General features: G+C 73.0%; 44 protein-coding genes and 7 pseudogenes (1 of these 51 cut by a window edge). 36 read left to right on the top strand and 15 right to left on the bottom strand.

The genetic code is table 11. The annotated features are described in order from the left end of the window. Both ACZ4Z2_RS27480 and urtE read left to right on the top strand, forming a co-directional pair. Window positions 1–85 (top strand): annotated as a pseudogene (locus ACZ4Z2_RS27480) (substrate-binding domain-containing protein) (its annotated part extends 1,001 nt beyond the left edge of the window); the annotation flags it as partial. A gap of 57 nt (window positions 86–142) precedes the next feature. Further along, window positions 143–835: an urea ABC transporter ATP-binding subunit UrtE gene (urtE, locus tag ACZ4Z2_RS27475; RefSeq protein WP_468079559.1), complete on the top strand. Its 693-nt coding sequence runs from the start codon at window positions 143–145 to the stop codon at window positions 833–835. A gap of 132 nt (window positions 836–967) precedes the next feature. Here urtE and ACZ4Z2_RS27470 read toward each other — a convergent pair whose 3' ends face one another. Beyond that, complete coding sequence (locus ACZ4Z2_RS27470) at window positions 968–2,287, bottom strand: MFS transporter (RefSeq protein ID WP_468079497.1); 1,320 nt, start codon at window positions 2,285–2,287, stop codon at window positions 968–970. A 221-nt stretch (window positions 2,288–2,508) separates the two neighbouring features. Between ACZ4Z2_RS27470 and ACZ4Z2_RS27465 the strand changes: the two genes are divergently transcribed. Beyond that, on the top strand, window positions 2,509–2,868 hold the full coding sequence (locus ACZ4Z2_RS27465; protein WP_468079495.1) for an ArsR/SmtB family transcription factor: 360 nt from the start codon (window positions 2,509–2,511) through the stop codon (window positions 2,866–2,868). A gap of 23 nt (window positions 2,869–2,891) precedes the next feature. Here the strand turns inward: ACZ4Z2_RS27465 and ACZ4Z2_RS27460 are convergent, their stop codons facing one another. From ACZ4Z2_RS27460 to ACZ4Z2_RS27445, 4 genes and pseudogenes are all read right to left on the bottom strand, one after another. Continuing rightward, window positions 2,892–4,982 (bottom strand): glycoside hydrolase family 43 protein, encoded by a 2,091-nt coding sequence (locus tag ACZ4Z2_RS27460; RefSeq protein WP_468079493.1) that lies wholly within the window; start codon window positions 4,980–4,982, stop codon window positions 2,892–2,894. 149 nt (window positions 4,983–5,131) lie between these two features. Further along, window positions 5,132–5,782 carry a polysaccharide deacetylase family protein gene (locus tag ACZ4Z2_RS27455; RefSeq protein ID WP_468079491.1) on the bottom strand — a complete coding sequence of 217 codons (651 nt, stop codon included), beginning with the start codon at window positions 5,780–5,782 and terminating at the stop codon, window positions 5,132–5,134. 257 nt (window positions 5,783–6,039) lie between these two features. Further along, a pseudogene (locus tag ACZ4Z2_RS27450) lies at window positions 6,040–6,629 on the bottom strand (SMI1/KNR4 family protein). A gap of 134 nt (window positions 6,630–6,763) precedes the next feature. Continuing rightward, on the bottom strand, window positions 6,764–7,639 hold the full coding sequence (locus tag ACZ4Z2_RS27445) for a (2Fe-2S)-binding protein (RefSeq protein WP_468079490.1): 876 nt from the start codon (window positions 7,637–7,639) through the stop codon (window positions 6,764–6,766). 195 nt (window positions 7,640–7,834) lie between these two features. On the opposite strand from ACZ4Z2_RS27445, the pseudogene ACZ4Z2_RS27440 reads away from it, so the two are divergent. The 5 genes and pseudogenes from ACZ4Z2_RS27440 (at window position 7,835) to ACZ4Z2_RS27420 (ending at window position 15,309) form a co-directional block, all read left to right on the top strand. After that, window positions 7,835–9,033 (top strand): annotated as a pseudogene (locus tag ACZ4Z2_RS27440) (ATP-grasp domain-containing protein). Between the two features lie 53 nt (window positions 9,034–9,086). Beyond that, the gene (locus ACZ4Z2_RS27435) at window positions 9,087–10,907 is read left to right on the top strand and encodes an IucA/IucC family protein (protein ID WP_468079558.1); all 1,821 of its coding nucleotides are present in this window, start codon (window positions 9,087–9,089) and stop codon (window positions 10,905–10,907) included. Window positions 10,908–11,055: 148 nt separating this feature from the next. Further along, on the top strand, window positions 11,056–12,759 hold the full coding sequence (locus ACZ4Z2_RS27430) for an IucA/IucC family protein (RefSeq protein ID WP_468079488.1): 1,704 nt from the start codon (window positions 11,056–11,058) through the stop codon (window positions 12,757–12,759). After that, window positions 12,756–13,946 (top strand): type III PLP-dependent enzyme, encoded by a 1,191-nt coding sequence (locus ACZ4Z2_RS27425; protein ID WP_468079487.1) that lies wholly within the window; start codon window positions 12,756–12,758, stop codon window positions 13,944–13,946. The genes ACZ4Z2_RS27430 and ACZ4Z2_RS27425 overlap by 4 nt, the downstream gene beginning before the upstream one ends. Window positions 13,947–14,124: 178 nt before the next feature. Continuing rightward, window positions 14,125–15,309, top strand: coding sequence for a 4-hydroxybenzoate 3-monooxygenase (locus ACZ4Z2_RS27420; RefSeq protein ID WP_468079486.1), 1,185 nt, complete (start codon window positions 14,125–14,127; stop codon window positions 15,307–15,309). A 125-nt stretch (window positions 15,310–15,434) separates the two neighbouring features. Here the strand turns inward: ACZ4Z2_RS27420 and ACZ4Z2_RS27415 are convergent, their stop codons facing one another. Together ACZ4Z2_RS27415 and ACZ4Z2_RS27410 are read right to left on the bottom strand one after the other, a co-directional pair. Beyond that, window positions 15,435–15,779: a DUF8129 domain-containing protein gene (locus ACZ4Z2_RS27415; protein WP_468079484.1), complete on the bottom strand. Its 345-nt coding sequence runs from the start codon at window positions 15,777–15,779 to the stop codon at window positions 15,435–15,437. Between the two features lie 127 nt (window positions 15,780–15,906). After that, a complete protein-coding gene (locus tag ACZ4Z2_RS27410) occupies window positions 15,907–16,269 on the bottom strand; it encodes a DUF6479 family protein (protein WP_468079483.1) in 363 nt (120 codons plus the stop codon). Between the two features lie 193 nt (window positions 16,270–16,462). On the opposite strand from ACZ4Z2_RS27410, the gene ACZ4Z2_RS27405 reads away from it, so the two are divergent. The 11 genes and pseudogenes from ACZ4Z2_RS27405 (at window position 16,463) to ACZ4Z2_RS27355 (ending at window position 28,398) form a co-directional block, all read left to right on the top strand. Next, window positions 16,463–16,840, top strand: a complete 378-nt coding sequence (locus tag ACZ4Z2_RS27405; protein WP_468079481.1) for a four-helix bundle copper-binding protein — start codon at window positions 16,463–16,465, stop codon at window positions 16,838–16,840. A 151-nt stretch (window positions 16,841–16,991) separates the two neighbouring features. Beyond that, a complete protein-coding gene (locus tag ACZ4Z2_RS27400) occupies window positions 16,992–18,170 on the top strand; it encodes an acyl-CoA dehydrogenase family protein (protein ID WP_468079479.1) in 1,179 nt (392 codons plus the stop codon). 112 nt (window positions 18,171–18,282) lie between these two features. Beyond that, window positions 18,283–19,164, top strand: coding sequence for an oxygenase MpaB family protein (locus tag ACZ4Z2_RS27395; RefSeq protein ID WP_468079478.1), 882 nt, complete (start codon window positions 18,283–18,285; stop codon window positions 19,162–19,164). A gap of 69 nt (window positions 19,165–19,233) precedes the next feature. Continuing rightward, window positions 19,234–21,501, top strand: coding sequence for a serine/threonine-protein kinase (locus ACZ4Z2_RS27390; protein WP_468079476.1), 2,268 nt, complete (start codon window positions 19,234–19,236; stop codon window positions 21,499–21,501). Between the two features lie 74 nt (window positions 21,502–21,575). Beyond that, on the top strand, window positions 21,576–23,186 hold the full coding sequence (locus ACZ4Z2_RS27385; RefSeq protein ID WP_468079475.1) for a phytoene desaturase family protein: 1,611 nt from the start codon (window positions 21,576–21,578) through the stop codon (window positions 23,184–23,186). A 122-nt stretch (window positions 23,187–23,308) separates the two neighbouring features. Further along, complete coding sequence (locus ACZ4Z2_RS27380) at window positions 23,309–25,804, top strand: SpoIIE family protein phosphatase (RefSeq protein WP_468079473.1); 2,496 nt, start codon at window positions 23,309–23,311, stop codon at window positions 25,802–25,804. An 80-nt stretch (window positions 25,805–25,884) separates the two neighbouring features. Beyond that, on the top strand, window positions 25,885–26,022 hold the full coding sequence (locus tag ACZ4Z2_RS27375; protein ID WP_468079471.1) for a hypothetical protein: 138 nt from the start codon (window positions 25,885–25,887) through the stop codon (window positions 26,020–26,022). A gap of 57 nt (window positions 26,023–26,079) precedes the next feature. Further along, the gene (locus ACZ4Z2_RS27370) at window positions 26,080–26,817 is read left to right on the top strand and encodes a flavodoxin family protein (RefSeq protein WP_468079470.1); all 738 of its coding nucleotides are present in this window, start codon (window positions 26,080–26,082) and stop codon (window positions 26,815–26,817) included. 155 nt (window positions 26,818–26,972) lie between these two features. Further along, a pseudogene (locus ACZ4Z2_RS27365) lies at window positions 26,973–27,167 on the top strand (hypothetical protein); the annotation flags it as partial. Beyond that, window positions 27,152–27,706 (top strand): annotated as a pseudogene (locus ACZ4Z2_RS27360) (DUF1295 domain-containing protein); the annotation flags it as partial. The pseudogenes ACZ4Z2_RS27365 and ACZ4Z2_RS27360, both read left to right, overlap by 16 nt. Beyond that, window positions 27,703–28,398 carry an alpha/beta family hydrolase gene (locus ACZ4Z2_RS27355; protein WP_468079469.1) on the top strand — a complete coding sequence of 232 codons (696 nt, stop codon included), beginning with the start codon at window positions 27,703–27,705 and terminating at the stop codon, window positions 28,396–28,398. The pseudogene ACZ4Z2_RS27360 and the gene ACZ4Z2_RS27355, both read left to right, overlap by 4 nt. Before the next feature lie 20 nt (window positions 28,399–28,418). Here ACZ4Z2_RS27355 and ACZ4Z2_RS27350 read toward each other — a convergent pair. Continuing rightward, window positions 28,419–28,722: pseudogene (locus tag ACZ4Z2_RS27350) on the bottom strand (sigma factor); the annotation flags it as partial. A 202-nt stretch (window positions 28,723–28,924) separates the two neighbouring features. Between ACZ4Z2_RS27350 and ACZ4Z2_RS27345 the strand changes: the two are divergent. Genes ACZ4Z2_RS27345 through ACZ4Z2_RS27330 form a run of 4 tightly spaced genes read left to right on the top strand, consistent with a single transcriptional unit; the run spans window position 28,925 to window position 34,191 of the window. Further along, on the top strand, window positions 28,925–30,568 hold the full coding sequence (locus tag ACZ4Z2_RS27345; RefSeq protein ID WP_468079467.1) for a serine/threonine-protein kinase: 1,644 nt from the start codon (window positions 28,925–28,927) through the stop codon (window positions 30,566–30,568). Beyond that, window positions 30,565–31,446 (top strand): hypothetical protein, encoded by an 882-nt coding sequence (locus ACZ4Z2_RS27340; protein ID WP_468079466.1) that lies wholly within the window; start codon window positions 30,565–30,567, stop codon window positions 31,444–31,446. The genes ACZ4Z2_RS27345 and ACZ4Z2_RS27340 overlap by 4 nt, the downstream gene beginning before the upstream one ends. A gap of 55 nt (window positions 31,447–31,501) precedes the next feature. Further along, window positions 31,502–32,614 (top strand): NAD(P)H-dependent flavin oxidoreductase, encoded by a 1,113-nt coding sequence (locus tag ACZ4Z2_RS27335; RefSeq protein ID WP_468079465.1) that lies wholly within the window; start codon window positions 31,502–31,504, stop codon window positions 32,612–32,614. After that, complete coding sequence (locus ACZ4Z2_RS27330; RefSeq protein ID WP_468079463.1) at window positions 32,611–34,191, top strand: acyl-CoA synthetase; 1,581 nt, start codon at window positions 32,611–32,613, stop codon at window positions 34,189–34,191. Before ACZ4Z2_RS27335 ends, ACZ4Z2_RS27330 begins: the two co-directional genes overlap by 4 nt. A gap of 3 nt (window positions 34,192–34,194) precedes the next feature. Here ACZ4Z2_RS27330 and ACZ4Z2_RS27325 read toward each other — a convergent pair whose 3' ends face one another. Both ACZ4Z2_RS27325 and ACZ4Z2_RS27320 read right to left on the bottom strand, forming a co-directional pair. Continuing rightward, entirely contained in the window at window positions 34,195–35,013 is an 819-nt protein-coding gene (locus tag ACZ4Z2_RS27325; protein WP_468079461.1) for an SAM-dependent methyltransferase, read from the bottom strand. 82 nt (window positions 35,014–35,095) lie between these two features. After that, window positions 35,096–37,510, bottom strand: a complete 2,415-nt coding sequence (locus ACZ4Z2_RS27320; protein ID WP_468079460.1) for a penicillin acylase family protein — start codon at window positions 37,508–37,510, stop codon at window positions 35,096–35,098. Between the two features lie 229 nt (window positions 37,511–37,739). On the opposite strand from ACZ4Z2_RS27320, the gene ACZ4Z2_RS27315 reads away from it, so the two are divergent. From ACZ4Z2_RS27315 to ACZ4Z2_RS27305, 3 genes and pseudogenes are all read left to right on the top strand, one after another. Continuing rightward, window positions 37,740–39,239, top strand: coding sequence for an acyl-CoA synthetase (locus ACZ4Z2_RS27315; protein ID WP_468079459.1), 1,500 nt, complete (start codon window positions 37,740–37,742; stop codon window positions 39,237–39,239). 72 nt (window positions 39,240–39,311) lie between these two features. Further along, window positions 39,312–40,145: pseudogene (locus ACZ4Z2_RS27310) on the top strand (alpha/beta fold hydrolase); the annotation flags it as partial. Between the two features lie 9 nt (window positions 40,146–40,154). Beyond that, window positions 40,155–40,511, top strand: coding sequence for a DUF6193 family natural product biosynthesis protein (locus tag ACZ4Z2_RS27305; RefSeq protein WP_468079556.1), 357 nt, complete (start codon window positions 40,155–40,157; stop codon window positions 40,509–40,511). Between the two features lie 34 nt (window positions 40,512–40,545). Here the strand turns inward: ACZ4Z2_RS27305 and ACZ4Z2_RS27300 are convergent, their stop codons facing one another. Further along, window positions 40,546–42,165, bottom strand: coding sequence for an acyl-CoA synthetase (locus ACZ4Z2_RS27300; RefSeq protein WP_468079457.1), 1,620 nt, complete (start codon window positions 42,163–42,165; stop codon window positions 40,546–40,548). Window positions 42,166–42,377: 212 nt separating this feature from the next. Here ACZ4Z2_RS27300 and ACZ4Z2_RS27295 point away from each other — a divergent pair, with 212 nt between their 5' ends. From ACZ4Z2_RS27295 to ACZ4Z2_RS27275, 5 genes are all read left to right on the top strand, one after another. Next, complete coding sequence (locus ACZ4Z2_RS27295; RefSeq protein ID WP_468079456.1) at window positions 42,378–43,178, top strand: crotonase/enoyl-CoA hydratase family protein; 801 nt, start codon at window positions 42,378–42,380, stop codon at window positions 43,176–43,178. 164 nt (window positions 43,179–43,342) lie between these two features. Continuing rightward, window positions 43,343–44,284: a Zn-ribbon domain-containing OB-fold protein gene (locus ACZ4Z2_RS27290; protein WP_468079455.1), complete on the top strand. Its 942-nt coding sequence runs from the start codon at window positions 43,343–43,345 to the stop codon at window positions 44,282–44,284. Continuing rightward, the gene (locus tag ACZ4Z2_RS27285) at window positions 44,281–45,330 is read left to right on the top strand and encodes a thiolase domain-containing protein (RefSeq protein WP_468079453.1); all 1,050 of its coding nucleotides are present in this window, start codon (window positions 44,281–44,283) and stop codon (window positions 45,328–45,330) included. The genes ACZ4Z2_RS27290 and ACZ4Z2_RS27285 overlap by 4 nt, the downstream gene beginning before the upstream one ends. Beyond that, window positions 45,327–46,493, top strand: a complete 1,167-nt coding sequence (locus tag ACZ4Z2_RS27280; RefSeq protein ID WP_468079451.1) for a thiolase domain-containing protein — start codon at window positions 45,327–45,329, stop codon at window positions 46,491–46,493. Before ACZ4Z2_RS27285 ends, ACZ4Z2_RS27280 begins: the two co-directional genes overlap by 4 nt. A gap of 82 nt (window positions 46,494–46,575) precedes the next feature. Further along, window positions 46,576–46,824, top strand: a complete 249-nt coding sequence (locus ACZ4Z2_RS27275; RefSeq protein WP_055711401.1) for a DUF397 domain-containing protein — start codon at window positions 46,576–46,578, stop codon at window positions 46,822–46,824. 20 nt (window positions 46,825–46,844) lie between these two features. On the opposite strand, the gene ACZ4Z2_RS27270 is transcribed toward ACZ4Z2_RS27275, so the two are convergent. Next, entirely contained in the window at window positions 46,845–47,843 is a 999-nt protein-coding gene (locus ACZ4Z2_RS27270) for a glycosyltransferase family 2 protein (protein ID WP_468079450.1), read from the bottom strand. A 93-nt stretch (window positions 47,844–47,936) separates the two neighbouring features. Between ACZ4Z2_RS27270 and ACZ4Z2_RS27265 the strand changes: the two genes are divergently transcribed. The 5 genes from ACZ4Z2_RS27265 (at window position 47,937) to ACZ4Z2_RS27245 (ending at window position 53,850) form a co-directional block, all read left to right on the top strand. Beyond that, on the top strand, window positions 47,937–48,407 hold the full coding sequence (locus tag ACZ4Z2_RS27265; RefSeq protein ID WP_468079448.1) for a GtrA family protein: 471 nt from the start codon (window positions 47,937–47,939) through the stop codon (window positions 48,405–48,407). 85 nt (window positions 48,408–48,492) lie between these two features. After that, complete coding sequence (locus ACZ4Z2_RS27260; protein ID WP_468079447.1) at window positions 48,493–49,956, top strand: hypothetical protein; 1,464 nt, start codon at window positions 48,493–48,495, stop codon at window positions 49,954–49,956. Window positions 49,957–49,985: 29 nt separating this feature from the next. Next, entirely contained in the window at window positions 49,986–50,591 is a 606-nt protein-coding gene (locus ACZ4Z2_RS27255; protein ID WP_468079446.1) for a CGNR zinc finger domain-containing protein, read from the top strand. A 77-nt stretch (window positions 50,592–50,668) separates the two neighbouring features. Then, the gene (locus ACZ4Z2_RS27250) at window positions 50,669–51,166 is read left to right on the top strand and encodes a hypothetical protein (protein ID WP_468079445.1); all 498 of its coding nucleotides are present in this window, start codon (window positions 50,669–50,671) and stop codon (window positions 51,164–51,166) included. Between the two features lie 290 nt (window positions 51,167–51,456). Further along, complete coding sequence (locus ACZ4Z2_RS27245; RefSeq protein WP_468079443.1) at window positions 51,457–53,850, top strand: glycoside hydrolase family 95 protein; 2,394 nt, start codon at window positions 51,457–51,459, stop codon at window positions 53,848–53,850. Between the two features lie 222 nt (window positions 53,851–54,072). Here ACZ4Z2_RS27245 and ACZ4Z2_RS27240 read toward each other — a convergent pair whose 3' ends face one another. From ACZ4Z2_RS27240 to ACZ4Z2_RS27230, 3 genes are all read right to left on the bottom strand, one after another. Next, a complete protein-coding gene (locus ACZ4Z2_RS27240; protein ID WP_468079441.1) occupies window positions 54,073–56,046 on the bottom strand; it encodes an N-acetylmuramoyl-L-alanine amidase in 1,974 nt (657 codons plus the stop codon). Between the two features lie 143 nt (window positions 56,047–56,189). Further along, entirely contained in the window at window positions 56,190–57,302 is a 1,113-nt protein-coding gene (locus ACZ4Z2_RS27235) for an ABC transporter substrate-binding protein (protein ID WP_468079440.1), read from the bottom strand. A gap of 138 nt (window positions 57,303–57,440) precedes the next feature. After that, on the bottom strand, window positions 57,441–57,608 hold the full coding sequence (locus ACZ4Z2_RS27230; RefSeq protein WP_468079439.1) for a hypothetical protein: 168 nt from the start codon (window positions 57,606–57,608) through the stop codon (window positions 57,441–57,443). Between the last annotated feature and the right edge of the window lie 63 nt (window positions 57,609–57,671).

The raw sequence follows: 57,671 nt of genomic DNA, 5'->3' as shown, positions 1-57,671 counted from the left end.
GCGCGGCCTGCTGGGGCTGGACGGCCGCAGACACGTGCGCCAGCGCATCTACCTCGCGCAGGCCGACGGTTACGACTTCAACGTGAGCCCGGTTCCGGACCGGAGCCCGCGTCCGTGTCCGTCGCAGAGGAGGCGTGACGCCATGCTGGAGATCAACTCCGTCCGGGCCGGTTACGACCGCACGACCGTGCTCCACGACATCACCGTCTCCGTCCCCGCGGACGGCGTGGCGACCGTCCTCGGCCACAACGGCGCCGGCAAGAGCACCCTGTTGCGTGCCGCGATGGGCCTGATCAGGCCGAAGCGGGGCACCGTCCTGCTGGACGGCGAGGACATCACCCACCTCGCTCCGCACCGGCGGGTCGCCCGGGGCATGGCGTACGTCCCCCAGGGCCAGCAGTCCTTCCCCCACCTCACCACCGCAGAGAACCTCCGGCTCGTCGCCGACGGGCGGGCCGGAGGCAGGGATGCCGTGGCGGAGGTCCTGGACCTGTTCCCGGTGCTGCGGGAGCTGTCCGGCCGCCGCGCCGGCCTCCTGTCGGGTGGCCAGCGGCAGCAACTCGCCCTGGCCCGCGCCCTGATCACCCGGCCCCGGCTCCTGCTGCTCGACGAGCCGACCGAGGGCATCCAGCCCTCCGTCGTCGCCGAGATCGAGGAGACGATCCTGGCCCTGACCCGTCGGGGCGGCCTCTGCGTCCTCCTCGTCGAACAGCACGTGGGCTTCGCCATGCGGGCCGCCGACCGGTACTACGTCCTGGAGGCGGGCCGGGTCACGTCGTCTGGGGAGGGCGGCACGGGGGCGGAGCAGACCGTACGGGAGGCGCTCAGCGTGTGAACGACCCGCCCTCGGGTGCCGGGAACGTCGGCGTCCGGGGGCGCGCCCGCCCTGCGTCCGTCCGGGGCGCCGGGGCGCAGGGACACCGGGACACCGGGCCGCCGGGCCGCCGGGTCGGCGTCGGACGCGGCGCTACAGGCCGGCGTGCAGCGCGTCCGTGACCCGGCCGTGGCTGTGGCGCCAGCCCGTCGGCACCCTCAGCGCGTCGGCCAGGTGGGGGTGGCCGAGGGGGAGGTCGGCGTGCACATGGGTCGTGGGCGGCGCGGGCCACAGGCGTACGGCCAGCAGCGCGGCGGCCAGCGCGATCGAGCCCAGGGCGAGCGTCGTCCAGTCGAGTCCGGCGCTCGCGCCGAGCCAGCCGGCCAGCGGGTAGGTCAGCAGCCAGCAGCCGTGCGAGAGCGAGAACTGCGCGGCGAACGCGGCCGTACGCTCCCCGGGCGGCACCGAGCGCCGGATCAGCCGCCCGGTCGGCGTGAGCACAGCCGAGCACGCCGCACCGAACGCAGCCCACACGCCGAGCAGCGCGGGCACCCGCCAGGCGCCGCCCGGCGCCGCGGTGACGGCTCCCAGCCCGGCGAAGACCACCGTCAGCGCGAGCGCGGCCGGCAGCATCACAGCCCGGTCCGGCACCCGGTCCAGCAGCCGCGGCAACCCCAGCGCCACCACCATCGACCCTGCCCCGTACGCCCCGAGCGCCAGCGGCACGGCCCCCTCGGACAGGCCCAGCACGTCGCGGACGTAGACCACGGAGTTGACGGTGACCATCGCGCCGGCCGAGGCGACCGCGAGGTCAAGGGCGAGCAGCGCCCGCAGCCGGGGGACGGCGAGGAAACCGCGGATGCCCGAGCGACGGCCGCCGCCCCCCGCACCCGGACGGACCGCCCGTTCGGGCAGTACGGCCGTGACCACCAGCGCGGCCGACGCGAGGAAACCGAGGACGGTGCCGGTGAACAGCCAGTTGTACGTGATCACGGACAACAGCGCCGCCGCGAGCACGGGGGAGAAGAGGCTCTCCAGGTCGTAGGCGAGACGGGACATCGACAGGGCCCTCGTGTACGCGCGCTCGTCGGGCAGCACATCCGGGATCAGCGCCTGGAACGTCGGGGTGAACACCGCCGACGCGGACTGGAGGAGGAACACCAGGACGTACACCTGCCAGACCGAGCCGACGAACGGCAGGAACACCGCGACCCCGGCGCGCACCACGTCCGCCGTCACCATCAGCGCCCGGCGCGGCAGCCGGTCCGCGATCGCGCCGACGGCCGGTGCGATCGCCACGTACGCCACCATCTTGATCGCCAGGGCGGTGCCCAGCACGGACCCTGCGTCGGCGCCCGCGAGGTCGTACGCGAGCAGCCCCAGGGCGACGGTCGCGAGACCCGTGCCCACCAGCGCGATGACCTGGGCGGCGAACAGGTGCCGGTAGGTGCGGTGACGGAGGACGGCGAGCATACGAGCGGCTCCCCTCGGCACGACGGCTCGGTAGACGGCTCGGCGCGACGGCGCGCGATGTCCTCCGAGTGTAGCCATCATGTGCGCATCTGTGCACATGATGACCCGCGTGTCACCGTCGCGAGCGACGCAGGGCCTGACGCAGGGCCTGCCCAGGGCCCGACCACTGGCCCGACGCACGGCCTGGCCCATGACCCGGTTCATGGCTCTAGGCTGGCCTCATGCCTGAACGCCGCGCCGTGTCACCTGCATCCAGTGCGCATCTGCGCGCCCCCGACAGCGCGCGGCTCACCGAGGCGACCGGGGTGTTCGCGATGCTCTCCGACGTCACCCGGCTCCATCTGCTGTGGCTCCTCGCGCAGGGCGAGTCCGACGTCGGATCCCTGGCCGAACGCTGCGAGGCGTCCCGGACCGCGGTCAGTCAGCACCTCGCCAAGCTGCGGCTCGCCGGGCTCGTGCAGACCCGCCGCGAAGGGCGCCACATCCACTACCGCCTCAGCGACGGGCATCTGCGGCGTCTGGTCGTCGAGGCCCTCAGCCACGCCGACCACCGCGTCAGCGGCGAGGCGCCGCACGACTGAAGGCCGGTGCGCCGCCGGTTCGCTCAGACGGGGTCGATGGACTCCAGCGTCGGGACGACCTCCTCGATCGAGCCGTCCGGCGCGAACACCAGCCGGTCCAGGGTGGACTCCCGGTGCGTGCCGTCGCCGCGCGGCGTGCCGGGTCCGGGAACGGCGAACCGGTGGTAGCAGATGAACCAGTCGTCGGTGCCGGGGACGTTCACGACGGTGTGATGACCGGTGGCGAGGATGCCGTACTCGGGGCGCTTGCGCAGGATCACTCCCCTCTTCGTCCACGGCCCGAGCGGGGAGGGCCCCGTGGCGTACGCGACGCGGTAGTCCTCGCTGCGGGTGTCGTCCTCCGACCACATGAAGTAGTGGACGCCGCGCCGCTTGATGACGAACGCGCCCTCGCGGAAGCCCTCGGGTGTGAACCGCCGTACCCGCGCCGGGTCGAACGACACCATGTCCTCGGCGAGGGGCACTCCGTAGGCCTCGGTGTTGCCCCAGTACAGGTATGCGGAGCCGTCGTCGTCCCGGAACACGGCCGGGTCGATCATCTGGCCGGCGTAGTCGTCCCGCGCGATGAGCGGCCGGTCGAGCGCGTCCCGGAAGGGGCCCGTGGGACTGGCGCCGACGGCCACGCCGATCTGCTGGTTCGCGCAGAAGTAGAAGTAGTACGACCCGTCGCGCTCGGCTGCGGCCGGCGCCCAGGCGTACCGGTCCGCCCAGCTCACGTCGGTCTCCAGGTCCAGGACGACTCCGTGGTCCTCCCAGGTGACCAGGTCGTCGGAGGAGTGGACGGAGAACCGGGTGCCGCCCCAGCCCTCGAAGCCGTCGGTCGTCGGGTAGATGTAGTAACGGCCCCCGAACTCCTGGATGTTGGGGTCGGCGGTGAGCCCCGGCAGCAGCGGGCTGCGCATGTGGAGGGCCTCGACCGTCCAGGTGCGCCGGGTGCCGTCGGCCGCCGTGACCGTGTACGGCCGCGGGGTGCGGAAGTCGCGCGGGGTCCCGGAGGGCGGGTCGATGCGCGCGCCCGCGGCCAGGTCGAACTCGGGGGCGAGCGCGTCGAGTCCGGTGCCGGGGTGCAACGGCAGCACCACCTGGGAGGTCTTCTCGTCGACGAGGGCGTACGCCTTGAGCCCCTCACGGACATGGGCGTCGACGACGGAGGTGCCCGGCGCGTACGCGGCCGACAGCCGCTCGTACTCGGCCCGGGTCACCGGCAGGACGGAGCCGTGCCGGGCGCCGGGCGGCAGGGCGAAGTCCTCGCACGGGGTCCAGGTGCCGGAGTCGAGGTCGTCGGTCTCGAAGGGGACGTAGCCGCGCCCGCTGAACTCGTCGATGAACAGGTACCACTTGGCCTCCGTGTTGGACCTGAACACGATCGGACCCTCGCCCTGCTCGATCGCCCCCTGCCCCACACCGCCGGCCACGAACGCGTACGACGTCGCGCGCAGGTCGGCCGACTTCTCCACGGTGATGAACTTCCCGCCGGGCGCCTCGGGCGAGTGGGCGCGCTCGTCCTTGGTGAAGCGGTAGTAGGTGCCGTCGTGGCGCACGACCGTGGAGTCGATGACGGAGTGACCGGGGTCGTTCCAGATCCGGGGTTCACCGAAGACACGGAAGTCGCGGGTGGTCGCGTACAGCATCACGTTGTGGGTGTCGGCGGTGTGGTCCGGGTCGTCCTCGGCGTACAGCTTGGAGGCCCAGAAGACGACGTACTCGTCCCGGTCAGGGTCGTGACAAGCCTCCGGCGCCCAGAGGTTGCCGGCCGTGTCGGGGGCGAGGCGGACCAGGCGCCGGTCCGTCCAGTTCACCAGGTCGGTGCTGTCCCACACCATGAGCGCGGTGCTGCCGGTGCGCTGGACGCGGTCCCAGTCGCCGTCCGGCTCGCCGTGCATCCGCAGGTCGGTGGCGATCAGATGGAACCGGTCACCCCGCGGGGAACGGATCAGGAACGGGTCGCGCAGGCCCTTCGTGCCGAGGTCCGACGTCAGTACCGGCGCGCCGCCGTTGAGTTCGCGCCAGCGGAGGGGGTCGTTGCCCCGGCTGAGCGCGCATCGGATCCGCTCGCCGTCCGGGCTGCCCTCGCCGGTGAAGTAGACGAAGACGTAACCGGCGTACTCCTGCAAGCCGACCTCCAGAGCTGCGAGCTTTTGACGCTTCCTGTGGGAAACCCTCTCGAAGAGTGTTGCTATCTGAGCCGACACACGTCAATCGCCGAACTGCCCCCGGACGCCGAAAGCTTCGCCCACGAGCGCGCTCCCACCGGCACCCTGACTCAACCCGGTGGATTTCCGCGGTCTGCCCGGTCGGCCACTGGTGTGAGCAGGGCGCGGAGGTCGATGACGTGGTAGCCGCGTGCGGTTGCCGCGTCGAGAACCCGCGGCAGTGCCTGCGCGTCGATCACTTCGGCGCGGCCCCCGGACGTACCGACGTGCATCTGCATGATCGCCCCCGGACGCAGGGCGTCCAGCGCCCGGTCCACCGCGAGGTCCACGGTCATGCCGCCTTCGGCGCCCTTCCACCCATTGGTGTCCGCGGTGTATTCGATGTCCGCGAAACCCAGGCCGTTGACCTCGTCGATGTGGGCGGCGCTGGTCTCGCCGTAGGGGAACCGGAAGAACGGTGTCAGGGACTGTCCGGCCCCGGCCGCGCGCAGGGCCTGGTCCGCTGCCTGGACCTCGCGGCGTCGTCCGGCCGCGGTCAGGTCCTTGAAGTAGGGATGGCCGTAGGAGTGGTTGCCCAACCCGTGCCCTGCGGCCGCCACCCTCCTGACCACCTCGGGGTGGCGGTCGGCGAAAGCGCCGGTCAGGAAGAACGTGGCAGGCGTGTGCCGGCGGGCGAGGTCGTCGAGAACGCTGTCGAGGCCGGCGTCGTTCCAGGCCGCGTTGAAGGTCACCGCGACCACCCGCTCAGACGTACGGATCACACGGTTCTCCGACCCGAACAGCGCCCGCAGACCGTCCGCGGTCGCTCTCGGGCGCGTCGAAACAGCTCTCGCCGTCCCGGCCGGAGGCCCGGCGACCACCCCCCAAGCCCCGGCGAGAAGCCCGGCAGTCACCAGACGGCGGGAGACCTTACGGCGTGCGGCGAGAGAGTGCGCTTCCATGCCACCGTCATCGGCCGACCGGTACCCGCCCTTGAGCCCCTACCGGGAAAGCCTCCACCTCCCTGCGGCAACAGCCGTCAGGCATCCGCGAACCAGGGGCGGCCCTGGGCCCAGTGGGTCACCCAGCCCGTGAAGCCGGGCTTGCCGGGCATCAGGGCCTCAGGTGACGGGGGGCCGAAAGGGATCGCGCCCTCGGCCGCGATCTGCCAGATGTGACCGCGCTGCGGGCCGGTGACGATCAAGTGCCAGTACATTCCGCAGCCGTCGTGCCCAGCAGCAGCGAGCCGTGATCGAACACGGGGTCCAGCCGGGCCTCGAACTCCTGCTCCGACAGCGTCTCCTCGTCACCCTCGTCTTCCCACAGCCATGCCACCGTGAGCGGGAAGGGCTCTGCGAGACGGCGCTCAGGGCGATGCGAGCCCCAGTCCGCAGGGATGTGCGCGAGGGGCAGCAGGCCGTGGTGGGGCGGCCCGGCGGGCAGTCCGTCGCTGATCTCCGCCACGAACGTGCGGTACGGCTCCGGGAGGAGGATGCCGTGCTCCGCCTCGAAGGACCGCACCGCCTCCCAGCCGGCCGGCGGCGCCGCCTCGGGATGGGAGGCGACGATCTCGCGGAGGGTGACCAACTCGGCGGGGTCACAGGTTTCCGTGTCCATACCGATCACCATGCGAGACGCGAAGCTGCCGCTCCGCACGGAGAAGCCCATGGGCTGCTGACCGGCACCGGGTGAGGTGCGCCAGGGCGACGCACAGCGCGCGCCGGCAGTCGACTTCGGGTCGCCGCCACCGCCGTCCGCCCGCCTCAGCCCTCCAGTCGGCGCAGGCGTTCCGCGTCGCAGGTGCGGGGGCAGGTGGAGCATGCCTCGGCAGGGCGGATCGTGTAGTAGAGGCAGCAGCCCCTGCGGGTGCGGGTCGGGTGCTCGCGGCCGTCGGCCGTGCGCAGGACACGGAAGTCGGCGCCGCCAGGGAAGGGCGCACGGGCGCCCGGCAGCACCTCCGACGCGGCCCGGACCCCCGCGGCCTCGTCGCCCCGCGTGCGCCCGAGGTACCAGAGCCCGGAGACCAGGTCGTCGGAGACCAGGCCCCACAGCGCCCGTGAACCCCGGCGCGCGTACGGCCCGAACGCCTCCAGCACCGGCCCCATGTGCTCCGCCACGGCCGCCCGCAACTCGGCCCGCAGCGCCTCCTGATGGGCGACCGTCCGCGCACCGGCGAGCACCGCCGCGGGGTCGTCCGGCAGGCAGGCGAGACCGGTTCCGGGACGGATCTCGTACGCGCCCGACACGAGGTCCACCCGGATGTCACCGGGGGCGATGCGCGGCACCCGCCGCTCCAGGTACCAGACACCGCTCATCAGCAGGGCGACCGACCACACATAGTCATGCAGGGCCCGGGAGGCGGCGACGTGGCGGGGTGCCGTGTGGTCGTGGCGGTGCCGGATCCGCGCGGCCTCGGCCTCGACGAGGGCATCCAGAGCCTCCTGCCCCTCCCGGCCGTCCGTCAACACCACGGCGCTCTTGGTCATTCCGGGTGACGGTGCCGCCCCCGGATCCGGCTCCACGACCCGTACGGACAGCACCTCGCACATCGTGCCCAGACGGCGGTAGGCGGCGGCGAGGAGACCCGGGACATCCGTGGGGGCGGCGGCCCGGGGGAGCGTCAGGGAGGCCATGGTCATCGGCAACTCCAGAGCGTGAGGGAGTTTGGTGAGGAGAGGAGGTAAGCCTTACCTTAGCTGCAAGATCACGTGCTGATGGCCAAGTGGGGTGCGGATCGTGAGGCGGGGGCTGAACGGACCGTCTCCGCGGCCCCCTTCGTCGCCGGCCCGCCCCGTCCGACCCCTCATCCGCCAGCGGAAGCCGTGCACCGTCCCATGCGCCTGTACCTCCTCGCCCTGAACCCCACCGACTCCGTCACCGAGGGCTTCCTGCCCGCCGCCGCCCGGCTCGGTACGGACGTCACGATCCTCACCGACCGGCCGGACGCCCATCACGGCGTGTACCCGGAGCACCCCGGTGTCGAGGTCCTCGGCTGCGACGTACGCGACTTCCGCGCCGTCGTCACCCGGATCTCCACCCACCACCGGCCCGCCGCCGTCTTCACCAACAGCGATCACCTCCAGACCCAGGCCGCCCTCGCCACCGCGTATTTCGGGCTCCCCGGCAAGGACTGGCGGGCCACCCTGCGCTGCAAGGACAAGGCGGAGATGCGGCGCCGTCTGGCCGCCGCCGGAGCGGACACCGTGTGGTCCGCCGAGATCGCCGGACCGGCCGACCTGACCGGCCCGCCGGTCGCCGACGCGCCGTACCCCTGTGTCATCAAGCCCCGCGAGGGCGTCGCCAGCGAGGACGTATGCGCGTCGAGAACCCCGCCGACCTCGTCGCCCGCGGCAAGGAGATCCTCGCCCGCCGTCCCGGGGCGGCCCTGGTCGTCGAGGAGTACCTGCCGGGCGAGCTGTACACCCTGGAGACGCTGGGCGACGGCCGCGTCCGGCACGTCCTCGGCGGCTTCCACACCGAGGTCTCCGCGCCGCCGTACTTCGTCGAGGAGCGGATGACCTTCGTCGCGGCCCACCCGGAACCCGTCGTCGCGCAGGTCCTCGCCCAACTCGACGCGCTGGGCGTCGGCTTCGGCGCCTGCCACACCGAGTTCGTCGTCCACGAGGGCCGAGCCCGCGTCATCGAGGTCAACTACCGCGCCATCGGCGACCAGTGCGACCTGCTCCTCGCCGAACTCCTCGACGTCCCGCTCTTCGAGCACATCCTGCGCACCCATCTGGGCGAGCCCCTCCCCGCCGACCTGGATGCACGACGCGACCGCGCCGCCCGCCTGGAGTACCCGTGCGCCGACCGCGCCGGAACCCTCGTCGCCGCGCCCCCGCCGACCGAACTCCACGTCGACGGCGTCTGTCTGACGTACCGTCCGCTGCGCCGGACCGGCGAGCGGCACGAGCTGTACCGGACCAACCGCGACTACCTGGGTGTGCTCCGCGCGACCGGCACCGGTCAGGAGGCCGTCGACCGGGCGGCGGCCGACTTCCTCGCCGCACGGAGATGGGAGATCCAGCCGTGACCCCCACCAGTGCCGCCCCCACCAGTGCCGCCACCCCCACTGCCGTCGACATCCTGAGGACATCCACGTCCGCCGCCCCGGGGGCCTGCGCGCCCGCCGCCCAGGGAGGCCCCGACTCCAGCGCCCCCGCGGAGACACCCGGCTCCGCCGCCCCGGTGGACGCCGCCGAAGCCGCCCTCCTCATCCGCGTGCTCGGCGCCCTGCTCCGCGAGAACGTCGTCGGGCTGCGGGAGGACAGCACCCTCGTCGAGCGCCCGGACGGCCCCTGGCTGCGGCTGCCCGTCGGCGACGACGCCCTGCTGCTCCCCGTCACCGAGGACGGCTTCCAGTCCACGTACGCCGCCCGGCTCCCGCTCCTCGTCCGGGAGTCGGACGGTACCGCCCACACGACCTGCGCCAGTGCCGTCGCCCAACTGCGGGCCCTGGCCGACCCCGTCGACCGCGGCGGCTTCGACGCCTTCGCCGAGGAGTGCCGCCAGACCCTCGCCACCATGCGGCTGCACGACGACACCGCCGAGGAGGTCACCCGAGGGCTGGGCGAGCTGTACGGCACCGACCTCGCCGAATGGACGGGCCTGCGCGGCCAGTTGGCGTACGAGACCCTCGCCGCCCGGCTCGACCACCCCGTCTATCCGACCGCACGCGGTCGCGTCGGCCTCGACGAGCGGCAGCTCCGCGCCCACGCGCCCGAGTTCCACCCGGAGTTCCGGTTGCAGTGGCTCGCCCTGCCCCGAGAGTCGGTCACCGTCGCCGGCCCGCTCCCGGACGGGTGGCCCACCCCCTCGGCCCTCGGTCTCGCGGACCTCGACCTCACCCATGTCGCCCTGCCCGTCCACCCGTCGACCGTCGGCGCGCCCCTCGACACCGCGCTGCGCGAGACGGGACTCGCGGGCCGGGCCGTCCTCGCCGACTGGCCCTACCTCGATGTCGTCCCCACCCTGTCGATGCGCACGGTCGCCCCGACCGCGGCCCCCTCCCTGCACCTCAAACTGCCGCTGGCCACCGCCACCCTCGGCCTGCGCAACAAGCGTTCCGTGAAACCCGGCACCCTCGTCGACGGCGCCGCCGGCCAGCGGCTGGTGGAGGCGGTGATCGACCGCGAACCCCGCTTCCGGGACACGGTGCTGCACGCCGACGAGACCGTGTACGCGCACGCCGGGCACGAACTGCTCGCCGTCCTGTGCCGCCGCTACCCCGGAAACCTCGACGACGCCGCCGTCGTCCCGATGGCCGCCCTCCTCGCCGAGGCGCCCGGCGGGGGCCTGGTCGTCGACCACCTCGCCGACCGCCATCACGGCGGTGACGTGACCGCGCTGCTCGACGCGGTCCTCACCCTGCTGTTCGACTGGCAGACCACCCTCTTCGGGTACGGCATAGCGCTGGAGTCGCACCAGCAGAACATCTCCCTGGTGTTCGGCCCCGCCCCCGGCGAACTGCGGCTGCGGCTCAAGGACAACGACGGCCCCCGCGTCAACAGCACCCGGCTGGCCGCCACACTCGGCGGCGGCACCTGGGGCTTCGACGACCCACGGACCTTCGCCCCCGGCGACCGGGCGGTGGCCGACGTGTTCACCACCATCACCGTCCACCTCTGCGCGGGCGCCTACGCGTTCGGCCTCGCCCGGCACGGCCGCGCCCCGCTGCCCGTGCTGCTCGACCTCGTACGGGACCGGCTCACCGAGGCCGTCGACCGGCTCGGCGGCGACGCCGCCACCGCACTGCGGGAACGGGTGCTGGAAGCCCCCGAACTGCCGGTGAAGGCGATGGTGACCGCCGGGACCCTGCTCGACAAGGAGCGATCGGGCGCCGCCGACATCAACAAGCACTACACGACCGGCCCCAACTACCTCCTCCGGCGCGGCGGTCCGGCATGACGGCCGGGTCACCCCCGCCGGCGCGTCCCCAGGGCCGCCGTCCACCCGCGCCCCGGGCCCGCCCGCCGCACCCACGGACGGCACCGCCGCCCTCCCCGGCCTCGTGACCCTCCCGCCCCCACCCCCGCGTACCAGCTGGAGCCACCCCATGCCCCCGCTCACCGACTCGCTCGGTACCGCTCACCTGCCCACCGCCGACGACGCGACGGCCCACACCCTCCTCAACTGCCTGCTCCGCGAGGTCTCCGGCCCCGAACACCAGACCGCCGTCAGCGACGGCCACCTCCTGCTGAGACTGCCCCGACGCGGCCCGCTGCTCCGCGTCGCCCTGCGCCACACCTCCCTGATCGGCGCCCACCGCTTCACCGGCCCGGCGCACGAGCAGACCGCGACCGGCTGGACGCCACTCGACTGGCGCCGCCTCGCCGAGTACATCCACGACGAACTGTCCCTGCGCACCGGCGTCCGCAACGACGAGTTCCTCCACCAGGTCGCCTCCAGCCACCGCACCCTCGCCGCCACGCTTGCCGACCGCGACACCGACCCCCACGGCCGCCCCGACTACCTCACCTCCGAGCGGTCCCTGCTGTTCGGACACCGCTTCCACCCCACCCCCAAGGCCCGCACCGGCGACGCCGACGCCTGGCGGTCGTACGCCCCCGAGGCCCGCGCCGCCTTCCCGCTGCGCCACCTCGCCGTACGCCAGGACCTGATCGCCGAGGAGAGCGCCGAGGCCGGCGCCACCGCCGTCCTCGACCCGGAACGCGGCGACGTCCCCGAGGGCTACCGGCTGCTGCCCACCCACCCCTGGCAGTACGCGATGCTCCGCGAGCACCGTCTCCTGCGGGCCGCCCTCGGCCGCGGCGACATCCTCGACCTCGGACCGGGCGGCCCGACGTACGCGGCCACCGCCTCCGTCCGCACCCTCTTCGACGGCGACGCGTTCCTGAAGTTCAGCCTGAACGTCCGCATCACCAACTGCGTCCGCAAGAACGCCCCGTACGAGCTCTCCGGCGCCGTCGCCCTCACCCGCGCCCTCGCCCCGGCCCTCGCCGACCTGGAGGCCCGCTTCCCCGGCGGCGCGCTGCTCCGTGAACCCGCCTACCGCAGCCTCGCCCTGCCCGGCCCCGACGGCACCCCCGACCGCGCCCTCCTCGAAGGCTTCGGCGTGATCGTCCGCGAGGGCCTGTCCCGGCGGCTCCTGCCCGGCACGACCCCGCTGCTCGCGGCCGCCGTCGCCGACGAGTACCCGACCGGCCCGGCCCACATCTCCCGCCTGCTGCCCGGGCACGGACCGGAGGCGGCGCTCGACTGGTGGCGGGCCTACCTCCGCCTCCTCGTCCCGCCCGTGCTGTCCGCCTTCTTCGACCACGGAGTCGTGCTGGAACCCCACCTCCAGAACGTGCTGATCTGCGTCGACGCCGACGGCATGCCGGCCCAGGTCCTCTTCCGCGACCTGGAGGGCACCAAGCTCGTCCCCGACCACCACGCCGACACCCTCGCCGCCCTCCCTCCCGACGTCGCCGGCCCGATGACGTACGACGCCGGGCGCGGCTGGGACCGGGTCGTGTACTGCCTGCTGGTCAACCACGTCGCCGAGCTGCTCGCCGCCCTCGCCGACCTGCACCCCGGGACCGAGGCCGGCCTGTGGGCGGAGGTCCGCGCCGCCCTGCGCGCCCACGCCGACGACAATGGCCGCCCGCCCCTGCTCGCCGCCCTGCTGGCCGGGGTGCCGCTGCCCGCGAAGGCCAACCTGCTCACCCGCTGGGAACGCAGGGCGGACCGCGAGGCCGGCTATGTCCGTCTGCCCTCGCCCCTCGCCGAGGACATCCTCCGCTGGAGCCCCCGATGACCCACCCGACCCCCGCCGTACGCGACCGCGTCCTGTCCCTCGCCCCGGCCGAACTCCCCGCCTACGTCCACGACATCACGGCCCTGCGCGAGCACGCCGCCCTGGTGCGGTCCGCGCTGCCCGAGCGGGTCGAGCTGTACTACGCCGCGAAGGCCAACCCCGAGCCGCAGCTCCTCACCGCGCTCGGCCCGTACGTCGACGGCTACGAGGTCTCCTCCGGCGGCGAACTCGTCCACGTCGCCGGGGCCGTGCCCGGCAGGCCCCTCGCCTTCGGCGGGCCGGGCAAGACCCCGGACGAGATCAGGACCGCGCTGGAACTCGGCGTCGAGCGCTTCCACGCGGAGAGCGAGCACGACCTGCGGATGCTCGCCGAGCTGTCCCGGCGGATCGTGCCGGGACGCCGCGTGGCGGTGCTCCTCCGCTTCAACCTCGCCGTCGCGGACGGGGCGCTCGCCGGCGGCTCCCTCGCCATGGGCGGGCGCCCCACTCCGTTCGGCATCGACCCCACCCGGGCGGCGCACGTCCTGCGCACCCTCGCCGACCGCGCCTGCGCCCATCTCGAACTCCGGGGCGTCCACGCGCACCTGGCCAGCGGGCTCGACGCCGCCGCGCAGCTGTCCGTCGCCCGCTCGATCGTCGACTGGTCCACCGGTCTCGGCGTCCCCCTGGCCGAGGTGAACATCGGCGGCGGCATGGCCGTCGACTACGCCGCCCCCGAGAGCCGCTTCGACTGGTCGTCGTACGGCGAGGGACTCGCCCGCCTCCTCGACGACCACCCGGGGCTGACGCTCCGCATCGAACCGGGGCGGGCCCTGACCGCCTACTGCGGCTGGTACGCCACGGAGGTGCTGGACGTGAAGCACAGCCACGGCGAGGAGTTCGCCGTGCTGCGCGGTGGCACGCACCATCTGCGCACCCCGGCCACCAAGGGGCACGACCAGCCCTGTTCGGTGCTGGCCGTGGGGGAGTGGCCGCACCCGTGGCCGCGTCCCGCCGCCCAGGGGGACCATGTCACCCTCACCGGCCAGCTGTGCACCCCCAAGGACCTCCTCGCCCGGAACATCCATGCCCCCGGGCTCCGGGCGGGGGACAGGGTGGTGTTCTCCCTCGCGGGTGCCTACGCCTGGAACATCTCCCACCACGACTTCCTGATGCACCCGCACCCCGGGTTCCACTTCGTGGGCTGATCTCCGGCCGCCTCCGTCCCGCGCTTCCCCGTCCCGCGCTTCCCGTTGACAGGCGCGCGGGAGCGGGCGCAGACTCGTCCCCACACTTCAGTGAACTGAACTTCACCAGACGAACAACAGGCGAACACGGTCGGCCCGGAGGCGGGACGCGGCTCGTCCTCAACGACGAGGAGTACTCATGCACACCACCGTCGGCATCATCGGCGGCGGCCCGGCCGGGCTGCTGCTGGCCCGTCTGCTGCACAACGCGGGCATCGACAGTGTGGTTCTGGAACGCAAGGACCGCGCGTACGTCGAGCAGCGGCAGCGCGCCGGAATCCTGGAGCAGGCCACCGTCGACGCGCTGCGGGCCTGCGGCGCCGGGGCGCGCCTGGACGCCGAGGGGATGCCGCACGAGGGCATCGAGCTGCGCTTCGCCGGCCGCGCCCACCGCGTCGACTTCCCCGAGCTGACCGGCGGCCGCCGGGTGTGGGTCTACGCCCAGACCGAGGTCGTCAAGGACCTGATCGCCCTCCAGCTCGCCGACGGCGGCCCACTGCTGTTCGAGGCCGAGGTGCACACCGTGGAGGGCGTGGACGGCGACCGCCCGGTGATCCGGTACACCCATGACGGCCGCGAGCAGAGCCTGACCTGCGACTACGTGGTCGGCTGCGACGGATTCCACGGGGTGGCCCGGAACGCCGTCCCGGAGGGCGTCCGCACGACGTACGAGCGCACCTACCCGTACTCCTGGCTGGGTATCCTCGCCGACGCCCCGCCCGTCTACGACGAGCTGATCTACGCCCACTCCGAGCGCGGTTTCGCGCTGGCGAGCATGCGGTCGCCGACCGTGAGCCGGCTCTACCTCCAGGTCCCCAACGGCACCGACCCCGCCGACTGGTCCGACGAGCGGATCTGGGACGAGCTGGACGCCCGGTTCGCCCTCACCGCGAACCCCGGCTGGCGGCTCAAGCGCGGACCCGTCACCGCCAAGGCCGTGCTGCCCATGCGCAGCCATGTCACCGAGCCGATGCGGTACGGCCGCCTCCTCCTCGCCGGCGACGCCGCCCACATCGTGCCGCCCACCGGCGCCAAGGGCCTCAACCTCGCCGCCACCGACGTCATCGTGCTCGCCCGGGCCTTCGAACGGTTCCAGGAGACCGGCTCGACGGAACTGCTGGACGCATACTCCGACACCTGTCTGCGCCGGGTGTGGCGGGCCGAGCACTTCTCGTACTTCATGACCACCACCCTGCACGCCGACCCGGAGCAGTCCCCGTTCGAGACGCGGCTCCAGCTCTCCCAGCTGCACCGCGTCGCCACCTCCCGCCACGCGGCGGCCGAACTGGCCGAGAACTACACAGGTCTGGCGCTGGAGGACTGACCCGCGCGACGGGGCCGGGCGGCGGGGCCGGCGCGCGACCGAAGGGGCGCCCCGTGCGACACGGGACGCCCCTTCTCCGTACGGGCCTGGTTCGGCCCCGCGTACCCCTGCGTACGCTCTCGGCCCTATGTGCGGTCGCCCTTCGGCTTGCCCCGCTGGTCCGGGGTGCCGTGCGGCGGCGGGCTCATCGGCTGCGGCGAGGTCGCCGGCGACACGGGGGAGCCGGAACGGCGGCCGTGCTGCTCGGGTCGCAGCGCGCCGGGATCGCCCGACGTCGGTTCGGCGCCCGAGCGCAGCTGGTCCAGGCGCGCCGTCAGCAGCTGGGTCACCGGTAGGCGGTCGGCGTGGTCGCGCTCGTACGTCAGCAGCTCCTCCACCTCCTCGGCGGTGAGCGACCGGACGCGGCTCTCCAGACCGCCGATCGGCAGGTGGTCGTAGTCGGGCAGTGGCAGCGTCCTGTGGTCTGCCATGGCTCTCACTCCCTCGTGGCGGTACGCGTACGTGCGGCTTCGGTGACGCTCTGCGATCACGGGATCGCGTCACCCTCCGGGCAGCGGGCGGGCCCCTGCCGCAGCGGGGGCCCGCCGGGGCGCGCCGTCAGTGGGCGCCCAGCCCGCCGCTCCCGAAGGAACCGCTGCTGTTCTTGCTCCAGCGGGGCCGCTCCTTGTCGGGGCTGGGCCGCGTGCCCTGGTTCCCGTGCACCTCGTACGGCGTCAGCCGCCGGTCGCTCTTCGGGATCTCGTCCGGCTCGCGGTTCGCCCGCTCCTCGCGCACGGGGCCGCCCTCGGGCAGCTTGGGCTGCTCCTCGGGAAGGGGGCGGCGCGGCTCGCGCGCCCGGAGACGGGCGCCCAGCCACAGGGCCCCGATCAGCACCGACACGACGACCACACCGGCGATGAACGGCGCGGCGCCGCCCAGAACGCTGCGCTCTGCTGCGTAATTAGCCCATTCCGTCTTCATATCGGATGAATACCCCCAAAGGGTCGGGTGAACCTGGTCGGCTCACATGGGAGGGCGGTCGGGGCGACCGCTCCTCGCCCCCGTGCCGGGGTGTGCACGGGTGCCCGGTCCGGCGCCCGTGAAAACGGAACTCGCCGAACCGGGCTCGCCGCCGTCCGCGTTTGACGGACACCGCTCCGGCTACCCGCCTCGCGTGACCTCGACGACGACATCCCAACAGGAACTCATCCGTTTCCTCGAGGACCGCTTCGCGTGTGCCCAGGCGTGCACCGAATGTGCGCGCGCGTGTGCCCTGCGGGCGAGCCTCGCCGACCCCGACGGCCCGGAGGACCAGGAGCAGATGCGCCGCAAGGGCATCATGTGCGCGGAGGTGTGCGACGCCACCTGCCGGGCGCTCTCCGAGCAGACCAACCTCGACGAGGCGGCCGTCCGCGTCCAGGTGGAGTGGTGCCGGACCGTCAGCCTGGAGTGCGCCCGCGTCTTCGACGGGCACCCCGGCGCCGAGGAGAGCGCCCGGGCCTGTCATGACTGCGCCCGGGCCTGCACGGACTTCCTCGTCACCCTCGGCTGAGCCGCGCCGCCCCCTCCCGCGTCCCGGGACCCGGCTCCCGGACACGGCCGCGGGAATCGGCCTGACCGCCGCGCTCCCGCGTGTTCCCAAATACTGGAACACGTTCTAGCGTGTGCGCCGTCAGGTCGGCCCTGGGGAGCCTGGAGGCGCCGTGCACCTCGAATACACACCCGAGCAGCAGCGGTTGCGCACCGAACTGCGCGCCTACTTCGCCGAGTTGGTCCCGGCGGGCGCCTACACCCGGCACGCGGAGCCGGCGGCGCAGAAGCGCTTCTACCGGAAGACCATCCGCCGCCTCGGCGCGGACGGCTGGCTCGGCGTCGGCTGGCCCGAGGAGTACGGCGGACGCGGCCTGACCGCCATCGAGCAGTTCATCTTCTTCGACGAGGCCGCCCAGGCCGGCGTCCCGCTGCCGCTGATGGCCCTCAACACGGTCGGCCCGACGATCATGCGGTACGGCACGGAGGAGCAGAAGTCGTACTTCCTGCCGCGGATCCTGTCCGGCGAGATCGACTTCGCGATCGGCTACAGCGAGCCCGACGCCGGCACGGACCTCGCCTCACTGAGGACGCGCGCGGTGCGGGACGGCGACGAGTACGTAATCAACGGCCAGAAGATCTGGACGACCAACGGAGACACCGCGGACTGGGTGTGGCTGGCCACCCGGACCGACCCCGGGGCGCCGCCGCACAAGGGCATCACCATGCTCCTCGTCCCCACCACCGACCCCGGCTACTCCTGCACCCTGATCAACACCCTCGCCTCGCACGACACCACCGCCAGCTACTACGAGAACATCCGCGTCCCCGTCTCCCGTCGCGTCGGCGAGGAGAACCAGGGCTGGCGGCTGATCACCAACCAGCTCAACCACGAACGCGTCACCCTCGCCGCCCACGGCACCATGGCCATCCGCTCCCTGCACAACGTCCAGCGCTGGGCCATCGAGACCAAACTCGCCGACGGCCGCCGCGTCATCGACCTGCCCTGGGTACGCCGCCGCCTCGCCCAGACCCACACCAGGCTCGACGCGCTCAAGCTCCTCAACTGGCGCATGGTCAGCGCCGTCCAGGACGGCACCCTCACCCCGCAGGAGGCGTCCGCCGTCAAGGTCTACGGCTCCGAGGCACGCCGCGACGCCTACGCCTGGCTCATGGAGATCGTCGCCGCCGGGGGAGCCCTCAAGGAGGGGTCCGCCGGAGCCGTCCTGCACGGCGAACTCGAACGCGGCTACCGCTCGGCCGTCATCTTCACCTTCGGCGGCGGCAACAACGAGATCCAGCGCGAGATCATCGCCTGGATCGGCCTGGGCATGCCCCGGGTCCGGCGCTGAGCGGGGGCCTGCGACCCGTCGGGTCCGGCCCTGGTTCGACCACCCTTTCGAGGGAATGATGCCGAACGGTCGACCACATGCGCGAGCCGACAGCCACCAGAGGTGACCTCATATGACGGTGCTCCGACCCGACGGGGTGGACTCCCCGCACAGCGGTGATCCCGGGCTCTTCGGACCCGACTCGGTGACCTGGCAGACGCACGGCGACCCCATGATGTGGATCGCCGGGATCCGCGCCCTCTACCTCCAGGCCCTGCACCCCCGGGCCGTGCGCGGCGTCATGCAGAACTCCGACTTCCGCAAGGACGCCTGGGGCCGGCTGCTGCGCACGGCCGACTTCGTCGGCACCGTGTCGTACGGCACCACGGAAGCCGCCGAGAGGGCCGCCGCCCGCGTGCGCAGGATCCACAGCATGCTCACGGCCACCGACCCGGACACGGGGGAGCGGTACGGCGTCGACGAACCCGGCCTGCTGCTGTGGGTGCACTGCGCCGAGATCGACTCCTACCTGCACATCCTCCTCCGCTCCGGCTACCCCCTCGGCCCGGCGGCCGCCGACCGGTACGTGGCCGAACACCGCGTCAGCGCCCGCCTCGTGGGGCTCGACCCGGCCGACGTGCCCGGCAGCCGCGCCGAGTTGGCCGCCTACTTCGACCGGGTCCGCCCCGAACTGGCCGCCGGACCCGAGGCGCGCGACGTGGACGACTTCCTGCTCCGCCCGCCGGCCCACCCGTTGCTCGTACAGGCACGCGAAGCGCTCTGGCGGCGCGTGGCCGACCTGGCGTACGCCTCCCTGCCGCCGTACGCCCACGAGTTGTACGGCAGACCGGCACCCGCACCGGCGGTCGTCACCCGCCGCCTGCGGCGCACCGGCACTCTGCTGCGCCGCGTTCCCGCACGTCTGCGCTGGCAGCTCCCGCCCAAGCACATCCTGAGGGCCATGGAGCGGCTCGGTCCCGGCACCCGCCCGGCGCCGTACAAAGTCATGAGATAGGTCGCCATACTGGACATCGGACCTGCCGGGGGAGGGCGGGGCCGTACGGACGGGGGGCGACAGTTGACGATGACGGACACCAGGCTGATCCAGGGCCGGTACCGACTGCTCGATCTGATCGGGCGCGGCGGCATGGGCGAGGTCTGGCGCGCGAGAGACGAGTCACTGGGCCGCCAGGTCGCGGTCAAGTGCCTCAAACCGGTCACCACCCAGCCGGACGAGTCCGCCAACGGAGTGCTCCGTGAGCGGTTCCGGCGGGAGGCGCGCGTCGCCGCCGGCCTCCAGCACCGGGGGGTGACCGTCGTCCACGACTTCGGCGAGTCCGACGGCGTGCTCTTCCTCGTGATGGAACTGCTGGAGGGCCGCAACCTCAGCCAGCTCCTGGAGGACAACAAACACCATCCGCTGCCCGTCGCCGACGTCGTGGAGGTGGCCGACCAGGTGGCCTCCGCCCTCGCCTACACCCACCGGCAGGGCATCGTGCACCGCGATCTGAAGCCCGCCAACATCATGCGGCTCACCGACGGCACGGTGAAGATCTGCGACTTCGGCATCGCCCGCCTCGGCCGCGACGTCACCTTCACCTCCCGCCTCACCGGCACCGGCATCGCGATGGGCACCCCGCACTACATGTCGCCGGAACAGATCAGCGGCGACCAGGTCGACCGGCGCAGCGACCTGTACTCCTTCGGCTGCGTCCTCTACGAGATCGCCACCGGGGTACCGCCGTTCGACCTCGACGACGCCTGGGCGGTCCTCATGGGCCACCGCGACACCCCGCCCAGGCCGCCGCGCAGCCACCGCGAGGAGGTGCCCGCCTACCTGGAGCGGATCATCCTGGACCTGCTGGCCAAGCAGCCCGAGGCACGCCCGCGGGACGCCCGCGAGCTGGCCCGCCGTCTCGACCAGGGCCGGACGACGGTCCCGGCCCGGGCCGGAGCCCCCGGCCGCCTCTCCACGGCCGTCCCCGCCCCGGTGCCGCCGCGGCCACGGGCCCAGGAGCCCTCCGCGGCGCGCGAGCCCCGGCTGCCGTCCTGGACCCGTGACATGACCACCGGCCACAAGGCCACCGGCACCGGACCGCGCCTCACCCCGCCGGACGCCTCCGCCGGTCCCACCGGGGAGTCGGTCGCCCGCCCGGCCGCCGGTCGCGCGGGGAAACCCGCACCGGCCGAACGGCCCACCCCGTCACCGGAACTGATCAGCGCCCTGGCCGGGCGGCACAACGCGGGCCTCAGCCTCGGCCGCCTCGGCCGCTGGACGGAGGCCGGGGAGGTGCACCGGGCGGTCGCCGCCGAGCGGGAGCACGCCCTCGGCCCGGACCACCCCGACACCCTGGCCAGCCGCCACGAGGTCGGCCTCACCCTGAGCCGCACCGGCCGCCCCACCGACGCGCTGCGCGAGTTCGCCCATGTCGCCCACGCCCGAGAGCGGGTCCTCGGCGCCGACCATCCCGACACGCTCACCGCCCGGCAGGAAATGGCGTACGTCCTCGGCCAGTTGGGCCGTCACCTGGAGGCCCACCAGGCGTACGCGTCCGTTCTCGCCGCCCGGGAACGCCTCGCCGGGCCCGACCACCCGGACACCCTGCGCTGCCGCCACAACCTCGCCTTCAACCTCAGCAGGCTCGGCCGCCCGGAGGACTCGCACCGCATGGCCGGCGAGGTCGCCGCCGCCCGCGCCCGCGTCCTCGGCGCCGGTCATCCCGACACCCTCGTCACCCGCTTCGAGGTCGCCTACGCACTCGGCCAGCTGGGCCGCTGGCCCGAGGCCCTCCAGACGTACCAGGAGGTCGCCGAGGCCCGCGCCCTGGCCCTCGGACCCGACCACCCCGACACCCTCGCCGCCCGCTACGAGGTCGGCATCAGCCTCGGCCGCCTCGGCCGCAGCACGGAGGCCCTCACCCTGTACCGCGCCCTCGTCGACGACCGCGCCCGCGTCCACGGCCCCGCCCACCCCGAGACCCTGCGCGCCCGCCACGGCCTCGGCGTCAACCTCGGCCGGCTCGGCCGCTGGGAGGAGGCCCTCGCCGAGTCCCGCGACGTGTGCGCCCTGCGCGAGCAGGTCCTCGGCACCGACCACCCCGACACCCTGGTCAGCCGCCGCGAGGTCGCCGTCGGCCTCGGCTGGCTCGGCCGCTGGTCGGACGCCCTCACCGAGTACCGCGCCGTCGCCGACGCCCGCGAGCGCGTCCTCGGCGCCGACCATCCCGACGCCCTCGCCAGCCGCAACGACGAGGCCCACTGCCTGGAGCAGCTCGGGCGCGGCCCCGAAGCGGTGAGGCTGTACCGCCGGGTGGCGGCGTTACGCCGGCAACTGGCGTCCGGCGGTCCCTGACACCGCGAGCGGCGGCGTTGGTCCACCTGCCCCGGCCCCCTGGCCGCCCCGAACGACGCGTGTTACCAAGAGCCATGCCTGCCACCCCCGCCCCCCAAGCGCACCCCGGCCGCCCCGGACCCCGACCCCACGACTCCTACGACGCGGTGATCGTCGGAGGCGGCCACAACGGCCTGGTCGCCGCCGCCTACCTGGCCCGCGCCGGGCAGTCCGTGCTGGTCCTGGAACGGCTCGGGCACACGGGCGGCGCCGCCGTCTCCACCCGCCCCTTCGCCGGCGTCGACGCCCGACTGTCGCGCTACTCCTACCTGGTCAGCCTGTTGCCCAAGAAGATCGTCCGGGACCTCGACCTCGACTTCCGGGTCCGGGGCCGCACGATCTCCTCGTACACCCCCGCCGAACGCGACGGCCGCCCCACCGGACTGCTCGTCGGCGGCGGTGAGCGGCGCACCCGGGAAGCGTTCGCGCGACTCACCGGATCGGACCGCGCGTACGAGTCCTGGCGGCGTTTCTACGGCATGACGGGCCGCGTCGCCGAACGGGTGTTCCCGACCCTCATCGAGCCGCTGCCCACCAGGGACGAGCTGCGGGCCCGTATCGACGACGAGGACGCCTGGCGCACCCTCTTCGAGGAGCCCATCGGTGTCGCCGTGGAGTCGGCCTTCGACGACGACCTGGTGCGCGGCGTCGTCCTCACCGACGCCCTGATCGGCACCTTCGCCGACGCCCACGACCCCACCCTCAGCCAGAACCGCTGCTTCCTCTACCACGTGATCGGCGGCGGCACGGGCGCCTGGGACGTGCCCGTCGGCGGCATGGGCGCCCTCACGGACGCGCTGGCCGCCGCCGCCCGCGCCGCCGGAGCGGTGCTCGCCACCGGCCACGAGGTACGGAGGATCGCGACCGACGGCCGGTCCGCCGAGATCACCTACCGGACACCGGACGGGGAAGGCACCGTCGCCGCCCGGCACGTCCTGGTCAACGCCTCGCCCCAGGAGCTCGCGAGACTGACCGGCGACGCGCCGCCGGCACCCGCCGAGGGCGCGCAGCTCAAGGTGAACATGCTGCTCAAGCGGCTCCCCAGGCTCCGGGACGAGACCGTCGACCCGCGCGAGGCATTCTCCGGGACCTTCCACGTCGCCGAGGGCTACGACCAGCTCGCGACCGCCTACGCGCAGGCCGCCGAGGGCAGGCTCCCCGAGACGCCGCCGTCCGAGATCTACTGCCACTCCCTCACGGACCCCACCATCCTCGGCCCCGACCTGGTCGAGCAGGGCTACCAGACGCTCACCCTGTTCGGGCTGCACACACCGGCGAGGCTGTTCGAGGCCGACAACGACGCCGTGCGCGAGGAACTGCTGAAGTCGACCCTCGCCCAGCTCGACGCCCATCTCGCCGAACCCCTCGCCGACTGCCTGGCGACCGACGCCGAGGGCCGCCCCTGCATCGAGGCCAGGACCCCCCTCGACCTGGAGCGCGACCTCGGCCTCCCCGGCGGGAACATCTTCCACCGCGCCCTCGCCTGGCCCCACACCCAGGAGGGCACCGGACGCTGGGGCGTGGAGACCCGCCACCCCAACGTCCTCCTGTGCGGCGCGGGCGCCGTACGCGGCGGCGGGGTCAGCGGAGTGCCGGGCCACAACGCGGCGATGGCGGTGCTGGAGGCCCCCGGCCGCCCGTCCTGATCCGCGGGCGGCCTCCGCTCTCGATGCGCGTTGCGACCCGACGGGCGACGCTGTAGGTACCTCTCCTTCCGCACCCGAGCCGCGCGTGCGGAAACGGCTTCGTCCACAGGGTTGAGAACACGGTGACGGGAGACCAGCGGGCGTCCGAGCCGCCCGGCACAGGTGGAGCGAGACGGGCCGACGGCCTGCCGTTCCACCTCCCGGTCCTGGCCGCCGCCCGCGCGGCGGCCAGGACCACCGCCCTGGTGGCCGCCCTGCTCGGAGCGCTGGGCCTCGCCGGATGGATCCTCGACGTCGACGCGCTGAAGAGCCCCCTGCCCGGGGTCGACGTCTCCATGAAGCCGAACACCGCCGTGGCGGTGCTCACCCTCGGCCTCTCCCTGTTCCTGGTCGCCGGCCGGCCCACCGGTCCCCGCACGCTCGCCGTGGCGCGCGCCGCCGCGGTACCGGCCCTCCTCATCGGCGCGCTCACCGGCCTGGAGTACCTGACCGGGGCGGGACTCGGCATCGACGAACTGCTCTTCGAGGACGACACCGCCAAGGTCGCCACCGGCGTGCCCGGGCGGATGTCACCGAACACGGCAGCGGCCCTGGCGCTCGGCGGCACCGCCTCGCTGTCCGCGAGCGCGCCCCGGGCACCCGCCTGGACCAGCCAGATCCCCGGCCTGGCCGTCCTGGCCCTCGGCACGCTGCGGCTGTACGGGGCCGCCTACGCGGTGCCCGAGCTGGAGCGGTTCGGCGCCTACACGGGCATGGCCCTGCACACCGCGCTCGCCCTGGTGCTGCTGGGCACCGCCGCGTTCCTCGCCCGGCCGGACGAGGGCCCGGCGGCCCTGCTGATGAACGCGGGCACCACCGGTGCGCTCGGGCGGCGGCTGTTCGCCACCGTGCTCGTCGTACCGCCGTTCCTGGGCTGGGCCGTCCTCGCGGGCGAGGACTCCGGCCTGTTCGGCCCCCGGCTGGGCACCGCGCTGCTCGTCGCCGGCCACGCGGCCGTCTTCACGGCGGTCGTCCTCGCCGCCTCGGCCGTGGGCCGCCGCATCGAGGAGGCCCACGCCCGCGCCGAGCGGCAGGTACGGCAGAACGAACTGCTCCAGGCGTTCATGGACCACACGCCCGCGGTGGTGTTCATCAAGGACCTCCAGGGCCGCTTCCTGGCCGTCAACACGACGTTCGAGGCGAACACCGGCCTGTCGCGCGAACAGGTCCTGGGCCTGCGGGACGAGGACGTCCTGCCGCCCGGCCTCGCCCGTCAGGCGCGCGCCGCCGACCTCGCCATGCTCGACCGGGGCACCCCCGTGCAGCGCGAGGAGCTGATCACCCTCCCGGAGGGCGACCGGGACGTCCTCACCTCCCTGTTCCCGCTCAACGACGCCGACGGCACGCCCTACGCCGTGTGCGGTGTGATCACCGACATCACCGAACGCGTCGCGGCCCAGCGCGAGGTCCAGCGGGCCCACCGGCGCTTCCTCGCCCTGCTGGAATCCGCGCCCGACGCCACCCTCATCACCGACGGCGACGGCACCATCGTCATGGCCAACGCCCAGGTGGAACGCCTGTTCGGTCTCGCGCCCGGTGACCTCATCGGCCACGAGGTCGTCCGGCTGGTCCCCCCTTCCCGGCGCCGGCGGCACAGCGCGCTGCTCGCCGCCTACCTCCGCCTGCGCGACCCCCGGCCGACAGTGGTGGACAGGGACCTGTACGGGCGGCGCCCGGACGGCTCCGAGTTCCCCGTCGAGGTGAGCGTCAGCAGACTCCAGGCCGATCAGGAGGCCCTGGTGGTCCTGACGGTGCGGGACATCACCGGACGCCGCAGGGCGGAGGCCGCCCGCGCCGAGCGCTACGAGCAGCACCGGCACATCGCCTACACCCTCCAGCACAGCCTCATGGGGGACCCGCCCCGCCTCCCGCACCTGCCCAGCGCGCACCGGTACCTGGCCTCCGTCCAGGACCCCGGCGTCGGCGGCGACTGGTTCGACGTCATCCCCCTCGGTGAACGCCGCACCGGCGTCATCGTCGGCGACGTGATGGGCCGCGGCCTGGAGGCGGCCGCCGTCATGGGGCAGCTGCGCGCCGCCTCCCACGCGCTGGCCCGTACCGGCGCCACGCCCAGTCGGCTCATGGCCGCGCTGGACGCCTTCGTCAGCGATCTCGCGGACCAGCTCGTCACCTGCGTCTACCTGGTCATGGACCAGGACGCGGACGAGGTCACCCTCTGCTCGGCCGGTCATCTGCCGGTCATCGCCCTGCCTCCGGACGGCTCCGCCCGCCGGCTGCGCTCACCGGTCGGTGTGCCGCTCGGCGTCAACGACCTGGGTGTCGGGGTGCCCTTCGAGGAGGCGACCCAGCCGCTGCCGCCGGGCAGCACCCTCGTGCTCTACACCGACGGGCTCGTCGAGCGGCCGGGCACCGACATCGAGGTCCAGATCGACGTCCTCACCCACACCCTCGATCTCGCGCTGAAGGGCGCTCCCGCCGACCCGGACCCGCTGGAACGGGCGGCGGACCGGCTGATCACGACCCTCCTCCCGGATCCGGCCGCCCACGACGACGACGTGACGCTGCTGATGATCCGCGTGCCCGGCCGGGAAGGGGACGGCGGCGGCGCCCGCGCCTGACGCGCCACCGATGGGGCCCCGTACGACTGTTCGGCGGAACGGGTCCCGGCGAACTACGAGCGGGCCTGACCGAGGAGGAGATGGGGCTGCTGGGGTTCCTGCAGTCGTTCAACTCCGAGATGTCGGCGTACGCCGAACTGCAGTCCACCAAGCCGCAGAACCTGGCCCACGCGCTCGCCGACACTTCGCCCATGACTTCAGCCCGGTCCTCGAGGTGAGGTGCGGGCGGTGCGTCGAAGTGGGACAAAACGCACGGCGCGCGAGACGCTGACCCCATGACAGCTCCTCCCGCGCCCGCCGCCGACGCGCCGTACCGCTTCGACGACCTGACCGCCCTGTTCATCAACTGCACACTCAAGCCGTCCCCGCAGCTCAGCCACACCCAGGGCCTCATCGACATGAGCGCGGCCATCATGATGTCGCGCGGCGTCACCACCTCCGAGATCCGCGCCGTCGACCACGACATCGCGCCCGGCGTCTACCCGGACATGACCGAGCACGGCTTCGCCACGGACGAGTGGCCCACCGTGTACGAGCGGGTGATGGCCGCCGACATCCTGGTCGTCGCCGGGCCGATCTGGCTCGGCGACAACAGCTCGGTGACCAAGAAGGTGATCGAGCGTCTGTACGCCTGCTCCGCCGAACTCAACGAGCGGGGGCAGTACGCGTACTACGGCCGCGTCGGCGGCTGCCTCATCACGGGCAACGAGGACGGTGTGAAGCACTGCGCGATGAACGTCCTCTACAGCCTCCAGCACCTGGGTTACACGATCCCGCCCCAGGCGGACGCCGGCTGGATCGGTGCGGCCGGCCCCGGACCGTCGTACCTCGACCCCGGATCGGGCGGACCGGAGAACGACTTCACCAACCGCAACACCTCGTTCATGACCTGGAACCTCATGCACATGGCCGCCCTGCTGAAGCGCGCCGGAGGCATGCCGGCCCACGGCAACCAGCGCACGGAGTGGGACGCCGGCTGCCGCCCCGGAGCGGAGAACCCCGAGCACCGCTGACCCGCTCGTCGCAGGTCAAGCCGCCCCCCCCGGCCGGCCACGCGGCCCGTCCTCGCCTCCCTCGCGCCTTCTGATCCACCGCCCGTCCGATCCACCGCCCGACCTGCTCCGGATCACGCGAGAACCCGGAGCACGGAGGGCGGGAGGAGGTGGCGATGGATCCGCCGGCGAGAGGGAGGGCTCCGCACGGCGCGCAGCACACGGCACCGCGCGGACGGCGCACGGCCGTGGCGGGCGCCGGGGTGGCGGGGCTGACGGCCGCGTACATCCTGGGCCGGACCATGTCGGTCCGCTGCGAGGGGTGCGGGCTGGAGTACGCCGGCGCCCGCCCGGGCGGCGGCTGCTGGTCACCGGGCTGACGGCGATCTGGGAGCTGCGCCTCGCGGCACACATCCCCCGCCGCGGCCGACGCAACGGCGGGGACCCCCGCTGCGAGGCCATGCTGTCCAAGGCCCCGGCAACCGGAACGCGTAGGCCCCGCGCATGGTCCACCTGCTCCAGGGCGCCCTCGTGTGGCTCGTGTCCCCGCCCGTGCAGGCCGCCCAGTACGTCCCCGACCCGCCAACTGGCCCGGTTCAAGGCGGACCCGGCCAGCCGCGGCAGGATCATGGACCGGGGCCTGTGGGCATGGAACCGGCACCCCGACTGCTTCGGGGACTTCTGTGTCTGGCGGGGGCCGTTCCTCGCGACCTGGGCCTCCCCGACGGCGACCGCCGCCTCCGTGGTATCACCGGTGGTGATGAGCCCGCTGCTCACCCGGGGCAGCGGCAAACGGCTGCTGGAGAAGCACATGGCCGACCGGCCCGGCTGCACCGAGTACCAGGCCCGCACCAGCGGCTTCTGCCCCAGGCCGCCCAGGCGGGCGCGCGGCCGGGCGGGGGCGCGGTGACTCTCGGACCGCGATCGCGGGAGGCGCTCCTCCTGCGCGCCTCGCCGCCTCGGCCGCGGGCGGCCGTCCTGGTGCTGCACGGCGGGCAGGCGGTGAGCCACCGCCCCACCCGCCCCTGGCAGCTCGCCGCCCTGCGCATGGATCCCTTCGTCCGGGCGGTGTCCGCCGCGCTGCCCGACCGGGACGTCCTGGTCGCCCAGGTCCGCTACCGCCTGCGCGGCTGGAACGACACGCGCGCCGACCCCGTGCGCGACACCGAACTCGCCCTGGACGACCTCGGCGCACGCGTCGGCCCCGTCCCCACGGTCCTGCTCGGCCACTCCATGGGCGCCCGCGCCGCCCTGCGCGCCGCCGGTCACCCGCAGGTGTCCGCGGTGGTCGCCCTGGCGCCGTGGTGGCCGGCGGACGAGCCGGTGGACCACCTGGTGGGCCGGCGGGTTGTCGCCCTGCACGGCGACCGCGACCGCGTCACCTCACCCGCCGACTCGGCGCACTGCGTGCGCCGGGCCCAGCACACGGCGGCACGGGCCGGCCTGGCCGTCGTCCACGGCGGCGACCACGCGATGCTCCGCCGCCGCCACTTCTGGCACCGCACCGCCACCACCCTCGTCGCCCATCTCCTCGACCCCGCCGACGCGCCCGACCCCCTCCCCGAAGAGTGCTACGGCACGGGCGGCTTCCCGGTGCTGTGAGCGCGCGTCAGACGGGGAAGGGCACCTGGGCGAGCGGGGCGGAGGTGGGATGGTCGCAGCCGCCCCGCCAGGGTGAGGACCCAGTTGAGGGCCGTCCCCCGGTCGTGGCGGTAGCGGGGCGCGGTCCGCCACACCTCCACCCGGACTTCCTGCGCCACCTCCTCCGACTGCGCCCGGCCCCGCAGCGCCGCGAACACCACGCCCAGGACGGGGCTCGCCACGCAGTCGTAGAGCCGGGCGAACGCCTCTCGTCCCCAGGCCCACCAGCTCCTGGAGGTCGGCCTCCGCCGAGGGAGGCCTGCCGATACGTACCGCTTCCTTCACCGAGGCCCTCCACCCTCGCGCCGTGTCCGGATGCCGTCCGTTCCTGTCGAGGCGCCGGTTCGGTTGCACGCGCGGCAGAAGTCCACGTGGTGGATGACGGGTGTCGTACCGCAACCGAAGTGGCCGAAACTGTGTCTCAGGACGCGTGGTCCTACTCCGGGGCGTGGGGGTTCCGGCGGCACGGCGGCCTTGGGGGGCTGGAATGAACACATGGGCGGTGCCCGGATACACCGAGTCGCTGGAGCTCGGGTCCGGGGCGAGCGGGCGGGTCGTCCTCGCCGTGCACGAGGAGACCGGGGTTCCGGTCGCGATGAAGTACCTCAGCGAGTCCCTGCGCGACCGGCCGGGCTTCGTACGCGACTTCCGGGCCGAGGCCCGGCTCCTCGCCGGCCTGGAGAGCCCGTACGTCGCCGAGCTGTACGAGTACGTCGAGAGCACCGACGGCGCCGCCATCGTGATGGAGCTGGTGGACGGCGTCTCGCTGCGGGCCCTGCTCTCCAGGGAGGGGCCCCTCGAACCGGAGGCCGCCCTGGTGATCCTCAAGGGCTCGCTGCTCGGTCTGGCCGACGCGCACCGCGTCGGTGTCGTCCACCGCGACTACAAGCCCGAGAACGTCATGGTCGTACCGGAGGGGGCGTCCAAGCTCGTCGACTTCGGGATCGCGGCCGACGCCGGCACCAGCGCCGGTGCGGCCGGCACCCCCTCCTACATGGCCCCGGAGCAGTGGACCGGCGCGCCCGCCTCACCCGCCGCCGACGTCTACGCGGCCACGGCCACCTTCTTCGAGTGCCTGACGGGCCACAAGCCCTACGCGGGCGACAACCTCGCCGCCCTCGCGCTCCAGCACGTCGACGCGCCCGTCCCCGCCGAGGAGGTCCCCGAGCCGGTGCGGGACCTCGTACGGCGGGGTCTCGCCAAGGATCCTCGGGAACGCCCCGCGCATGCCGAGGAGTTCGTCGCCGAACTGGAGTCCGCCGCCGGTGCCGCGTACGGACCCGACTGGGAGGAACGCGGCCGGGGCCGGCTCGCCGCGCTGGTCGCGCTCCTGGCCCTGCTGCTGCCCTCGGCCCGCAGCACCCCGGAGTCCACCACCGACACCGCCCGCACCGTGCTGAGTCAGGGACCGCGCCGCGACTGGGTCCGCTCGTGGCGCCCCGGCCGCTCGGGCCTGGCCGTGTCCGGTGCCGCGCTGCTCCTGGGCGCCTTCCTCACCTACGGCGTGCAGCGCGCACCGGTGACCCCGCAGGAGGCGGGGCAGGCCCTGGCCACCACCAGCGTCGGGTCCGGCACCGAGTCGTCGGGGCCCGCCGATCCGACCGGGACGCCCTCGTCCTCGTCCTCGGTCTCGACCACCCCGAGCGAGTCCACCGGCCCGTCGGACTCGGCCTCGGCATCGGAGAGCACCGGCACGGGGGATCCGTCCCCGTCCGACACCACCACCGCTCCGACGACGGAGACGACGCCGCCGACGGAGACGACGACCGAGGCGACCCCGACGAGCGCGTCCCCCAGCGCCCCGAGCGCGCCCGCCGTCAAGGACATCACGGTGACGGGCTTCCGGCAGACGGGTCTGACGACCGCCACGGCGACGATCCAGATCACCACGGACGGCACCGGGCCGCTCTCCCTCACCGTCTCGTGGCTGTCGGGCGAGATCCGGCAGTTCGCCCCGGACGGCGCCGCCCAGACGTTCCAGCGCAGCGGAGCCAGCACGTACACCCTCACCGTCGTCCACACCTTCCAGGGCAAGGGCTGCTACTGGGCGGTGCGGGCCACGACCACTCCGGCCTCCGCCGACGGCGGCGCCTCGCAGCAACTCCTGACCAGGCAGTGTGAGATCAGATGACCGCACCGTATGACCGCGACCGCGCCCCCGCGTCCGCCGAGGGCCGGGACGGCGAACCCACCCAGGTGCTCGACACCGCCGGACGGCCCGCCCCGCACGACACGTCCGGCTACGACGACCCCGGCTACAGCGCCACCGTCCTGGGCAGCCAGTGGATCCAGCGGCCCGACCCGGACACGACGCTGATCGAGCCCGACACCACCGTGCGGGAACAGCTCTCCGGCGCCCCCGCCGGGCCGGAGGGCACGCCGGCCGCGCCGGACACCACCTTCGTCAAGCCGGACACGACCCTCGTCAGGCCGGACTCCACCCTGGTCGGCCCGTCCGCCACGGAGGACCCGCTTCCGCAGCCCGACCGCACCGACGGCACCGTTCTGCGTTTCGGCCCCGGAGTGACGGCCACCGTCGCGCAGCGCACACATCGGACGCTGCCCACGCTGCCGCCGCTCCCCGCGCCACCACGCCGACGGCGCCCGCGCCGGCACGCGCTGCCCGCGCTGGTGCTGCTCTGCGTCCTCGCCTTCCTCGCCTGGCAGCGTCTCGGCCCCTCCGTCGAGGTGCGCACGGTGGCGGTCGAGGCCCGGCCGGCGGTGCTGGGCTGCGACGCCACGGCCGACATAGTCGGCCTGGTCACCACAGACGGCCGCCCCGGCACCCTCACCTACCGCTGGACCCGCAGCGACGGCACCGACTCGGGCGTCCTGCGCGAGGTGCTGGTCCGCGGCCAGACCCGGGCCCGGCTCCACCTCCTGTGGACCTTCGAGGGCAAGGGCCGCCAGACGGCCCGGGTCGACCTCCACATCCTCACCCCCACCGACCACAAGGCCACGAAGAGCTTCACCTACTCCTGCCGAGGGGCACGGGCGCACAAAAACTGACGGGGCATCAGAAAACCCCTTCCCTCGTCCGGAGGACTGCGGCATCCTGCGCACCATGCAGACGGAGCTGAGCCAACAACTCGGAGTCGAGCACGCCGTCTTCGGCTTCACGCCGTTCCCCGCGGTCGCCGCCGCCATCAGCAGGGCCGGCGGCTTCGGTGTGCTCGGCGCGGTCCGCTACACGGCCCCCGACGACCTGAAGCGGGACCTCGACTGGATCGAGGCCCACGTCGACGGCAAGCCGTACGGGCTGGACGTCGTCATGCCGGCCAAGAAGGTGGACGGCGTCACCGAGGCGGACGTCGAGGCGATGATCCCGGACGGGCACCGCCAGTTCGTCAAGGACACCCTCGCCAAGTACGGCGTACCGGAACTCGCCGAGGGCGAGGCGTCCGGCTGGCGCATCACCGGCTGGATGGAACAGGTCGCCCGCACCCAGTTGGACGTCGCCTTCGACTACCCGATCCGACTGCTCGCCAACGCCCTCGGCTCCCCGCCCGCCGACGTCATCGACCGCGCGCACGAGCAGGACGTGCTGGTCGCCGCGCTCGCCGGCAGTGCCCGCCACGCCCGCAAGCACGCCGACGCCGGGATCGACATCGTCGTGGCCCAGGGCTACGAGGCCGGCGGACACACCGGCGAGATCGCCTCCATGGTGCTCACCCCCGAAGTCGTGGACGCCGTCGCCCCGTTGCCCGTGCTCGCGGCCGGCGGCATCGGCAGCGGGCAGCAGATCGCCGCCGCGTTCGCGCTCGGCGCGCAGGGCGTGTGGCTGGGCTCGCTGTGGCTCACCACCACCGAGGCCGAACTGCCCTCGCCGCGACTGATCGAGAAACTCCTCGCCGCCGGCTCCGGTGACACCGTCCGCTCCCGCGCCCTCACGGGCAAACCCGCACGCCAGCTCCGTACCGAATGGACCGACGCCTGGGACGACCCGCGGGGTCCCGGCGCCCTCCCCATGCCCCTGCAAGGACTGCTCGTCGCCGACGCGGTCTCCCGCATCCAGAAGTACGAGGTGGAGCCGCTGCTCGGCACCCCGGTCGGCCAGATCGTCGGCCGGATGACCAGCGAGCGCAGTGTCCAGGCCGTCTTCGACGACCTCACCCGAGGGTTCGAGAAGGCCGTGGACCGCGTCAACCGGATCGCCGGAAGGAGCGCGGAACAGTGAGCCGAGCCCCCCAGGGGCAAGCCGCCGCCGGGCAGGCCCCGCAAGGTTTCTGGGCCCAGGCGACCGCCGACCCCGACCGCCCCGTGCTCGTCGCCCCCGACGGCGAGGAGTGGACCGCCGGACGCCTGCACGGCGCCGCCAACCGGCTGGTCCACGGCCTGCGCGCGGCCGGCCTCGAACGCGGCGACGCCTTCGCCGTCGTCCTGCCCAACGGCGTCGAGTTCCTCACCGCCTACCTCGCCGCCAGCCAGGCAGGCTTCTACCTCGTCCCCGTCAACCACCATCTCGTGGGCCCCGAGATCGCCTGGATCGTGTCCGACTCGGGCGCCAAGGTGCTCATCGCCCACGAACGGTTCGCCGGGGCCGCGCGCCACGCCGCCGACGAGGCCGGCCTCCCCGGCAGCCACCGGTACGCGGTCGGCGAGGTCGACGGATTCCGCCCGTACCCCGAACTCCTCGACGGGCAACCGGAGTCACCGCCCGAGGACCGCACCCTCGGCTGGGTGATGAACTACACCTCGGGCACCACGGGCCGCCCCCGCGGCATCCGCCGCCCGCTGCCCGGCAAGCTCCCCGAGGAGTCGTACCTCGGCGGTTTCCTCGGCATCTTCGGCATCAGGCCGTTCGACGGCAACGTCCACCTGGTGTGCTCGCCGCTCTACCACACGGCCGTCCTGCAGTTCGCGGGCGCGTCCCTGCACATCGGGCACCGGCTGGTGGTCATGGACAAGTGGACGCCCGAGGGCATGCTCCGCGCCATCGACACCCACCGCTGCACCCACACCCACATGGTCCCCACCCAGTTCCACCGCCTCCTCGCGCTCCCCGAGGAGGTGCGCGCCCGCTACGACGTGTCGTCCATGCGGCACGCCATCCACGGCGCCGCCCCCTGCCCCGACCATGTGAAGCGGGCCATGATCGAGTGGTGGGGGCACAGTGTCGAGGAGTACTACGCGGCCAGTGAGGGCGGGGGAGCCTTCGCCACCGCCGAGGACTGGCTGAAGAAGCCCGGCACGGTCGGCAAGGCGTGGCCCATCAGCGAACTCGCGATCTTCGACGACGACGGCAACCGCCTGCCGCCCGGTGAGCTCGGCACCGTCTACATGAAGATGAGCACCGGCGGTTTCTCGTACCACAAGGACGAGGGCAAGACGCGCAAGAACCGCATCGGCGACTTCTTCACCGTCGGCGACCTCGGCCTCCTCGACGAGGACGGCTATCTCTTCCTCCGCGACCGCAAGATCGACCTCATCATCTCCGGCGGCGTCAACATCTACCCCGCCGAGATCGAGTCCGCTCTCCTCACCCACCCGGCCGTCGCCGACGCCGCCGCCTTCGGCATCCCGCACGACGACTGGGGCGAGGAGGTGAAGGCTGTCGTCGAACCGGCCCCCGGCTTCACCCCGGGACCCGCGCTCGCCGAGGAGATCCTCGCCCACTGCGCCCGCGAACTCGCCGGGTACAAGCGGCCGAGGACCGTCGACTTCACCGACGCGATGCCCCGCGACCCCAACGGCAAGCTCTACAAGCGGAGGCTGCGCGAACCGTACTGGGAGGGACGGCAGCGGCCCGTGTGAGCGTCACGGCTTGCGGGCCACCCCGCCGAGCGCGATCACCTCACCGGACCCGCGACGGCTCTCCGCCGGATCGGGGCGCCAGTCGTTCAGCGGGACCACTCCCGGCTCCAGCAGCTCCAACCCGTCGAAGAACCCGGCGAGTTCCTCCGGGCCGCGCAGGAAGTACGGGACCGCCCCGCTCTCGTTGTACTGCCGGGTGGCCTCGGCGTTGGCCTTGTGCGTGTCGACGCTGTCGTTGAAGGCGAACCAACTGCCGGAGGGAAGGGCGTCGAGCAGGGTGCCGATGATGGCGCGGGCCCGGTCGTAGTCCGCGATGTGGCCGGAGACCTGCATCATCGTCAGCGCGACCGGCCGGGTCAGGTCGAGCGTGCGCGCCGCCTCGCGCAGCACGGCCGCGGGGTCGTGCAGATCGGCGTCCACATAGTCGGTCGCGCCCTCGGGCGTGCTGGTGAGCAGGGCCCGGGCGTGGGTCAGGACCAGCGGGTCGTTGTCCACGTAGACGATCCGTGCCTCGGGCGCCACCCGCTGGGCGATCTGGTGGGTGTTGTCCGCCGTCGGCAGACCCGTGCCGATATCGAGGAACTGGCGTATCCCCGCCTCACCGGCGAGGAAGCGCACCGCCCGGCCGAGGAAGGCGCGGGAGTCACGGGCGAGGTCCGTGATGCCGGGGAACACCGCGCGGAACGCGTCGCCCGCCTCGTGGTCGACGGGGTAGTTGTCCTTGCCGCCGAGCCAGTAGTTCCAGATCCGGGCCGAGTGCGGCACCGTCGTGTCGATCTTGGCGAGAGCGTCGGTCTCCGGGCGTAACGAGTCCTGCGCCACCGGATCGCCTCCTACGGGGAAAGTGTTATATGCCAAAGGCATGGTGCCGTCCCGCACGGGGACGGCACCACACCTCCCCGGATCATTGGCTCACGCGCACCACCCTGAGCCTCGGGGACGACCGGATGTCCTTCTCGCAGAACCGGGACGTCACCCACTTCTCGGCCGAGAACAGCTGCGTCTGGTCGAGGTGGTGGGGCGAGTTCGGGTTCGAGGACTGCGAGTACGTCAGCAGGGTCCGGGCCACCGGGCAGCGGCTGCCGTCCCAGCCGACCGCCTGGATGTGGCTGGAACCCGACGACACCTCCGCGTAGCCGCCGGCGGCGGCGTCCCACGGCGCCTCGATCTTGTTCCAGACGCCCAGCGACTCCGTGCCGCCGTGCACCGGGATACGCCGGTCCCCACGGACGACGAACTGGTGGTCACCGAGCCTCGCGTCCAGCGCGATGCCCGCCGCCCGTAGCTCCGCCACCGTGTCCGCGAGCGCCGTGGCGAACCCGGGCACGGTCGTGTCCAGCGTGTTCGGCGTGTTCACCGGATCGGCCGCCGAGAACGGCACCTTCCACAGCCGCGCGTTCGGCACGGCACGGGTCAGCTTGCGCCAGAACCGGTCGTAGAGCAGCGCGCCCCTGCTGGAGGTGTTCACGGTCCGGTCCCACGCCGCGAGCACACGGCACGCCTCGGACACGTCGACGGCCGCGCCGTCACTGCCCGTCGCCGAGCCGCCCGGCAGCGCGGCACACGCCCGCGCCGCGTCGTCGGCGGCCAGATCGGCCGCGGGCACCCGGTTCGCGAACTGCTGCTTCTGCAGGTCCCGTACGGTCAGCCCGCCCCTGTCGGCCATCGCCGCGACGTCCTCGACCGCCCCGCGCGTGCGCATCGACCGCTGGGTGCCGAGGTTGCCGAAGACCCGCTCGTAGCCGGTGAGCGGCCGGTCCGCGTTGGCCAGCCAGGCGCTGTCGTTGGAGTTCTCCGCGTACGGGGCGTCCTTCAGCGTCGGCATCTTCGCCGGCCCGAAGACCCCGGGCTGGAGCGCGTCGGGATCGCTGCCGGGCGCGCACTCCCCACGCGCGCCGTCGAGGACGGCGACACCCGCCGCCGGGTACGTGGCCCGCCCCAGCGGCGTGGAGCAGCGTGCCGCCAGCTCGTCGGTGATCCGGGGCAGCACCTGCGACTGGGTGAACAGGGTGTGCCCGGCGGAGTCGGCGGCCACGGTGTTCACCCACGGCAACCCCTGGTGACGGCCGAGGGCCTTCAGGACGTCGGCCGTTCCGCGTGCCTTGGCGAAGCCGAGGGAGGTGTCGGCGAACCGCAGGTTCGTCGTGTTCGGGTCGGCGAGCGCGTACGCCGTGCCGGCCGTCCACGGCAGCGAGAGGTCACCGCCCAGTGAGGTGACGACGGGCCCGTACCGCGTCCACCACTGGGTGCGGGTGACCGGCGGGCCGCCTTCCACGGGGACGGTGACGGTCCGCTTCGACATCCGCTCCGCCTTGCCGTCGACCAGGTACACGGTCGGGTCGGCCGGATCCAGGGTCAGCTGGTGCAGGTTCATCGGGACGCCGGTGGCGACCGTGTGGCTCCACGCCACCTTCGCGTTGAACCCGATCTGGGTGATCGGCGAGCCGAGCAGCGAACCGCCGGAGACGTTCAGCTCGCCGGGGATCGTCTGCTGCGCCTGCCAGAAGCGGCGGCCCCCGGCCCACGGGTAGTGCGGGTTGCCCAGCAGCAGACCGCGCCCGTTCGCCGTGGTGTCGCCGCGGAACGCGACCGCGTTGGAGCCCATGTCGGCGTCGCCGGTGGAGAACAGCTCGCTCGCGGCCCGCGCGGCGGCCTTCGCGTCCGGCGCCGCGGCCTTCGGCGCCGCCCCGGGGGCGGGCGGCTGGGCGGTGGCGACGGCGTCCACGAACCGCCCCTCCCCGCCGAGGACGGCCAGGGCGTACGCGCGGGAGAACACGTCGAGCGTGCTCACCGGCCGCACCCAGGCGGCGCCCCGGCACGCGGGATCGGTGATCCGGTTCTTCCTCAGCCAGGCGTTGTACCCCGCCGCCCAGCCCCGCATGAGCTCCTTCACCTCACGGCTCGGGCCGAGCGGAGCCGGGCGCTCCATGAGCCGCTTCACGGTGCCGGTGTCACGGACGCCACGGAAGTACAGATCGCTCGTGAGGTTCTTGGTCGCGGAGGAGAGCGAGAAGTCGGGCGCGGTGTCCGGCCCGAAGAAACGCGACCGCTCGCCGCGCACGGTCACGAACCCGTCGGCGAGCACACACACCTGGTCGGCGGCCTGCGCCCAACCGGTGCCGAAGCCGAGGTCCGCGTAGTCGCGGGCGACGATGTGCGGAATGCCGTACTCGGTGTAGCGGATCACGGCGGACAGTCCGCCGTGGGAGGGATGTTGACCGCCGCGGTCGCCGTCGGCGGCGGTGGCCGAGGGTAAGGCGGCCGAGGCGGTGAGCAGGGCGACGGCCGAGACGACGAGCTGTCTCAGACGGGTGCGCATGGGGGCCTCCCGACGTCATGGGGGAAGAAACGGTTGAGCCTGACAGTGCGTTCGTACGTAGTCCAGGTGTGCGTTGATCTTCACCCTGGTTGACTCGTGCACCAGGGATCGGAGTTGAGCCGTTTCACGCCATGCGGACTGGATTCCGGCCGTGTGCGCGGCACGCTTGACCCCGCTCGCGCGGCGGAACGAGGATCACGCCGGGAACCGGTGGACGAAGGGGCGGATCATGACGGCTGGACGCAATGTGACGGTCGACGGGGTGCTGCGGCGCAGCGCCCGGCGGACCCCGGCACGCGTCGCGATCCGTTACGGCGACCGCTCCTGGACGTACGCCGAACTGGACGACGCCGTCTCCCGCGCCGCCCGCGCCCTGCGCGACTCCGGACTGGGGCCGGGCGACCGGGTCGCCGCCTACGGCCACAACTCGGACGCCTATCTGATCGCGTTCCTGGCCGCCGCCCGCGCCGGCCTCGTCCACGTCCCGGTCAACCAGCACCTCACCGGCGATGACCTGGCGTACCTCCTCGACCAGTCCGGCAGCACCCTCGTCCTCACCGACCCCGGCCTCGCCGGGAACCTCCCGGAGGGGACGCGCGCCCTTGCGCTGCGCGACGCGGACGACTCGCTCCTCGCCCGGCTCGCCGCCGCCGAGCCGTACGACGGCGAGGAGCCGAAGGCCGAGGACCTGGTCCAGCTGCTCTACACGTCCGGCACCACGGCCTTGCCCAAGGGCGCGATGATGACGCACCGCGCCCTGGTCCACGAGTACCTGAGCGCCATCACCGCCCTCGACCTGTCCGCCGGTGACCGGCCGGTGCACTCCCTGCCGCTGTACCACTCGGCGCAGATGCACGTCTTCCTGGTGCCGTACCTCGCCGTCGGCGCCACCAACACCATCCTCGACGCGCCCGACGGCGACCGGATCCTCGACCTCGTCGAGTCGGGCGACGCCGACAGCCTCTTCGCCCCGCCCACCGTGTGGATCGCGCTGTCGAACCGCCCCGACTTCGACACCCGCGACCTCAGCGGCCTGCGCAAGGCGTACTACGGGGCGTCGATCATGCCGGTGCCCGTCCTGGAACGCCTCAAGGAGCGCCTGCCGAAGCTCGCCTTCCACAACTGCTTCGGCCAGAGCGAGATCGGCCCCCTCGCCATGGTCCTCGGCCCCTACGAGCACAAGGGCCGCATGGACTCCTGCGGGCGCCCCGTGATGTTCGTCGAGGCCAAGGTCGTCGACGACCAGGGCGCGGACGTGCCCGACGGCACGCCGGGGGAGATCGTCTACCGGTCCCCGCAGCTGTGCGAGGGCTACTGGGACAAGCCCGAGGAGACCGCCGACGCGTTCCGCGACGGCTGGTTCCACTCCGGCGACCTCGCGGTCCGGGACGCCGACGGGTTCTTCACCATCGTCGACCGGGTCAAGGACGTCATCAACTCCGGGGGCGTGCTCATCGCCTCCCGCCAGGTCGAGGACGCCCTCTACACCCATGACCGGGTCGCCGAGGTCGCCGTCGTCGGACTGCCCGACGACCACTGGATCGAGGCCGTCACCGCGGTCGTCGTCCCCCGCGGCGAGGTCACGGAGGCCGAACTCGTCGCCCACGCGCGGGAGAAGCTCCCGCACTTCAAGGCGCCGAAGAAGGTGCTCTTCGTGGACGAGCTGCCGCGCAACGCCAGCGGCAAGATCCTCAAGCGGGAACTCCGGGACCGGTACACGCAACCCTGAGTGCTCCTCCAGCGGCTCCCCCTCCCCGAACTCCGTTGCGCCGCACGTCTCCCGGCCAGCAAGATCGGCCCCATGCCACGCCTCACCGCACCCGACGGAACCGAACTCGCCTACCACGTGCGCGGCGAGGGCGATCCGCTGATCGTCCTGCCCGGCGGCCCGATGCGCGCCTCCGCCTACCTCGGCGAGCTGGGCGGACTCGCCGCCCACCGCCGCCTGATCCTGCTGGACCTGCGCGGCACGGGCGACTCGGCGGTCCCGGCCGACCCGGCGACGTACCGGTGCGACCGGCAGGTCGACGACGTGGAGGCGCTGCGCGCGCACCTGGGCCTGGAGAGCGTGGACGTCCTCGCCCACTCGGCCGGCGGCAACCTCGCCACGCTGTACGCGGCCCGCCACCCGCACCGGGTCTCCCGGCTGGTCCTGATCACCGCCACCCCCTGGGCGCTGGGCCTGCCGGTGACCGTCGAGGACCGGCTCGCGGCGGCCCGTCTCCGCGAGGACGAGCCCTGGTTCGCCGAGGCGTACCCGCACTTCGAGGCCGCCTGGACCGGCCGCGGCCCCTTCGACGACGAGATGATGCCCTTCTTCTACGGCCGCTGGGACACCGCGGCCCGGGCCCACATGGCCGCCGAGGTGGCCCAGACCAACGACGACGCCGCCGAGGTCTACGGCTCCGTCGGCGCGTACGACCCCGAGGCCACCCGGGCCGCCCTCACGGAACTGACCGCTCCTGTCCTCCACCTGGGCGGCGCGCTCGACACCGGTCCGACCCCGGAGCTCGTCCAGCGGGCGGCCGGCCTCTTCCCCGAGGGGGAGTACTCGATCCAGCCGGGCGCCGGGCACTTCCCCTGGCTCGACGACCCGGAGTGGTTCGTCCGCCGTGTCACGACCTTCCTCGCCGGTGACGAAACGGTGGTGGAGCGGACCTGGCGCATGCTGCGGGAGGGGCACCCCGAGGCACGCCGGGGCTGTCCCGAGATGATCGAGGCGGCTTTCGCCGAGCCGAGGCTGCGCCAGTTGTTCCCGTACCCCGGACACGGCGCCCTGTCCTTCCACCGCAACACCGACTCACCCCTGAGCGGCGGCCTGCCCTTCATCGTCGGCGGTCTGACGACCTACTCGGTGTACGCCGCCGGGTATGCCGGACTGCTGGGTGAGACGGCCACCGTGGAGGAGGCCGCCGCCCTCGTCGTCGCCCATCTGCCGGACGACTGCGGCCCCGCCGTCGAAGGGCCGTGGCCGGAGGCGGTCGAGAGCCCCTCGGAGTAGCCGGGGCGACCCCGCCCCGCGGGGCCCGAGGCGCTCACCCGTCCGCCGACGCCGCCACCGACCGGGCCCACCGGTAGTCCGCCTTGCCGCTGGGGGAGCGCTGGATGGTGTCGGTGAGGACGAGCCGGCGCGGGATCTTGTACCCGGCGAGTCGGGTACGGCAGTGGGTCTGGATGTCCTCCAGGGTCGGACGGGCCGCGCCCTCGCGGAGCTGGACCACGGCCGCCACATGGTTGCCCCAGCGGGCGTCCGGCACCCCGGCGACCAGCGCGTCGTACACGTCGGGATGGGCCTTGAGCGCCTGCTCGACCTCCTCCGGGTACACCTTCTCACCGCCGGTGTTGATGCACTGCGACCCCCGGCCGAGCACCGTGACGACGCCCTCCTCGTCGACGGTCGCCATGTCGCCGAGGAGCACCCAGCGCTCGCCGTCCTTCTCGAAGAAGGTCTCGGCGGTCTTCTGCGGGTCGTTGTAGTAGCCGAGGGGGACGTGACCGCGCTGCGCGACCCGTCCGGGCACACCGACCGGGACGGGCTCGTGCGTGGCGGGGTCCACGACCCGGGTGCGGGCGTGGACGCGGATCCGGAAGCCGTCGCCGGCGCCCGAGTCGTCGGTCGCCGTGCCGTTGAAGCCGGACTCCGACGAGCCGAAGTTGTTGAGCAGCATCGCGTTCGGCACCAGGGCCCGGAACTGCCGCCGCACGGTGTCCGACATGATGGCGCCGGACGACGACACACTGAACAGCGACGAGCAGTCCGTGCCCTTCATCGGTCCGTTCAGCGCGTCGATGAGTGGACGCAGCATCGCGTCGCCCACGAGCGACACACTGGTGACCTTCTCCCGCTCGATCGTCCGCAGGACCTCCTCCGGCACGAACTTGCGGTGGATGACGACCCGTTGGCCGAAGTTGAACCCGATGAACGCGGTGAGCGTCGACGTGCCGTGCATCAGCGGGGCGGTGGGGAAGAAGGTGATCCCGTCACCGCCGGCCGCGACCCGCTCGGCCAGCTCCTCCGGTGCCTTCACCGGCTCCCCGGTCGGCGCTCCGCCGCCCAACCCGGAGAAGAACAGGTTCTCCTGACGCCACATCACCCCCTTCGGCATGCCCGTCGTGCCGCCGGTGTAGATGATGAACAGATCGTCGCCCGAGCGGGCCGGGAAACCCCGCCCGGGGGACCCGGCGGCCTCGGCCCCGGCGAAGTCCGTCACGGACAGGTCGGGCGCGTCCGGCGCGGGGTGCCCCACCCGCACCAGATGCCGCAGCTTCTCCGTCCGCGGCACGGCCTTCGCCACGCGCCCCGTGAACTCGGCGTCGAACACCAGGCCCGTCAGATCAGCGTCCCGGTAGAGGTAGACCAACTCCTCCTCCACGTACCGGTAGTTGACGTTGACCGGTACGAGCCGGGCCTTGAGGCAGCCCAGCGCGGTCTGGAGGTACTCCACGCCGTTGTACAGATGCAGGCCCACGTGCTCGCCGGGCCGCAGCCCGCTGTCCAGCAGATGGTGGCCGATCCGGTTCGCCGCCGCGTCCAGCTCCGCGTAGGTGAGCCGCCGGTCCGCGCCCGTACCGGGGATGTCGAGATACGCGAGCGCCGCCCGGTCCGGGACGACGTCGACGACCGACTCGAACAGGTCGGCAAGGTTGTACTCCACCGTGCTCCTCCTGACCCCGGGCGCGCCTGGCGGGTGGCTGCCATCCGTCGGTTGCCGGTCATCAGAGCAAAGGGGGCCGTGACTGTGAAGGGCTCGCACAGAAGAAATCTGACTGACTGTCAGAAAACTCTTGTCCTGGCTCCGCGCCTCCTGCAACCTGTTCTCGTTCCGCAGACGGAACCTGTTCTCGCCCTGCCCCACGGGAGGAAGCGATGGGTGGCACGGAACACCTCACGGTGCGGCGCGAAGGCGCCACACTGGTGCTCATGCTCAACCGGCCCGAGGCAAAGAACGCGCTCTCGCTGCCGATGCTCGTCGGTCTGTACGACGGCTGGGTGGCCGCCGACGAGGACGACGAGGTTCGCTCGATCGTCCTGACCGGCTCCGGCGGCTCCTTCTGCGCCGGGATGGACCTCAAGGCGCTCGCGGGCAAGGGCATGGAGGGCGAGCGGTACCGGCACCGCCTCAAGGCCGACCCCGACCTCCACTGGAAGGCGATGCTCCGCCACCACCGGCCCCGCAAACCCGTGATCGCCGCCGTCGAGGGCCCCTGCGTGGCGGGCGGCACCGAGATCCTCCAGGGCACGGACATCCGTGTCGCGGGGGAGTCGGCCACCTTCGGCCTCTTCGAGGTGAGGCGCGGCCTCTTCCCGATCGGCGGCTCCACGGTCCGCCTCCAGCGGCAGATCCCCCGCACCCACGCGCTGGAGATGCTGCTCACCGGCCGCCCCTACACCGCCCACGAGGCCGCCGGCATCGGGCTCATCGGGCATGTCGTGCCGGACGGCGACGCCCTCGCGAAGGCCCTGGAGATCGCCGAGCGGATCAACGCCTGCGGCCCGCTCGCCGTGGAGGCCGTCAAGGCGTCCGTGTACGAGACGGCCGAGATGAGCGAGACGGACGGGCTGGCCGCCGAGCTGAAACGGGGCTGGCCGGTCTTCGACACGGACGACGCGAAGGAAGGGGCGCGCGCCTTCGCCGAGAAACGGCCGCCCGTCTACCGGCGGGCGTGAGCGCTCCGCCAGGGGGCGGCTCCCGGCCGCGGACGCCCCCGGCCGTTCGGCGCCCCACGGTGGAGCCGCGTGGAGTGCCCGCCCGCACCCCGCGTGGCGCCGCCTGGAGGCTCACCCCCGCGCCCCGGACGCGTCGCCCCCTCTCCGAAGGAGCAACCCCGCCGATGTCCGCAGTCCTCAAGGCACCCCTGACCGTCGAGTTTCCCTTCACCCGGTCCCTCGGGCCCGTGCAGAGCGCCTTCCTCACCGGACTGCGCGAACGCGTGATCCTCGGGGTGCGCACCGGCGACGGACGGACCCTCGTCCCACCCGTCGAGTACGACCCGGTCACCGCCGAGGAGGTCCGCGACCTCGTCGAGGTCGCCCCCACCGGCACCGTCACCACCTGGGCCTGGAACCACGCCCCCCGCCGCGGGCAGCCCCTGGCCACCCCCTTCGCCTGGGTCCTCGTACGGCTCGACGGCGCCGACACCGCCCTCCTGCACGCCCTCGACGCCCCCGGCCCCGACACCGTGCGCACCGGGATGCGCGTCCGGGTCCGGTGGGCCGGGGAACGCTCCGGCGCCATCACCGACATCGCGTGCTTCGAGCCGTACGACGGCGAGCCGGCCGAACCCGTCGGCCACAGCGGCGAGTTCGCCGACGCGGTGACCGGCATCGTCGCCCCCGCCCGCCTCGACTACACCTACTCACCCGGCCGCGCCACCACCGGCTACATCAACGCCCTTGCCGGACGCCGCACCGTCGGCGAACGCTGCCCGTCCTGCCGGAAGGTGTACGTGCCGCCCAGAGGCGCCTGCCCCACCTGCGGCGTCGCCACGGCCGAACAGGTCGAGGTCGGCCCGGGCGGCACGGTCACCACGTTCTGCATCGTCAACATCAAGGCGAAGAACCTCGACATCGAAGTCCCCTACGTCTACGCCCACATCGCCCTCGACGGCGCCGACCTCGCCCTGCACGGCCGGATCGCCGGCATCCCCTACGACCAGGTGCGGATGGGGCTGCGCGTCGAACCCGTGTGGACGCAGGGCGCCCGCTATCCCGACCACTACCGGCCCACCGGCGAGCCGGACGCCGAGTACGACACGTACAAGGAGCTGCTGTGAACCGGGACATCGCCGTCGTCGCCTTCGCCCAGACAGACCACCGGCGCACCAGCGACGAGTCCTCCGAGGTGGAGATGCTCATGCCGGTGCTGCACGAGGTCCTGGCGCGGACCGGGCTGAAGACCGCCGACATCGGCTTCACCTGCTCCGGGTCCAGCGACTACCTCGCCGGCCGCGCCTTCTCCTTCACCCTCGCCCTCGACGGCGTCGGCGCCTGGCCCCCGATCTCCGAGTCGCACGTCGAGATGGACGGCGCCTGGGCCCTGTACGAGGCATGGGTGAAACTCCAGACGGGCGACGCCGACACCGCCCTCGTCTACTCCTACGGAAAGTCCTCACCCGGCTCCGTGCGCGACGTCCTGACCCGCCAGCTCGACCCGTACTACCTGGCCCCCCTGTGGCCCGACTCCGTCGCCCTCGCCGCCCTCCAGGCCCAGGCACTCATCGACGCGGGCCGCACCGACGAGCCGGCGCTCGCGGCGGTCGGCGCCCGCAGCCGCGCCGACGCCGAGACCAATCCCCACGCCCAGCTCAGGGGTCCGGTGCCGCAGGGCGAGTACCTCGTACGGCCGCTGCGCACCGGCGACTGCCCGCCCATCGGCGACGGGGCCGCGGCCGTGATCCTCGCGGCGGGGGAGCGGGCCCGGGACCTGTGCGAGCGGCCCGCCTGGATCCGGGGCATCGACCACCGCATCGAGGCCCACGGCATCGGCGTCCGCGACCTCACCGACTCGCCCTCCACCCGCCTCGCCGCCGAACGCGCCGGGGCCTTCGAACGCCCCGTGGACACCGCCGAGCTGCACGCCCCGTTCAGCTCCCAGGAGGTCGTCCTGCGCGAGGCGCTGCGACTCGACGAGACCGTGCGCGTCAACCCGTCGGGCGGCCCCCTCGCCGCGAACCCGGTGATGGCCGCCGGGCTGATCCGCGTCGGGGAGGCCGCCGCCCGCATCCACCGGGGCGAGTCCGACCGCGCCCTCGCCCACGCCACCTCCGGGCCCTGTCTGCAGCAGAACCTGGTCGCCGTCCTCGAAGGGGATCCCCGATGAGCAAGGAGCCCGTGGCCGTCATAGGCGTCGGCCAGACCAAGCACGTCGCGGCCCGGCGGGACGTGTCGATCGCCGGACTCGTCCGCGAGGCCGCCCGACGCGCCCTCGACGACGCCGAGTTGACGTGGGCCGACATCGACGCCGTCGTCATCGGCAAGGCGCCCGACTTCTTCGAGGGCGTCATGATGCCCGAGCTGTACCTCGCCGACGCCCTCGGCGCGGTCGGCAAACCCATGATGCGGGTGCACACGGCGGGCTCCGTCGGCGGATCGACCGCGCTGGTCGCGGCGAGCCTCGTCGCCGCCCGCGTCCACGGCACCGTCCTCACGCTGGCGTTCGAGAAGCAGTCCGAGTCCAACGCCATGTGGGGCCTGTCCCTGCCGATCCCCTTCCAGCAGCCGCTGCTCGCCGGCGCCGGCGGCTTCTTCGCCCCGCACGTCCGCGCGTACATGCGGCGCAGCGGCGCCCCCGACACCGTCGGCTCCCTCGTCGCGTACAAGAACCGCCGCAACGCCCTGAAGAACCCCTACGCGCACCTCCACGAGCACGACATCACCCTGGAGAAGGTCCAGACGTCGCCCATGCTGTGGGACCCGATCCGCTACTCGGAGACCTGCCCGTCCTCCGACGGGGCCTGCGCGATGGTCCTCACCGACCGCGCGGGCGCCGCCCGCGCGCCCCGCCCCGCCGCGTGGATGCACGGCGGGGCGATGCGCAGCGAGCCGACCCTGTTCGCCGGCAAGGACTGCGTGTCGCCGCGCGCGGGCCGCGACTGCGCGGCCGACGTGTACCGGCAGGCGGGCATCGCCGACCCGCGCCGGGAGATCGACGCGGTGGAGATGTACGTGCCGTTCTCCTGGTACGAGCCGATGTGGCTGGAGAACCTCGGCTTCGCCGCCGAGGGGGAGGGCTGGAAGCTCACCGAGTCGGGCGTCACCGAACTGGACGGCGACCTCCCCGTCGACATGTCCGGCGGGGTGCTGTCCACCAACCCCATCGGCGCCTCCGGGATGATCCGCTTCGCCGAGGCCGCGCTCCAGGTGCGGGGCCTCGCCGGGGAACACCAGGTCGACGGGGCCCGCCGGGTCCTGGGCCACGCCTACGGCGGAGGATCGCAGTTCTTCGCCATGTGGCTGGTCGGCGCCGAGCCGCCCACCTCCTGAACCTCCCCCTCACGTGGCCTGTCCGCGGCGGGGACCGATCGCTAGTCTGGCGGGCGGACGACGAACCGGGAGGAGCACGGACGTGGCCGAGAGCACCATGGAGCAGCAGCGATCGCTCGACGGGTGGCACAAGCCGGCGGAGCTGGACCTCAGCAACGCGGACTGGCGGTCCAGCAGCCGAGGGCGGGGAGACGTCCAGATCGCCTTCGTCGAGGGCTTCATCGCCATGCGCAACAGCCGCCGCCCCGAGAGCCCTTCACTGATCTTCACCCCCGCCGAGTGGGGTGCCTTCGTGTCGGGGGCCAGGGAGGGCGAGTTCGACCTGACGTGAGCCGCCTGGTCCGGGCGGGTTCAGGGGCTGCCGGAAACGTCCCGCACACGCACTCGCCCGGTCCCGACGTGGTGCGTGGTGTAGCGCCGTGAGCGGGCCGGCGCCGCGTACGCGAGATGCGCGAGCCGGGACTGCTCCTGACGCATGTGCGTGAGCGATTCCAGGATGTACCCGACGAGCAGGACGAGCGCCGCGATCGTCATCACCGCCGCGGCGAGGATCGCCGTGGGGATGCGCGGGACCGTGCCCGTACGGACGAAGTCGGCGATGACGGGAATGCCGAGGACCACCGACACGAGGGCCAGCAGGCCCGCGACCACGGTGTGCACGAGCGAGGGCCGCTCACGCCGCGCCAGGTCCAGGATGACCCGCAGGATGCGCCAGCCGTCCCGGAAGGTGCGCAGCTTGCTCTCGCTCCCGGCGGGCCTGACGCGGTAGTCCACCTCCAGCTCCGCCGTGGGGAGCCGGAGATGGAGGGCGTGGACGGTCATCTCCGTCTCGGTCTCGAACTGGCGCGCAAGCGCCGGGAAGGACTTCACGAAGCGCCGTGAGAAGACGCGGTAGCCGCTCAGCATGTCCGTCACGTCATTGCCGAACAGGGACCGCACGACGCCCGTGAGCAGGCGGTTGCCGAACGCGTGCCCCGCCCGGTAGGCGGCGCTCACCGTCTCCCGGCGTGCCCCCACCACCTGGTCGTACGGCCCCTCGAAGAGCAGGTCCACCAGATCGCGCGCCCGGGACGCGTCATAGGTGTCGTCACCGTCGATGATGAGCAGGGCGTCGGCGTCGACATCGGCGAAGGCACGCCGGATGACGTTGCCCTTCCCCTTGCGCGGTTCCTCCCTGACGATCGCGCCCGCCTCGCGGGCGACCTCCACCGTACGGTCGGTCGAGGCGTTGTCGTACACATAGATGTCCGCCTCGGGGAGCGCGGCCCTCAGGTCGCGCACCACCTTTCCGACGGCCGCCTCCTCGTTGTGACACGGCACGACACACGCGATCGTCGGTGGCACGGCCACTCCCTGTCCGAATCGGTGACACAGCAGGTAGGAAATAATGCGATATGGGCGCGTCCGGGGAGTGGGGGCGCGCCGTGTCGTTAGGCTCGCGGTGTGTCGGTCCTCGCGTCTGTGACGCTGCGTGTGCGTGACGCCGTCAGGGGTGTCTGGCGCGAGGTCACCAAGTTCGGGGTGGTCGGCGCGCTGGCCTTCGTCGTGGACAACGGCGGCTACAACCTGCTGGTGTTCGGGCTGCCCGGTGGCGCGCAGGGCGGGGTGATGCGCTCGCTGCCCGTCCAGGCGTCCGTCCTCGCGACGGCCGCCGCGGCGCTCTTCAGCTGGGCGGGGAACCGCTACTGGACCTACCGCCACCGCCATCGCGAGAAGCTGGCCCAGGAGCTGGCGCTGTTCCTGCTGGCGAACCTCGTGGGGGTCGCCATCACGGCGGGCACGGTCTACGCCTCACGCCAACTGCTCGGACTGGACTCGGTGCTCAGCGACAACGTCGCGCGGATCCTCGGCTGGTTCCTCGCCACCCTGTTCCGCTTCTTCGCCTACCGGCGCTACGTCTTCGTCGCGCCCTGATCCGTCCGGTCTCCTCGCCGCTGTTAGCATCCGCCGCATGGGACGAAATGTGTGGTTTCAGGGTGAAAAGCTCTGGAGCTGGGGGTTGGCCGCTGTCGCCCTGCTCTGCTGTCTGGGCACGACCATCGTGTTCGCCCCCGGGTACATGAGTCCCGACAGCATCGCCCAGCTGCGCCAGGCCATGGGCAGGACACCCATCACCGACTGGCACCCGCCCGTGCTGAGCCTGGTGTGGCGCGCCCTCATCGCCGTCACCGGCACTCCCGCGTCTCTGGCCGTCCTCCAGTCCCTCGTGCTCTGGGGCGCTCTGTGGGTGGTGGCCTGGTGCGTCTGGGACCTGACCGCGAGCCGTGCCGGTTCGCTCGCCGTCCTCGGCATCGGACTGACCCCGCCCGTGCTGACCTTCGTCGGCGTGGTGTGGAAGGACGTCCACGCGGCCGCCGCGCTGCTCGCCGCGTGCGCGGTGGCGTTCCTGGGACTGCGGTTGCGGGATCGCGACGCCACCCCCGCGGCGCGCTGGGCGCTGTTCTGGCTGGGGGCGCTCTTCCTCGCCTACGCCATGCTCGTGCGCAAGAACGTCTTCCTGGCGGCGATCCCGCTGTTCGTCCTGCTCGTCCTCGCCCTGTGGCGCGCCCCCGGACGCCGCACCTGGGCCCTGTGCGTGGTGGCGCTCGCGGTCGCGGTCGCCCTGCCCGCGGTCGCGATCTCCCGGATCGCGCATCCTGTGGAGACGAGGCAGGGCGCGCAGATCATGCTCGACGACCTGGTCCATGTGCTGAGCGTGGAGGAACTGCGCTCGGCGGACGTCCCGCCGGACCTCAGGGGCCGCCTGGTGGCGGCCGCGGAGAAGTGCCGCAGCACCGGCGCCCTGTCGGACGCCTACTGGGCCTGCTACGAACGCCGGGCGGACGGAATGGCCAGGGACGCGGACGGGATCACCTCCCTGTGGCTGAGCGAGATGAGCGACCACGTGCCCGGCTATCTCCAGTACCGTCTGCGGCTGTTCGCCGGTCTGCTCTTCGAGACCGGTTACCCGTACCAGGCAGGGGTCTTCGCCAACGACCTCGGCATCGAGGTCGCCCACCCCCGGCTGGAGGACACCCTCGGCGCGTACGTCTGGGGCGCGGCCACCGATCTCCGGCCGCTCTTCCGGGGCTGGTTCTGGCTCGCCGTCGCGTTCGTCCTCACCGTCCGCCCCGGCCGGGGCAGGTTCTCCCTGCCCGTCCGGGCGCTGGGCGTCAGCGCCATGGCCTATGTGCTCGGCTACCTGCCCATCATGCCCGCGACGAACTACCGCTACGTCTACTGGTCGGCGCTCGCCTGCACACTCGGTCTCCTGCTGCTCTGGCTGGACCGCCGCCCCACCGCCTCCACCCCACCCGGCTCGGACGCCACGCGAACCGGATCCGCCGCCGAACCCGCCCGCGCCGTGACGGACCGTCACCCGTCGGACCCCCGGACCGCCGGCGCCCGGCGCGCCGACCTCACCCCGCCGTCGACCACGACCGACCGCCCCACGCGCAAGGAAGCGGACGCCGACACCGTCTAATGGATGGCCGCTCACTTATCATTAACGTCATGGAGTACTCGATCAGCGCGGACGCGCGGCTCGCCCTGGACCTCGCCCTGACCGTGCGCCACGACGGCGACGGCGGCGTCGCCGACGACCTGGCCGAGCCCGCCGGACTCACCACCTGGGTCCGCGCCCACGCCGGCCTCCTGCCGGGCACCGCCGGCTTCACCGCCGACGAGGCCGCCCTCGTCGCCGTACGCGACCTCCGGGGCGCCGTCCGTGCCCTGTTCGCCCGTGCCGTCAGTCCCGCCGAGCCCAGCCCGGCCGACGCCGCCCGGCTGCTGCCCCTGCCCGAAGCCCTGGAGCACCTCAACCGGGTCGCCGCCCAGGCCCCGACCGTCCCGGTGCTGACCTGGTCGCCGGGCGCCGACCCCGTCCTGCGCCAGGAGCCCGTGACCGGCGGCGCCCCGCTCACGGCCGCCCTCGCGCGGGCCGCCGTCGCGTTCCTCGCGAGCCCCGAACGGCAGCGGCTGCGGGCCTGCCACGCCCCGCGCTGCGTGCGCTACTTCCTGAAGGAGCACCCGCGCCAGGAGTGGTGCAAACCGGCCTGCGGCAACCGGGCCCGGGTGGCCCGCCACCACGAGCGCCACAAGACCCCGACCGGCCGGTGACGAGCCCCTTCGCATCCGTCCCGGAAATCGTCTCGCCCACCCGGCGCCGACCACGTTCGGACACGTACCATGGCGGCATGTCCTTCCTCCGCCGCCGCAGTGCCACCCCTGCCGGGCCCGAATTCGACGTACTGGCCATGGACCCGGGCGACTGGCCGGGCAATCTCGGCGCGGGCCTGCTGCCCGCCCCCGACGGAAGTTGCCAGGGCGTCTTCCTGCGCTACGACCTGTACGGCGGCCGCGGCCCCGCGATGATCATCGGCAACCTCCCGGAGGGCTCCCCGGCCCGCGAGGTCGCCGAGGGCGAGATCCCCTTCGAGGTGGCCCAGCTGCTGCTCGCCCTGGAGAACGAGGAGGACATCACCGTCGTCGGCTCCGAGGACATGCCGGTGATGCAGGGCGACAACCTCCTGATCGTCCGCCGCCTCAAGCTCTCCGAGTCCCGGATCTCCTGCGTCCAGTTCGACCGCAGCGACAACGTCCTGGTGACCATCGCCGCCTGGGACCGCCCCATCACCGACGATCTGTACGCGCTCCTGAAGCCGCTCCCGGCGGAGCTGTTCCAGCAGGGCTGACCCCTAGGTCGTGTCCGCAAGGTCCCGGCTGCCCCGCGACGCCTGGCACGCTCCCCCAAGCTCTTCGAGCAGGGGGTACCCCCACTCGCCGCACCGAGCGAAGGCCCGAGTACGTCCAGTACGAGGTCCTTCTGATGGATCTCCGCGGCGTCGTGACGCCCGGCACTCCTTCTCCCACGGAGACCCGTCAGAAGGACCCCAGCGGTCCCCACCGACCCGCGGACACGCCGTCCGCGGGTTTTGTCATGCCCTCTTGTCGACCCAGTCATCGGACCCTTACGGTCCCTGGCATGTCCGCTGAGATCTCCCGCAGAGTGACTCTGAAGAACGCACTCGCCGGTGCGGCCGCGCTCACCGTGACCGGAGGACCCTCAGGGCCGGCCGGCAGTGCCGCTGATTCCTCCGATGTGTCCGGATCGGGAGGCGACACCCCGGAGGCCACCCCGGCACCGCGACGAGCGCCCCTGACGCTCTGGTACACCGCTCCCGCCGCCGACTGGGAACGCGAGGCCCTGCCCATCGGCGGCGGCGCCCTCGGCGCGACGGTCTTCGGCACGCTCACGTCCGAGCGGCTCCAGCTCAACGAGAAGACCCTGTGGACCGGCGGCCCCGGCTCCGTCCAGGGCTACGACCACGGCAACTGGACCGAGCCCCGCCCCGGCGCGATCACCGCCGTCCAGGACCGCATCGACGCCGAGACCAAGGTCGCCCCCGACGCCGTCACCGCCCGCCTCGGCCGGCGGCGCGTCGGCTACGGCCACCACCAGACCTTCGGCGACCTCCGCCTCGACCTGCCCGGCGCCCCCGACACCGTCCCGGCCGACTACCGCCGCACCCTTGACCTGCGCGAAGCGGTGGCGACGGTGACGTACACACACCGGTGGGGGCGCCACACCCGGGAGTTCTTCGCCTCCCACCCGGACGGCGTCCTCGTCGGCCGCCTCACCGGAGGCGTCACCGTCACCCTGCGCCACACCTCGCCCCGCGCCGACTTCAGCACGACCTCCCACGGCGACCGGCTCACCGTGCGCGGTGAACTCGCCGACAACGGGCTGAAGTTCGAGGCACAGATCCGCGTCGCCCACACGGGCGGCACCCTCACCGCGAACCCCGACGGCACGCTCACGGTCACCGACGCCGACAGTGTCTGGTTCGTTCTCGCGGCGGGCACCGACTACGCCGACACCTACCCGGACTACCGGGGCGAGGACCCGCACACCACCGTCACCGGCAGGGTCGACAAGGCGTTCCGCAAGGGGTACCGGACGCTGCGGTCCCGCCATGTCCGCGACCACCGCGCCCTCTTCGACCGCGTGGCACTCGACCTCGGCGGCGAGGCACCGGACACGCCCACGAACGAACAACTGGCCGCCTACTCCGGCGGAACGAGCCCCGCTGACCGCGCACTGGAAGCCCTGTACTTCCAGTACGGTCGCTACCTCCTCATCGCCTCCTCCCGCGCCGGATCCCTGCCCGCGAACCTCCAGGGCCTCTGGAACAACAGCACCACGCCTCCGTGGTCGGCGGACTATCACACCAACATCAACATCCAGATGAACTACTGGCCCGCCGAGGCCGCCAACCTCGCCGAGACCACGGCCCCCTACGACCGCTTCGTCGAGGCGCTGCGCGCACCTGGCCGGCGCACCGCGAAGGAGATGTTCGGCTCTCGCGGCTGGGTCGTCCACAACGAGACCAACCCGTACGGCTTCACCGGTGTCCACGACTGGGCGACGGCCTTCTGGTTCCCCGAGGCCGCCGCCTGGCTCACCCAGCAGATGTACGAGCACTACCGCTTCGGCGGCTCCACCCGCTACCTCCGCTCCACCGCGTACCCGGTGATGAAGGAGGTCGCCGAGTTCTGGCTGGACAACCTGCGCACCGACCCCCGCGACGGCACCCTCGTCGTGACGCCCAGCTACTCCCCGGAGCACGGCGACTTCACGGCGGGCGCGGCCATGTCCCAGCAGATCGTCCACGACCTGCTCACCAACACCCTCGAAGCCGCCCGCCTCCTCGACGACAGCCCCGCCTTCCGCGAGCAACTCGCCGACACCCTGGGGCGGTTGGATCCAGGGCTCCGGATCGGCTCCTGGGGCCAGCTCCAGGAGTGGAAGGCCGACCTCGACGACCCGGACGACGAACACCGCCACGCCTCCCATCTCTTCGCCCTCCACCCCGGCCGTCAGATCACCCCCGGAAGCGAGTGGGCCGAGGCGGCGAAGGTCTCGCTCACCGCGCGCGGCGACGGCGGAACCGGCTGGTCCGAGGCATGGAAGATCAACTTCTGGGCGCGGCTCCGCGACGGCGACCACGCCCACAGGATGCTCGCCGAACAGCTCAAGTCCTCGACCCTGCCGAACCTGTGGGACACCCACCCCCCGTTCCAGATCGACGGCAACTTCGGCGCCACCTCCGGAGTCGTCGAGATGTTGCTGCAGAGCCAGCACGACGTGATCGACATCCTCCCGGCCCTGCCCGCCGCGTGGCCCGACGGTTCCGTCCGCGGACTGCGCGCGCGAGGTGGTGCGGCCGTCGACATCACGTGGGCCTCGGGCGCCGCGACCCGGATCGCCCTCACGGCCTCGCGCAACCGCGAGCTGACCGTCCGCAGTGGACTGTTGCCCGGCGGGGAACTGACCTTCCGGGCGGTTGCCGGGCGGCGCCACGTGTGGTCCGGGTAGCCGAGCGGTGGGGGGCGGGGTTCGTCGGCGGGTGCAGGCGGGCGGGGGCTTGTCGCGCAGTTCCCCACGCCCCCGAAAGGCGACCGTGGCTGCGCCCCGTGCTCTTCATCGGGAGGGCGGGCCGCAGGCCCGACGCTCCTAGTGCGCGGGGAACTGCGCGAACGGCCCCCACCCACCCGCACCCGCCATACGGACCCGCGGCCCCGAGCTGCGACGCGCCGCTCAGATCACCGGACGCACCCGCACGTCCGCCGACCGCACGTACCCCACCCGGTGTCCGAACTGGATCTCGTAGTAGACGTCGTCACCCCTCACGACCTTGTGCCCGGAGCTGTCGAAGGAGACGGCGTAGTAGTACTCGCCTCTCGACCGGTCGCCGACCACGTAGCGTTGCCCCTTGAGGAGCTTGTACGGCAGCGGGGACACCTCCTGGGCCGGGACGCCCGTCGGATACGCCTCCTTCTCCGGGTAGGCCCTGCCGTACACCGGGACCTCCGCGAGCCCTTCGCGGGGCGTCACGACCAGCCCGGCCGCGCCGACCGCCGTGGGCCGCGCCGCCGGGTTGTGGAACCACGCCTTCTGCCCGAGGTACCAGATCGCCGTCCACGCGCCACGCCGTTCGGCGACCGCGTACTGCTGGCCGGTGGAGACCCGCGAACCGAGGTCGTTCACATCGATCGTGGAGGGGCTGCCGTCCGGCCGCAGACCGATGTCCTTGATGAGCGGCGAGGCCGTGTCGGGCTCGCTGTAGAGGCGTACGGCGCTGGAGCCGTGCACCGCGCAGGGCTGCCCGTTGCTCACACAGCCGGTGAACTCCGGCCGGTTGTCCGTGTAGTCGGGGAGGACGGTGACGACGCCGCTGTTCTCGCCGGCGGTCGGGCCGAAGGGCCTGCCGAGCAGTTCGAAGTAGTGCCGCCAGTCCCAGTACGGGCCGGGGTCGGTGTGCATGCCCCGGATCGTGGCCGTCGTCGGGCCCGGCACGGTGTCGTGGCCGAGGATGTGCCGGCGGTCCAGCGGGACGCGGTACTTGGCGGCCAGGTACTTCACCAGCCGTGCCGACGTCCGGTACATCGCCTCCGTGTACCAGGCGTCCGGTGAGGCGAGGAAGCCCTCGTGCTCCAGGCCGATCGACTTGGCGTTGACGTACCAGTTGCCGGCGTGCCATGCCACGTCCTTGTTCTTCACATGCTGGGCGATGTGCCCGTCCGTGGAGCGCAGCGAGTAGTGCCAGGACACATACGTCGGGTCCTGGACCAGCTTCAACGTGGTGTCCCAGGTGGCCTCGGTGTCATGGACGACGATGTACCGGATGCTCTGGGACGCCGGCCGGTCGGCCAGGTCGTGGTTGCCGTAGTCCTTGTCGCCGAACTCCTCGTACGGCGCCGGGAGCCACTCGCACGACACCGTCCTCGGGCACTCGGTGCCGGCCGCCGCGGTGACGCGCAGCCCGGCCCGCGACAGCTGACCGGTGTCGGGGGCCAGCCCCGGCTCGGCGGGGAGCACCACCCGCTGTCCGGCGTCGGTGACCCGGTGGGCGCCCTCCCGGATCACCGCGAAGACCTCGTTCGCGTACGCAGCCGCCGTCGCCCGGTCGTCGGCGCCGGAGAACCGCGCCACCGCCCCGTACCAGTCGGCGGGGTCGGCGCTCGGCTCCCGGCCAAGCTCCCGTTGCGCGGCCGCGAGCAGGGCCGCGCCGCCGGCCACATTGGCCTCGGCGTCCGTGCGCAGCGTCTCGGCCGGGAGTCCCGTCAGCTCGGCCGCCCTCGTCAACGTCCTGAGACGAGACGGGAGTTCGGAGTTCTCCGGCAGGTCCGTGTCGGGCCGCAGCGGCGCCCGGGAGTCGTCACCGCGCGGGTCCTCCGCGCCCTCGCTGTGGTGCGGGGCCTCGGCCAGCGCCGTGCGGGCGTCCGTGAGGTGCATGGGACCGTAGCCGCCGGTGACGCTGGGGGCACCGCCGTGCGCGTCCCAGCGGGACTGGAGGTAGGACACACCCAGCAGGACACTGCGGGGCACCTCGAACTCGGCCGCCGCGGCGCCGAAGGCGGCCTCCAGTCGGGCCGAGGAGGACGACTGGCTCTCGGGAGGGGCCGCGCCCAGCAGCGGCAGCATCAGCACCGCCGGGGCGGCGGCGACGGCCGTGGCGCGCAGACGTCTGTGACGGGGTGTGGGCCTGCGGTCGGTGGGGGATCCTCGCAAGGCGGCCTCCTGGAACGGTGGGGCGTTGGCGGGGCGTGCGGGGCCGAACGTGCACCAGTGCTATCGGTCGGCCGACGATCCGTCAATCATGCCCGGCCCAGGCCCCGTCACCGACCATGACCGGTCCGCGGTCTGTTCCTCTCTCACCCGCTCCTGAGGACCCGGAAGCGCTCGGGCTCGGCCGGATCCCGCTCGACGACCTGCACCGGCGGCCAGGCCCACTGCCACACACCGACGCCCGGCGTACGGGAGAACCTGATCCGCCCCCGGGTCCCCTCGACCACGACACGCGGCCAGCACTCGGCGATACGCGCCCGGTCCGTGCCCTGGGACCGCAGTACTTCGGCGAGGACGGTGATCGTGTCGTGGCCCTCGAAGGCGACGAACGAGGGCGGCTCGCCCAGCCGCTCACGCAGGGCCGCCTCGACACGTGCCCCGAGGGCACCGAGGCGCTCGGGCAGATAGCGCAGGAAGGGGACCCCCGAGCCGTCGCCGCCCAGCAGGGCCGCCCATGCGGTGAGCTCCGGCTGCCCGGCGGGAGCACCGATCAGCACGTCGGCGAGGCGTGCGTCGCGGCGGACGGCCCTGACGATCGGCACCGAGGGCTCCGGGTGGCCGGTGAGCAGCAGGAGGGCGGTCGCCCGGTGGCGGACGAGTTCGTCGCACACGGCTCCGGGCGGGAGCACGCTCAGGTCGAGTTCGATGACGGAGCCGCCGCGTGGAGCGAGACGGTCCCGCAGGAGGCGGGTTCCGGACGCCCAGTAGACGCTCGGCTGGGCCGCCACGGCGACCCGCCGGTGGCCCGCGTCGAGGAGGAAGTCGGCGTAGATCCGCCAGCCGTGGGACTGCGCCGGGCACAGGCGCGCGACCCAGTCCGTCGGCTGCTCGGTGAGCGTGTCGAGCACCGCCGACGAGCAGAGATACGGCAGACCGAGAGCGTCGGCCCGGGCGGCGGCGGAGCGCGCGACGACGCTGTGGTACTCCCCGGCCAGGGCGGCCACACCCAGCCGGGCCAACTCGTCCACGGCCGCCGCGGCTCTCCGTGGATCGGCCGCGGTGTCCCGGACCAGCAGTTCGAGGGGTCTTCCGCCTATGCCACCACCGTCGTTGACCTCGTCGGTGGCGAGTTCGAGGCCGGCCAGCAAGTGCCGACCTGCCTCCACCCAGCCGGGCCGGCTCAGCGGGACGAGTACACCGATGCGGACGGACGACGGGTCCCTCTCACTTCGCCCCGGCGAGCGCATGTGCGTGATCATGACGCACATTGCATCCCCGCCCGCCGCCTGAGGGCAAGCGATGAGTCATGCACGCGGAAGCACGTGGCCGACTGGTCCCGTCACCCGAGAGCATGGATACGGGCCACGGGGCCAGTGGCTTCTGTGGAGTCGTGCCTCCTAGTGCCTCGGGGGCTTCTTCGGCTTCTTCCGCGCGGCGTCGACCTGGGTCTGCTCGGTGTCGGTGACGGCCGAGACCACGTCGATGACAGCCGGCGCGGCGAGCGCTCCGCAGAGGAGGAAGCCGCACGCGGTGACAGCCGTGCGCCTTCGGATGACAGCCTGCATAGAGATCACCTGCCAGGGCTGCTGTGCTACAGCCTCTCTGTCCACGATCCGCCCCGGCCGCGA

This window comes from Streptomyces sp. NPDC030183, from assembly GCF_055573455.1.
The sequence above is the reverse complement of the archived record's forward strand: the minus strand, read 5'-3'. Positions and strand labels throughout refer to the sequence as shown.

Excerpts from the sequence above, each read along its gene's own strand:
- urtE (WP_468079559.1), top strand. The coding sequence starts at position 143 with ATGCTGGAGATCAACTCCGTCCGGGCCGGTTACGACCGCACGACCGTG.
- ACZ4Z2_RS27470 (WP_468079497.1), bottom strand. The coding sequence starts at position 2,287 with ATGCTCGCCGTCCTCCGTCACCGCACCTACCGGCACCTGTTCGCCGCC.
- ACZ4Z2_RS27465 (WP_468079495.1), top strand. The coding sequence starts at position 2,509 with ATGCCTGAACGCCGCGCCGTGTCACCTGCATCCAGTGCGCATCTGCGC.
- ACZ4Z2_RS27445 (WP_468079490.1), bottom strand. The coding sequence starts at position 7,639 with ATGACCATGGCCTCCCTGACGCTCCCCCGGGCCGCCGCCCCCACGGAT.
- ACZ4Z2_RS27430 (WP_468079488.1), top strand. The coding sequence starts at position 11,056 with ATGCCCCCGCTCACCGACTCGCTCGGTACCGCTCACCTGCCCACCGCC.
- ACZ4Z2_RS27425 (WP_468079487.1), top strand. The coding sequence starts at position 12,756 with ATGACCCACCCGACCCCCGCCGTACGCGACCGCGTCCTGTCCCTCGCC.
- ACZ4Z2_RS27420 (WP_468079486.1), top strand. The coding sequence starts at position 14,125 with ATGCACACCACCGTCGGCATCATCGGCGGCGGCCCGGCCGGGCTGCTG.
- ACZ4Z2_RS27415 (WP_468079484.1), bottom strand. The coding sequence starts at position 15,779 with ATGGCAGACCACAGGACGCTGCCACTGCCCGACTACGACCACCTGCCG.
- ACZ4Z2_RS27410 (WP_468079483.1), bottom strand. The coding sequence starts at position 16,269 with ATGAAGACGGAATGGGCTAATTACGCAGCAGAGCGCAGCGTTCTGGGC.
- ACZ4Z2_RS27395 (WP_468079478.1), top strand. The coding sequence starts at position 18,283 with ATGACGGTGCTCCGACCCGACGGGGTGGACTCCCCGCACAGCGGTGAT.
- ACZ4Z2_RS27390 (WP_468079476.1), top strand. The coding sequence starts at position 19,234 with ATGACGGACACCAGGCTGATCCAGGGCCGGTACCGACTGCTCGATCTG.
- ACZ4Z2_RS27385 (WP_468079475.1), top strand. The coding sequence starts at position 21,576 with ATGCCTGCCACCCCCGCCCCCCAAGCGCACCCCGGCCGCCCCGGACCC.
- ACZ4Z2_RS27375 (WP_468079471.1), top strand. The coding sequence starts at position 25,885 with ATGGGGCTGCTGGGGTTCCTGCAGTCGTTCAACTCCGAGATGTCGGCG.
- ACZ4Z2_RS27370 (WP_468079470.1), top strand. The coding sequence starts at position 26,080 with ATGACAGCTCCTCCCGCGCCCGCCGCCGACGCGCCGTACCGCTTCGAC.
- ACZ4Z2_RS27345 (WP_468079467.1), top strand. The coding sequence starts at position 28,925 with ATGAACACATGGGCGGTGCCCGGATACACCGAGTCGCTGGAGCTCGGG.
- ACZ4Z2_RS27340 (WP_468079466.1), top strand. The coding sequence starts at position 30,565 with ATGACCGCACCGTATGACCGCGACCGCGCCCCCGCGTCCGCCGAGGGC.
- ACZ4Z2_RS27335 (WP_468079465.1), top strand. The coding sequence starts at position 31,502 with ATGCAGACGGAGCTGAGCCAACAACTCGGAGTCGAGCACGCCGTCTTC.
- ACZ4Z2_RS27320 (WP_468079460.1), bottom strand. The coding sequence starts at position 37,510 with ATGCGCACCCGTCTGAGACAGCTCGTCGTCTCGGCCGTCGCCCTGCTC.
- ACZ4Z2_RS27315 (WP_468079459.1), top strand. The coding sequence starts at position 37,740 with ATGACGGCTGGACGCAATGTGACGGTCGACGGGGTGCTGCGGCGCAGC.
- ACZ4Z2_RS27295 (WP_468079456.1), top strand. The coding sequence starts at position 42,378 with ATGGGTGGCACGGAACACCTCACGGTGCGGCGCGAAGGCGCCACACTG.
- ACZ4Z2_RS27290 (WP_468079455.1), top strand. The coding sequence starts at position 43,343 with ATGTCCGCAGTCCTCAAGGCACCCCTGACCGTCGAGTTTCCCTTCACC.
- ACZ4Z2_RS27280 (WP_468079451.1), top strand. The coding sequence starts at position 45,327 with ATGAGCAAGGAGCCCGTGGCCGTCATAGGCGTCGGCCAGACCAAGCAC.
- ACZ4Z2_RS27255 (WP_468079446.1), top strand. The coding sequence starts at position 49,986 with ATGGAGTACTCGATCAGCGCGGACGCGCGGCTCGCCCTGGACCTCGCC.
- ACZ4Z2_RS27250 (WP_468079445.1), top strand. The coding sequence starts at position 50,669 with ATGTCCTTCCTCCGCCGCCGCAGTGCCACCCCTGCCGGGCCCGAATTC.
- ACZ4Z2_RS27245 (WP_468079443.1), top strand. The coding sequence starts at position 51,457 with ATGTCCGCTGAGATCTCCCGCAGAGTGACTCTGAAGAACGCACTCGCC.
- ACZ4Z2_RS27235 (WP_468079440.1), bottom strand. The coding sequence starts at position 57,302 with ATGATCACGCACATGCGCTCGCCGGGGCGAAGTGAGAGGGACCCGTCG.
- ACZ4Z2_RS27230 (WP_468079439.1), bottom strand. The coding sequence starts at position 57,608 with ATGCAGGCTGTCATCCGAAGGCGCACGGCTGTCACCGCGTGCGGCTTC.